Genomic DNA, 57671 nt, shown 5'->3' on the forward strand with positions numbered 1-57671 from the left:
GCCTCGCCTCCGGGCGGCGGGGAACTGCGCGAGCGCAACGCCGGGGTGGTGGGGCGTTCGGGCGGCCGCATCGGAACCGTCCCACCCCCACCCCCTGGCAGGCGCCCGCAGGGATTTCGGGAAGGGGCGGGGTGGGGGAATGTCATGGGCGCGCCAGCGCCCGATCCACCAGCGCGCCCGCCGCCCCGACGTACCGCGCCGGATCGGTCAGTTCGGACACGTCCACATCGGCGTCCTTGAGCGCGGGCTCGCCCGCCAGCACATCCGCCAAGGACCGGCCCTCCTCCCGCGCCCGCCGCGAGGCGGCCGCAAGGAGTTCCTTCGCCGGCCCCCGCCCGAGCACCCCGCCAAGCTCCGCGGACAGCCGCTCGGAGACGATCGCCCCACCGGTCGTCGCCAGGTGGTCGCGCATCACGTCCGCCCGTACGACCAACCCGTCGACCAGTTCCAACGCGTCCCGCGCCGCCCCACCAACCACCCGCAACAGCTCCCGCAACGTCGCCCATTCGGCATGCCACGCCCCCGCGGGCCGCTCGTCCTCCGCGACCACGGACCCGTACAGCGTCGCGGCAAGCGCAGGCGCCCGCCGCGCCGCGGCAGCGACAAGCGTGGACCGGACCGGATTCGCCTTGTGCGGCATCGCGGAGGAACCACCCCCCGCGCCTTCGGCCAGCTCACCGATCTCCGTACGGGAAAGAACCAGCACATCCGCCGCGATCTTGCCGAACGCACCCGCCGCGAAGGCCAGCGCCCCCGCCAGATCCGCCACCGGCGTACGCAGCACATGCCACGGCAACTCCGGCTCGGCCAGCCCGAGTTCGCGCGCGTACGCCGCCACCAGGACGAGCGGGTCGTCCGCCCCGTACGCCCCGAACGCCGCCAACGTGCCCGCCGCGCCGCCCAGTTGCACCGGCAGCGCCACCCGCACACCCTGAAGCCGGTCCCGCGCGTCCAGCACCAGCGACCGCCACCCCGCCGCCTTGAGCCCGAACGTCGTCGGTACGGCGTGCTGCGTGAGCGTACGACCCGGCATCACCGTGTACCGGTGCTCACGCGCGAGAGCCGCCAAAGCCCCTTCCGCGCCGCCGAGTTCGTCGAGAAGAACGTCCAGCGTCCGCGCCGCGACCAGCATCAGCGCCGAGTCCAGGATGTCCTGGCTCGTGGCACCCCGGTGGACGTACGGACCGTACTCGGCGGGCACCGCCGCCGTGAGGTCCGCGACCAGCGGGATCACCGGATTGCCGCCGCCACGCGCGCGCCGCGCGAGGTCCCGCACGTCGAACCGCTCGGCGACGGCCGCAGCCGTGACCGCCTCACCGGCGCCGACGGGCGCGAGGCCGAGCGAGGACTGCGCCCGTGTCAGGCCCGCCTCCGCGTCCAACAGGGCCTGAAGGAAGGCCTCTTCGGACGTGGTGCGCTCGGTGGGCGCGCCCTCGATGCCGGGGTCGAACAACGTCACGTGAACTCCAGGAAGACCGTCTCGCCCTCGCCCTGAAGGCGGATGTCGAAACGGTACGTGCCGTTGGCCTCCGGCTGTGCGATCAGCGTGTCGCGGCGGTCGGGGCCGACCTGGCTGAGTACCGGGTCCGTCGCCAGCGCCTCGTCACCCGCGAAGTAGATCCGCGTGTACAGGTGGTGCAGCAGGCCGCGCGAGAAGATCACCACGGCCAGGTACGGCGCCGATTCACCCCGCGCGCCGGGGCGCAGCGTGCGCACGGCCCAGTGGCCGTTGGCGTCCGTCTCGATGCGGCCCCAGCCGGTGAACTCCACGCCGTTGCGGCCCAGGTAGCCGCCGGTGAACGGCTGGCGGCGCATCGAGCCGTCGACGGTCGAGGCGTTGCCCTCGGGGTCCGCGCCCCAGACCTCGACGAACGCGTCGGGGACGGCGTCGCCGTTGCCGTCGTACACGTAGCCGTGCACGGCGACCGTGTCCGGGTGGCCGACGGGGGCGATGTCACCGCCGCCCTCGAAGGGCAGCGCGTAGCCGTACCAGGGGCCGACCGTGTGCGAGGGCGTCGGCCGCACGCTCTCGGGGTTGTTGATGTCGATCTTCGTCATGTCTGGTCAGCGCCCTTCTTCCATCCAGGTGGCGTTCGGGCCGTCGAGGACGATGTCCCACTGGTAGCCCATCGAGAACTCCGGCACCGACTTCTCGTGCACGTACGTGGCGACCAGGCGCTGCCGCGCCGCGTCGTCGGTCACGGATTGGAGGATCGGGTCGTACGGGAACAGCGGGTCGTTCGGGAAGTACATCTGCGTCACCAGGCGCTGGGTGAACGCGGAGCCGAAGACGGAGAAGTGGATGTGCGCGGGGCGCCAGGCGTTGGTGTGCTGCGCCCACGGGTACGGGCCCGGCTGGATCGTCGTGAACTTGTACCAGCCGTCGTCGTCGGACAGCGTGCGGCCGACGCCCGTGAAGTTCGGGTCGAGCGGCGCGTCGTGCACCTCGATCTTGTGCGCGTAGCGGCCCGCGGAGTTGGCCTGCCACAGCTCGATCAGCTGGCCGCGCAGCGGCCGCCCGTCGCGGTCGACGAGCCGGCCCTCGACGGTGATGCGCTCGCCGATGGGCTTGCCGGGGTGCTGGATCGTCAGATCGTTGTCGATCTTCGTGATGTCGCGCTCGCCGAACGCGGGGGCGGTCAGCTCGATCAGCTCCGGGTCCTTGGCGACGTCGATGTTGATCGGCGGCTGCTTGGGGTGCCGGAAGGTGGAGGAGCGGTACGGGGCGTAGTCGCGCCGCGGGTGGTCCTCGACGGGTGCGCCCTCGGTGAGACCCTTGTAGTAGGCCTCGCGCCTGGCGGCGATCTCCGCGTCGATGTCGTGCTGGGTGAGAGCCATGAGGGGCGGACCTTCCTAACGTTCCAGGACGAGGGCGAGGCCCTGGCCCACGCCGATGCAGAGCGTGGCGACGCCGACGCCGGAGCCCTTGCGGGCGAGCTGGTGGGCGACGGTCCCGGCGAGCCGGGCACCGGACGCGCCGAGCGGGTGGCCGAGCGCGATGGCGCCGCCCTGCGGGTTGAGGACCGCCGGGTCGAACTCGGGCCATTCGGCGACGCAGCCGAGGACCTGCGCGGCGAACGCCTCGTTCAGCTCCAGTGTCGACAGGTCGTCAAATCCCTTGCCCGCCTTGGCGAGCGCCCGGTTCGTCGCCTCGACGGGGGCCAGCCCGAAGTAGTGCGGGTCGATCGCGGAGACGCCGGTCGCGGAGATCCGGGCGAGCGGCTCGCGGCCGGTGGCCTTCAGGCCCTCCTCGTCGACGAGCAGCAGCGCGGCGGCGCCGTCGTTCAGCGGCGAGGCGTTGCCGGCCGTGACCGTGCCTCCGTCCTTGCGGAAGGAGGGCTTGAGCTTCGCCATCGCTTCGAGGGTCGTAGTGGCGCGCACCGACTCGTCGGCGGAGACGACGGACGGGTCGCCCTTGCGCTGCGGGACGGTGACCGGCGCGAGTTCGGCGTCGAAGTACCCGTTCTTCTGCGCGGCGGCGGCCTTCTGGTGGCTGGCGAGCGCGAACTCGTCCTGCTGCTCGCGCGTGATGCCGTGCTTGTCGGCGATGAGTTCGGCCGACTCACCGAGGGACACCGTCCACTGCGGCTCCATCTTCGGGTTGACCATGCGCCAGCCCAAAGTGGTGGAGTACATCGTGGTGTTGGTGGCCGGGAACGGCTTGTCGTTCTTCGGCAGCACGTAGGGCGCGCGGGTCATCGACTCGACGCCGCCCGCGACGGCGATGGACGCGTCGCCGACGGCGATGGCGCGGGCCGCCTGCACCACGGCCTCCAGGCCGGAGGCGCACAGCCGGTTCACGGTGACACCCGGCACGGAGGTCGGCAGCCCGGCGAGCAGGCCCGCCATGCGGGCGACGTTGCGGTTCTCCTCGCCCGCGCCGTTCGCGTTGCCGAAGTACACGTCCTCGATCCGGGACGGGTCCAACTCCGGTGTACGGGCGACCAGTTCACGGATCGCGTGCGCGGCGAGGTCGTCCGGGCGGACGGCCGCGAGGGCGCCGTTGTAGCGGCCGATGGGGCTGCGTACGGCGTCGACGATGTAGACGTCCTTGACGGTGCGGCTCACTTGGCTGCCTCCGGGATGCGTACCTTCGCGGCGGTCTTCTCGACGACTTCCTCGGCGCTGACGCCGGGCGCGAGCTCGACGAGTTCAAGGCCGTCCCCGGTCACGTCGAGCACGGCGAGGTCGGTGATGATGCGGTCGACGCAGCCCTTGCCGGTGAGCGGCAGCGAGCACTCCTCGACGATCTTCGGGGAGCCGTCCTTCGCGGTGTGCGTCATGGTGACCAGGACGGTACGGGCGCCGTGCACGAGGTCCATGGCGCCGCCGATGCCGGTGATCATCTTGCCGGGCACGGCCCAGTTGGCGAGGTCACCGTTCGCGGACACCTGCATGGCGCCGAGCACGGCGACGTCGATGTGGCCGCCGCGGATCATCCCGAAGGAGAGCGCGGAGTCGAAGAACGAGGCGCCGGGCAGGACGGTGACCGTCTCCTTGCCCGCGTTGATCAGGTCGGGGTCGACGGCGTCGTCGGTGGGGTACGGGCCGGTGCCCAGGATGCCGTTCTCGGACTCCAGGATCACCTCCACGTCGCCGCCGAGGTAGTTGGGGATGAGGGTCGGCAGGCCGATGCCGAGGTTCACGTACTGGCCGTCGCGCAGCTCGCGGGCGGCGCGGGCGGCCATTTCCTCACGGGTCCAGGACATGATTACTCACTCACCGTCCGCTTCTCGATGCCCTTGTCGACGGCCTGTTCGGGCGTCAGGGCGATGACGCGCTGCACGAAGATGCCCGGCAGGTGGACCTGGTCCGGCTCGATCTCGCCCGGCTCCACCAGCTCCTCCACCTCGGCGATCGTGATCCGTCCGGCCTGCGCGGCGAGGGGGTTGAAGTTCCGCGTGGACTTGTTGAAGACCAGGTTGCCGTGCCGGTCGCCCTTCGCGGCCCGGACGAGCGCGAAGTCGGTGCGGATGCCGCGCTCAAGCACGTACTCGACGCCGTCGAACTCCCGGACCTCCTTGGGCGGCGAGGCCTTCGCGACCCCGCCGCTGCCGTCGTAGCGCCAGGGGAGACCGCCGTCCGCGACCTGCGTGCCGACACCGGCCGGGGTGTAGAAGGCGGGGATGCCCGCGCCGCCCGAGCGGAGCCGCTCGGCGAGCGTGCCCTGCGGGATCATCTCGACCTCGATCTCGCCCCCCAGGTACTGCCGGGCGAACTCCTTGTTCCCACCGATGTACGAGCCCGTGACGCGGGTGATCCGCCCGGCGCTCAGCAGGACGGCGAGGCCGGAGTCCATGGCGCCGCAGTTGTTCGACACCACGGAGAGGCTTCCGGTGCCCTGCTCGTACAGCGCCTTGATCAACACGTTCGGTACGCCGCTCAAGCCGAACCCGCCGACCGCGAGCGACGCACCGTCGCCCACGTCGGCGACGGCCTGTGCGGCCGTGGCGACAACCTTGTCCATCCCTGCCAGCCCTCATCTCCGCGAAGTCTCATGTGGTGCTGATGAAGTGCTCAGCGCACTGAGTATTTTTTGGGTGTCGCTCACGTTGCCACTGGGTGTGTGAACCGTCAATAGTTCCCAGGGAAATGCGGGGATGGACTCGACAAGCGGACATGGGTTGCCGGATCCTTGCTCAGTGCACGGCCGTGTTCAGCGGCGCAACGACTGCAGACGGAGGACCGCCATGGCCGCGGTGGATCTGACCACCCATCCCGGGCACCTCGCCCGGCGGCTCCAGCAGGCGCACTATCTGCTGTGGAACACGATGGTCTCCGAGGAGATCACATCGCCGCAGTTCGCGGTCCTCAACGCGCTGGTGGCCGAGCCGGGGCTCGATCAGCGCACGGTGGGGGAGCGGGTCGGGCTCGACCGTTCCACGATCGCCGAGGTGATCACCCGCCTCACGCGGCGCGAGCTGGTCGACAAGGTCCGGGACCCGCAGGACGGGCGCCGCTGGCTGCTCCGTCTCACGCCCGGGGGGCTGCGTACGCACAAGAAGCTGGCGGTGCGGACGGCGCGCATGAACCAGATCTTCCTGGCGCCGCTCGATGCGGACGAGCGGGGGGTGTTCTTCGACCTGATCCAACGGGTGTGCGCCGAAGCGGAGAGCCTTCGGCATCCGGGTGAGGTGGTTGCGGCGGAGGTGTGACCGTCGTTGCGGCTGCGGGGCTCTGCCCCGGACCCCGCGCCTCAATCGCCGGCGGGGCTTGATTTGCGAGACTTTCGCTCCTGGCGGGCCGAGTTTGTATTTCAAGCCCCTGCGGCGATTGAGCAGCGGGGTCCGGGGCAGAGCCCCGCGACCGCAACCTCGGGTGGGCTCTAGCGTTCGGTCAGGAGGACCCACACGGGGCCCGGGGTGAACGGGACGCTGAAGGTCGTGCCGGACGTGGGGGACGGGCGGCGCCACGTCGCAGCGTGGGCCCGGCCACCCCGGAGGACCACCGCCTTGCCGTCCCCGACCGTCCGCGACAGCGGCGACACGTTGCCCGAGCGGTCGTGGAAGCGGGAGGGGGTCACGTCGACGTACTGGACGACGACCGTCGGAGCGGCGAGGCGTTTGCCGGAGGCCGTCGTCGCGGCGCGGCCGTCCATGGTCACGAGCCAATGGCCGTCCGTGGGCGACCAGTTGAAGGTGAAGCGCGCGGCGGGGAAGCGCACCGTGTGCTCCGTCGTGGGCCGGCCGCCCTCGGGGGCCCGCTCGGCGAAGTCGAATCCGGCCGCCTCGCCCGCCCGCAGCCCCGCCGCCGGGTCCCCCAGCTTCGCGGGCCGCAGATAGAGGTTGTGCGGCGCCGGCTTGTCCGAGCCGCGGAAGTACGCCGCGCCGCCCTTGCCCGGCGGCACCGCCCGCAGCGGCGCCGCGTCGATGGCGGGCCGCAGCGCGCTCTGCGCGCCCGAGTAGGCGAGCGTCGGACGGTCGAACTGGCGGAGCAGTTCGAGGTCGGTCTCGCGGGCGCTGCGCACGGGGCCGACCACAGCGGGCAGCCGCGAGCCGAACACCGCCATCAGCCGGCTCAGCCCGGCCTCGACCTGTTCCACGTACACGAGGTCGGCCTCGTCGAGCCCCGTCTGGGGCCGCGCCGCCCCCACGTTGTCGATCTTCACGGCGAGCAGCGGCGCGCGCGCCGACTCCGAACTGTCGCCCCCGGGCAGCCGACTCGCCGTACACGCCGAGGCGAACACCCCGAGAGCCCCGACCACGACCGTGCGCCTGCGCATCTCGTCCACGCCCCTTGGATACCCACGGGCGCACGCCGTTCACCCTGTGCTCAGCGCAGCACGTCCGCCAGGTCGAACTTCACCGGTTCCTCCAGCTGCGCGTACGTACAGCTGTCCGGTGTCCGGTCCGGGCGCCAGCGGCGGAAACGGGCCGTGTGCCGGAAGCGGGCGCCGTTCTCCATGTGCTCGTACGCCACCTCGGCGACCAGGTCCGGGCGCAGCGGGATCCAGGAGAGGTCCTTCTTTCCGGTCCAGCGGCTGGTCGCGCCCGGCATCCGCCGGCTCTCGTGGGCCGCCTCGTCGGTCCACGCCGCCCACGGGTGGCCCTTGGCGGGCAGCTCCATGCGCAGCGGCTCCAGCTCGGCCACCAGCTCGGTGCGGCGCTTCATCGTGAAGGCCGCGCAGACCCCGACGTGCTGGAGGACGCCCTCGTCGTCGTACAGGCCGAGGAGCAGGGAGCCGACGACCGGGCCGCTCTTGTGGAAGCGGTAGCCGGCGACCACGCAGTCCGCCGTCCGCTCGTGCTTGATCTTGAGCATGACGCGTTCGTCCTGCCGGTAGCGCAGGGTGAGCGGCTTGGCGACGACGCCGTCCAGGCCGGCGCCCTCGTACTGCTCGAACCAGACCTGGGCCAGTTCCGCGTTCGTGGTGGCCGGGGCCAGGTGCAGCGGGGCAGAGGCGTTCGCGAGGGCCTGTTCCAGGAGCGGTCTGCGGTCGGACAGCGGCAGCTCGACCGTGGACTCCGAGCCGAGCGCCAGGACGTCGAAGGCGACGAAGGAGGCGGGTGTGCGCTCGGCGAGGGTGTTCACGCGGGAGGCCGCCGGGTGGATCCGCTCGGTGAGCGCGTCGAAGTCGAGCCGCCCGTCGCGCGCGATCACGATCTCCCCGTCGAGCACGCAGCGCCCCGGGAGCCGCTCGGCGAGCGCCGCAACCAGCTCGGGAAAGTACCTGGTCAACGACTTGGTGGTGCGGCTCGTGAGCTCGATCTCCGGCCCGTCGCGGAACACGATCGCCCGGAAGCCGTCCCACTTCGCCTCGTAGTGCATCCCGGCGGGGATCTTGGCGGCGGACTTGGCGAGCATCGGCTTGACCGGCGGCAGCACGGGGAGATCCATGATCCGATTCTGACCGCTGTGCCGCCGTATCGCCCGGTATGCGCTTTACGTCCTTTCGGCCTAGCGTGAGCGCATGGGCGGCAAGGGTGCGGCAGTGGAACTGGAAGCGGGCGGTCGGACGGTGCGTCTGTCCAGCCCCGACAAGGTGTTCTTCCCCGACGGCGGGAAGGTGACGTACACCAAGCTCGACCTCGCGAACTACTTCCTCGCGGTCGGCGACGGCATCCTGCGCGCCCTGCGCGACCGGCCCACCACCCTGGAGCGCTACCCCGAGGGTGTGACCGGCGAGTCCTTCTACCAGAAGCGCGCGCCGAAGAACCTGCCCGACTGGATCCCCACCGCCACGATCACCTTCCCCTCGGGCCGGACCGCCGACGAGATGTGCCCGACCGAGGTCGCCGCAGTGATCTGGGCGGCCCAGTACGGCACCCTCACCTTCCACCCCTGGCCGGTGCGCCGCGACGACCCCGACCACCCCGACGAACTGCGCATCGACCTCGACCCGCAGCCCGGCACCGACTACGCCGACGCCGTGCACGCGGCCAACGAACTCCGCTACGTACTGCACGACTTCGGCGGCCTGGTCGGCTGGCCCAAGACCTCCGGCGGACGCGGGCTGCACGTCTTCGTGCCCATCGAACCGCGCTGGACGTTCACCGAGGTGCGCCGCGCCGCCATCGCCTGCGGCCGCGAACTGGAGCGCCGCATGCCGGAGTTCGTCACGACGGCGTGGTGGAAGGAGGAGCGGGGCGAGCGCATCTTCGTCGACTTCAACCAGACGGCCCGCGACCGCACCATCGCCTCCGCCTACTCGGTGCGCGCCCGCCCCGGCGCCCCCGTCTCGGCGCCGCTCAGCTGGGACGAGGTGGGCGACGCGCTGCCCCGCGACTTCGACATCGTCAGCATGCCGAAGCGGTACGCCGAACTCGGCGACGTGCACGCCGACATGGACAAGGAGCGGTTCTCCCTCGACGCCCTCCTGGAGCTGGCCGACCGCGACGCGAAGGACCGCGGCCTCGGCGACCTGCCGTACCCGCCCGAGTACCCGAAGATGCCGGGCGAGCCCAAGCGGGTGCAGCCGAGCCGGGCCCGTCACGAGGAGGGACCCGGCTCGGCTCACTGACACGCAGGGAGACTCAAAGCTCCTTCACGCGGATGTCCCGATACGAGATGACGTCCGTGGTGCTGTGCACCTGGAGCCCGACGTACCCCTCGGCGTAGCGCCGGCCGTCCGTGCCCGGGTCGTCGCCCCGCGGGGGTTCGAAGACCTGGCCACCGGTGTTGTCGAACTCGTTGATCAGCACACCGTTGCGGTAGACCGAGAAGTGCTGGTCCACCACCTTGATCTCGTAGTCGTTCCACGTGCCCTTCTGGGTGACGCCCGCGCCCGCGAGCCCGACCCGGTCGAAGCCGTAGACCGAACCGGTCTTGTACATGTCGCCATCGGGCTTGTCGAGCACCTGGATCTCGTGCCCGTACTTGATGGCGACCCACTCCGGACGCGACTCCTCGGGGTTGTCGTGCACCCACGGGAACCGCACGAACACACCGCCGTTGGCGTTGCCCGTGCCCGGCGCGTCGTCACGCCACTGCAGCTTCAGCGAGTAGTCGCCGTACTTGCGCTGCGGGAACCACAGCATGCCCATGCCGTCCACGGACGTGCTGCTGGTGATCGAACCGTCGGCGTTCAGCCCGAACTTGCCGCCGCCGACCTGCTCCCACTTCGCGAACTGCTCCTGCGAGCCGTCCATGATCTTCTTGTAGCCGTCCGTCTGGCCCGGCGTGCCGATCGGGGACTGCCGCGCCGCCTTGTTGATCTTGTTGTACTCGCGCTGGTCGACGACGCCTTCCTTGAGGAGCTTGTCGGTGACCGTCTTGACGTGCTTGACGAACAGCGCGTGCGACGTCCACTCCTTCTCGTCCTCGATCAACTCGCCGATCCGGCACCGGTTGTTGGTGACCCGGTTCGGGATACCGGTGTCCGTCGTACCGACGAAGACCGTCGAACGCTCGTCCAGCTCCGGGCAGTTGGGGGCCGGAACGCCGCCGCCCGAGGCCACCGCGAACACGAACGTCTGCGCCGCGGCGGCGTTGCCCGCCTTGTCGCTCGCCCGGTACGCCACGGAGTGGGCCCCCACCCGGTCCACCACCACGGGGGCGGTGTACGCGAGATAGGGCCCGCCGTCGAGCGAGTACTCGACCTTGTCGACGCCCGACATGTCATCGGTCGCCGTCACAGTCAGCTTCGCGTTGTTGATGTACGCGCCGTCGGAGTTCTTGTCCCCGCCGACCGCCAGTGACACCGTCGGAGGCGTCGTGTCCTGGACGGGCGGTGCCACGACCTTGAAGTCGACGGACTTCTCGGCGGCGGCGTTGCCCGCCTTGTCCGCGGCCCGGTAGCGCACCGTGTAGGTGCCCGGGTCGTGGACCATCACCGGGGCGGTGTACGGCTGCCAGGCGCCGTCGGCGCCGACCGCGTACTCGATGGTGTTGACCCCGGAGCCGGTGTCCGACGCGGAGACCGTCACTGTGGCCATGCCGACGTACGCACCGGCGTCGTCCTTGTCACCGGTCACCGTCGCCGAGGTGTCCGGCGGTGTCTTGTCGTCCGTCGGCGGTGCGACCACCGTGAAGGCAAGGGACTTCTCGGCGGCGGCGTTGCCCGCCTTGTCGGTCGCCTTGTACTTCATGGTGTGTGCGCCGACCTGGTCGACGACCACCGGCGCCGTGTACGGCGTGTACGCGCCGCCGTCGAGCGAGTACTCGATCTTGTCGACGCCCGAACCCGCGTCGGTCGCGGTGACCGAGACGGACGCGGACCCGACGAACGCGCCGTCGGCGTTGGTCTGTCCCTCGGCCTTCGCCGAGGTCTCCGGCGCGGTCGTGTCGTCACCGCCGCCACCGTCCGTCACCACCAGGATCCCCGTCATGCTGGTGTGTCCGGGGATCGTGCAGTGATAGCGGTACTTGCCGGGGGAGAGGGTGACCTCGGCCGTGTGCTTGCCGCCCTGGTCGTCGTTCGGGTTGGCCAGGATGTTCAGTGGTACGTCGTTGTTGTACTCGGGGTCCGACACGTCGAAGGTCAACGTGTGTGGCATCCCTGTGGTGTTGCCGGTGGCCGTGCTGTTCTCGAAGACGATCGTCGCCTTGCCCGCGACCGCCGTCTCGGGCGCCGACGTGTACTTTGTGATGTCGTCGCCGGCCGTCCAGGTCAGCGTCTGCTCGGCCGCCGGCTCGGGCGCGGGCGCCGCGGTCGCGGCGGGCAGCGTGCCGAGGCCGAGACACATCAGCATCGCGGCGAGCAGCGCGGTCAGGATTCTGTGTCTGCGCACGGAGCGCAGGGGGCGCATCAGTCGCGTGGATCGCATGGGATCAGCCCTTCCTGGCCAGCTGATCGGCCGCCGGGGTCGCCCCGCCGCCGGTGTACGTGACCTTCCACAGAGCCGACTTGGAGTCGGAGGTGAAGAAGCCGCGCCCGTAGTCGAGGACGTACAGCGCGCCGTCGGGACCGAACTTCCAGTCCATGAGGTTCTTGATGCCGTCGTTGCCGACCGGAATGATCTTCTTCAACGACTCCGAGTGGACCGGGATCGATCCGTCGCCGTGCGTCTTCGGGTCGGTGAGGACCGCGTTGCGCGGCTGGCCGTCGTCGTAGAAGTCACCGACGAACCACTTGCCGTCCCAGTAGCTCGGCCACTTGTCCGCGTTCGGGATCGACGCGTCGTAGCGGTAGACGGGCCCGTCCATCGCGGCCTGGCCGCCGCCCTTGAGCCACGGAAGCAGGTACTTGGCCTCCTCCTTCTTGTACGAGGGCACACCATTGGCGTCGCGCGGGTAGTCCGGAGCGCCGCCCTGCGGCGAGTACCAGATGTTGTTGCCGGTGACCGGCGGCAGGTTGACGAGGCCGTTGTTGTTCGGCGACTCGTTCTTCGGGTGGTCGCAGTCGTACCAGCCCAGCGGCTTCGTCGGGTCCGGCATATTGCGGTCGCGGTAGGGCTGCTTGTTGCCCATGCAGTACGGCCAACCGCGGTTGCTCGCCTTGGTGATGACGGCGAACTGGTCGTACTTGGCCGGCCCCCACGTCGTCGACGGCTCACCGGCATCCGGGCCGACCCACCCCGCGTACAGGGTGTCGGTCTTCTTGTCGACGGAGATGCGCGCCGGGTTCCTGACGCCCATCACATAGATCTCGCCGCGCGTCTTGCCGCCGCCCTCGGCCGTCTCCTTGCCGGTGAAGAGGTTGCCCTCCGGCAGGGTGTACGTCCCGTCGGCCTCCGGGTGGATGCGCAGGATCTTGCCGTTGAGGTTGTTGGTGTTGCCCGCGGTGCGGCGCGCGTCGGCGAACGAGACGCCCTTGTAGTTCGGCTGCGGGTTGTTGCCCGAGTAGCCGTCGCTGAAGCCGGACGAGTTGTTGTCACCGGTCGCGATGTACAGGTTGCCCTTGGAGTCCCAGGCCATCCCGCCACCCGCGTGGCAGCAACTGTGCACCTGCACGGGCCACTTGAGCAGCACCTTCTCGCTACTCAGGTCCAGCTTGTTCGTGGCCAGGTCGAGCGTGAAGCGGGAGACCTGCCGATCGGCCATCCGCTTGTCGCGGTCGAGCCCGGAGTGCGGCGTGTAGTGCAGATACACGTAGCCGTTCTGCTCGAACTTCGGGTCCAGCTCGATGCCGAGCAGTCCCTCCTCGACCTTGACCAGCTCGTCCCCGCCGCCCTTGTTGCCGAAGATGCTCAACTCCCCTGCGAGAGTGACCTTCTTGGTCTTCGGGTCGTAGACGTGGATCTGGCCCTTGCCCTTGCCGACGTTCGGGTCGTTCCAGTCGGTCACCACCGGCTGCGACGAGTCCGCGCCGCCGCGCCCGATGTAGAGCACGCGCCCGTCGGGAGCGGTGACCAGCCCGTGCGGCTCGCCGATCTGATCGTTCTGGCCCGGCTGATTGGCCTGGGTCAGGCGCTCAGCCTTGTAGTTGGCGTTGATCGCGGCCCTGCAGTCGGCGCGCACGATACGCGTCGTCCACAGCAGCGCCCCGCGCAGATGGTCGCGAAAGTCCACCTCGTCGTACGAGGAGACGGTGCCGCCCATCCCCGTGTAGAAGGACCGGCCGCCGTCGTAGTCACGGCACCAACTCACCGGGTGGTCCGCGCCGCCTGCGCCCTCGCCCGGCTTGTACGTGGTCTCGTTGACCCGCGCGACCGTGTGCACGTCGCCGGACGGGTTCGCCGCCCAGTTCAGCCACCGGTCGGCCCGCTTCCACTGCACCGGCAGGTTCTTCGTCGCCGGGTTCTGCCGATCGCCGACCTCAACGATGGCGCGCTGTGCGGCAGTTGGCGACTTCGCAGCGGGCCGGGCCCCGATCAGACCGGTGAACCAGTCCGAGTACGGCTCGGCGCGGGCCGCGTCATGGACGCCGAGGAAACCGCCGCCCGCCTCCATGTACGCCTCGAGGCCGGCCTCCTGGTCGGGGTCGAGGACGTCGCCCCCGCCGGTCAGGAAGACGACCGAATTGAACCTGCCCAACTTGGTGGCATTCGTGAACACCGAGGCGTCGTCGGTCGCCGTGATCGTGAACTGCTGAGCCTCGGGTCCGGACCGGCCGATCTTCTCGATCGCCTCGATGCCCGCGTCGACCGTGGGCGACTCGTCGCCGCCGGCCGCGGACCCGTAGAACACCAGGACCCGGACGTTCGCACCGCCGGGTGGCGACTTGACGGACATCGTTGTCGGGGACGGCTCCGGTGCCGGGCGCGCGCTGGCGACAGGACCGCTCAGCAGCCCGGCGGTCACGGTCACCGCGGCGACCCCGACCGCCCAGACGTGTGCACGTCTGCTTCGGCTCGCTCTGAACTCTCGTACGGGTAACGGCATTTGATGCGTCGAGCGACGCATGTGTTCACCCACCCCTCGTCGGACACAGCAACGGCGCGGTGGAAGCTAGACCTCTTTTCGTGGTCCGCCAAGGGCTATGACCGGTATGACGCAAACTTTGTCCTGAGTGTGGATAAACGAAGATCATGTGGTTACGGTGCCCTGCGCGACGTGAAAGTCCTTACGAGGGTGGGGAGTTGGCCGTGACCGAGCACGACAGACCTCGCGACGTGACGACGCAGGCGAGCGAACAGGACAGACGTGCACTGAGCCGGCGCATGATGATCGGCGGCGCCGTGGCCGCGACGGCGGGGGTGACATCGTTGTCCATCGGAGTGTCGGCGGGATCGGCGGCCGGGGCGGACACCCCGCCGCGCACCGCGCCCGCGGGCGGCGAGGTCAGACGCCTCACGATGTACGCGGAGAAGCTCGCGGACGGACAGCTCGGCTACGGCTTCGAGAAGGGCAAGGCGTCGATCCCCGGCCCGCTGATCGAACTCAACGAGGGCGACACGCTGCACATCGAGTTCCACAACCTCACGGACGTCGACGCGAGCCTGCACGTGCACGGCATTGACTACGAGATCTCCAGCGACGGCACGCGGATGAACCGCAGCCACGTCGAGCCCGGCGGCACCCGCACCTACACCTGGCGTACGCATGCCCCCGGCCGCCGCAAGGACGGTACCTGGCGGGCCGGGACCGCGGGCTACTGGCACTACCACGACCATGTCGTCGGTACGGACCACGGCACGGGCGGGATCAGGAAGGGCCTGTACGGCCCGGTGATCGTGCGCCGCAGGGGCGACATCCTGCCCGACCCCGGCAAGACGTTCACGATCGTCTTCAACGACATGACGATCAACAACAAGGCGGCCCACGAAGCGCCCAACTTCGAGGCCACGGTGGGTGATCGCGTCGAGATCGTGATGATCACGCACGGCGAGTACTACCACACGTTCCACATGCACGGACACCGCTGGGCGGACAACCGCACGGGCATGCTCACGGGTCCCGACGACCCCACCCAGGTCCTCGACAACAAGATCTGCGGCCCGGCCGACTCGTTCGGGTTCCAGATCGTCGCGGGGGAGGGGGTCGGGGCCGGGGCGTGGATGTACCACTGCCACGTCCAGAGCCACTCGGACATGGGGATGGCCGGCCTGTTCCTGGTGAAGAAGGCGGACGGGACGATCCCGCCGTACGAGGCGCCGCACCACGCCTAGGGCCTGCCGTACCCGCCCGAGTACCCGAAGATGCCGGGCGAGCCCAAGCGGGTGCAGCCGAGCCGTGCCAAGTGCGAGGAGGGTGACGGCAGTTGAACCGCTCTACAGGGTCGTCGACCGGTGCGTCACCCGGCCGCCGAGTACCGTCAACTGGACTGGTACGTCGGGGAGTTCGGTCGCCGGTGCGGCGACCGGATCCACTGCGAACGCCGTGAGGTCGGCCCGGAAACCGACCGCGATCCGCCCCGCACTTCGCTCCTCACCGGCGGCGTAGGCGGCGTTCACGGTCATCGCGCGCAGCGCCTCCATGCCGGTCAGGGCCTGCTCGGGCCCGTGCGGCGGCAGCGCGAGATCCCGGCTCGGCCGCCGGTGCCGCGCCCCGGCCATCACGTCCAGCGGCGGGTACGGCGCGATCGGCCAGTCCGAACCGAGCACGACCGTCGCCCCGGCGTCCCACAGGTCCCGGCAGCGCCAGGCCCGCCCCGCCCGCTCCTCGCCGAGCCGCCGCGACCAGTTGTCGGTGTGGTCGGCCCGCGTGAAGTCGCAGCAGTGCGTGGGCTGCATCGACGCGATCACCCCAAGGTCCGCGAACCGCCGCACCGTGTCGTCCGGCACCGTCTCGATGTGCTCGACGCGATGCCGTACGTCGCCGGGGGCCCCGGCGCGCGCCTTCGCCACGGAGTCGAGCGAGTGCCGCACCGCCGCGTCCCCGATGGCATGCGTCGCCGTGGGCACACCCGCGCCGTGCAGCGCGGCGATGACCTCGGTGTACGCGGCCGGGTCCGGCCAGAACGCGTGCGTCGACTCGCCGTGGCAGTCGGGCCGCTCCAGCCATGCGGTGCCGTTGTCGATGGTGCCGTCCATGAACAGCTTCACGCCGTCGACGGACCACAACTCGCCGCCACGCGCCTGGAGTTCAACGAGCTCGCGCACGGCGTCGGCGTCCGCGCCCGGCTGGCACCAGGGCGCGACCCGCAGCCGCACGGCCAGCTCCCCGGCCGCGTCCAGCTCCTCGTACAGCTCAAGACTGTCGCCGTTCGCGTCCATGGCGTGCCCGCCGGTGAGGCCGCTCGCGGCCATCTCCCGCAGCGTCCGCGCGAGCCGCTCGCGGCGCTCGGCGCGGGTGGGCTGCGGTGCGGCCCGCTCGACGAGTTCGCAGGCGGCGTCCTCCAGGAGCAGCCCGGTGGGCCGCCCCGCCGCGTCGCAGACGATCTCGGCGGCCTGATCGAAGGTGCGGGGTCCGTCGACACCGGCGAGTTCGAGGGCGCGGGGGCTCGCCAACATCGAGTGTGCGTCGAAGAGTTGGAGGAGCGCGGGAACCCCGTCGAGTACGGGCTCCAGCGCGGCCGCCTCGATGGCCCGCTCCCCGAACACGTTCGGGTCGAGGCCCCAGGCGTGCAGCCAGGCACCGTCGGCGAGCACCTCCCGCGCCCGCCGGAGCTCGGCACGCACCTCGTCGAGGCTCTCGCACCGCGACAGATCGACCCCGGCGGTGAGCTCGGCCCCGTGCGCGGGATGCATGTGCCCGTCGACGAGCCCGGGCGTCACGACGGCCCCCTTGAGGTCGACGACGACGGTCCCGGGCCCGGCGAGCGCCCGCACCTCCCGGTCGTCACCGAGCGCGGTGATGACACCACCGGCGGCGGCGAGCGCGGTGTGCGTCGGGCCTCCGCCGTCGACCGGATCGAGGAACCGGGCGCCGAGGAGGATCAGGTCGGGGTGGTGCATGGTGCGGGTCTCCTAAGGGTGGTTCAGGTTCAGTCATGTTCATCGGCCCCGGCTGGCGCCGGTGCCCGGTTGGTTCGGGAACTCCACGTCCCGCGCGGCCCGATCAAGCCGCCTCAGGCGACGTCACGGTGCGGCAATTCAGCCCCGCTCTTGGACGAGAGCCCGCGGGGCCCGGGGCGGATCCCCGCGACCGCAACCCCGTCACGGCCTACAAATCCAACGCCCCCTCGGAAAGCCCCAACTCCCGCTCGGCGACCCGGAACGCCATCCGCGCCACCCCGGTCGGCAGGCCCTCCGCATCGCCGACCGGATCGGCCGCGAGCCCGTCCAGCACCACGAGAATCTGCATCGCCACGGCCTCCGGCTCCCCGGTCCGGAACTCCCCGCGCTTCACGCCTTCCGCGATGAGCGCCGTGAGGCGCCCGCGCCACTGGTCGCCCTGCTGCGCGACCCGCTCCCGCAACGAATCCCGGTACCGGCTCAGATGCCGCGCGTTGATCCACAACCGGCTGATGTCGTCCCACGCGGGCCCGGACGTCCGCGCCAGAAACCCGGCGAGCCGCTCCGTGGCGGACGTGTCCGCACCGCCCTCGGGGAGCAGCGCCTCCAGCTCCCCCGTGGCCGCGCTCCCGAACGCCTCCGCCACCAGCTCCTCCGCCGAGGGGAAGTAGTGGCTCACGAGCCCCGGACGCACCTCCAGGTCCTCGCCGATGCGCCGCAGCGTAATGCACTCCAGACCTTCGGAAAGCGCAATATCGGCGGCCTTCGCAACGATTTCCGCACGTCTGGCGGCCGGAGATTTTCGGATTCGCTTGCGCTCAACGCTTGACGACATGTCCGTCACGTTATTGAGTGTGCGACCAATAAGCAAGCAGGTGGGACGAGACCAGCACCCCGGAGGGCCCCATGGCGTCCACGCTTCCCGACCCGTGTCCAGACACGGGCGGCACGGCAGCAGGCACCGCACACACGCCGCCCGTCGACGGGCAGGCGGCGGCCTCCCGGATCGAGGCCCACGGCATCGACCACATCCCCGACTCCGAACGCCGCGGCAGGGCCCGCGAGTTGTTCTCGGTCTGGGCCGCGGGCGGCATCAACTATCTGGCCCTGGTGGTCGGCGGCGCCCTGGTCCTGATGGGCCTGAGCCTGTGGCAGTCCCTCGCGGTGCTGTTCGTGGGCAACCTGTTCTGGATCCTCACCGGCTGGCTCTCCGTCTCCGGGCCCGCGGCCGGCGCCCCCAGCGAGGTCATCACCCGCGCCCTCTACGGCGTCATCGGCAACCGCGTGAACAACGCGGTCGTCGGCTGGGTGATCTCCGTCTGCTACTTCGCGCTGAACCTCTCGGCCGCTGCCGTCGCCGCGTTCTCGCTGGTCGCGAAGGTGGGCATCCCGGTGAACACGGGAGTGAAGGTCGCCGTCATCGTGGTGATCGCGGCGCTCACGCTCGTCATCAGCGTCTACGGCCACGCCATGATCATGAAGCTGTACCTGCCGATCACCCTCGTGCTCGCCGCCGCCTTCGTCGTCGTGGCCGTCGTGGTCGTCCGGCACGCCGACTTCGGCTACGTACCCGAGCACCACCTCACCGGGATCGACCTGTGGGCGACGGTCCTCGCCGGTGTCACCCTCATCGCCTCGGGCCCGCTCTCGTACACCACCAGCGCGGACTTCTCCCGCTATCTGCCCCGCACGACGCCGAAGCGGGCCATCGTCGGCTGGACCGCGCTCGGCGGCTTCCTGCCGGGCGTGGCGGTCTCGGCCCTGGGCGTGCTCGCCGCCACGACCGTCGACATGACCGACCCGCAGGCGGCCCTGGAGAAGATCCTGCCCGGCTGGTTCACGCCCGTCTTCCTGCTCGCCCTCGTTCTCGGCACCATCGCCATCAACGCCCTGACCGCGTACAGCGCGGGCCTCGCACTGCAGGCCGTCGGGCTGCGCATCCGCCGCTCCGTCAGCGTTCTGTTCGACGGCACGGCCGCCGTCGCGCTGACTCTGTACGGGCTGCTCGTCTCGAACTTCCTCGACACCGTCAGCAACGTCATGCAGCTGACCGTCGTTCTGCTCGGCCCGAGCATGGCGATCTACGCCACCGACATCGTGCTGCGCCGCAACCGCTACGACGGGCCCGCGCTCACCGACGAGTCGCCCGACAGCCCGTTCTGGTACCGCGGAGGCGTCAACTGGGCAGGCGCGCTCTCCCTGTTGGCGGGCGCCACGACGTCCGCGCTCTGTGTGAACACCCTCTACTTCACCGGCCCGATCGCCGCCGCCCTCGGTGACGTGGACCTCGCGCTGCCGGTCGGCATGACGGTGGCCTGCCTCTGCTACGTGCTCACGACGCGCCGCTCGGCCGCACTGCGGAACGTGACCACGGCGTGACGCGATCCTCGCTCATCCCGCACAACCCGCTCTGGACAGCGTCTACCGGGGAGTAGAGCATCGGTGCCACCTACACATGGCACTGATCGTCGAGGGAGCCGCGTTGAGCAAGGACCGTACGTACGACTACGTCATCGTCGGGGCCGGCTCCGCCGGCTGCGTGCTCGCCGGGCGGCTCTCCGAGGACCCCTCCGTCAAGGTCGCCCTCGTCGAGTCGGGGCCGCGCGACCGCAAGACGGAGATCCGGATCCCGGCCGCGTTCCCGAAGCTGTTCAAGACGCTGTACGACTGGGACTACTCGACGACCACTCAGGCGGCTTTGAGCGACCGGGAGTTGTACTGGCCGCGCGGTCACACGCTGGGCGGCTCCTCCGCCATCAACGCCATGATGTGGGTGCGCGGCCACCGCGCCGACTACGACGCCTGGGGCGAGGCCGCCGGATCCCCGTGGTCGTACGACGAGTTCGAGCGCTACTTCCGGCGCGCCGAGCAGTGGCAGGGCGCCCCGCGCGCGGACTCCGTGTACGGGGCGGACGGGCCCCTGCACATCTCGCCGCCGCGCCACCCGAACCCGACCACGGCCGCGTTCCTCGACGCCTGCCGCGCCCAAGGCCTGCGCGAACTCGACGAGTTGAACCAGGCCGACCACTCCGGCTTCGCCCTCACACCCCTCAACCAGTACAAGGGCCGCCGCTGGAGCGCCGCCGACGGCTACCTCAAGCCCGCCGCGCGCCGCCCCAACCTCGACATCTACACCGGCGCCCGCGTCACCCGCATCGACTTCGACGGCACCCGCGCCGCCGGCGTCGTCGCCTCCGGGATACCCGCGGGCACCCTGCGCGCCACCCGTGAGGTCATCCTCTCCGCGGGCGCGATCAACTCGCCGCACCTCCTTCAGCAGGCGGGCATCGGCGACCCGGAGACCCTCGCGGAGGCGGGCATCGACACCTTCGTCGAATCGCCCGACGTCGGCCGCCACCTCCAGGACCACCTGATGTACGCGCTGAACGTCCGCGCCGCGAAGCCGGTCTCGCTCACCGGCGCCGACTCGCCCGCCAACATCGCCCGGTTCCTGCTCGGCGGGCGCGGACCGCTCACCTCGAACGTCGGCGAGGCCGTCGCCTTCCTGTCCACCAAGCCCGAACTCGCGGCCCCCGACATCGAGTTGATCTACGCTCCTGTGCCCTTCGTGAACCACGGCCTCGAAGCGCCGGCCGAGCACGGACTGACCCTCGGCGTGATCCTGCTCCAACCCGAGAGCGAGGGCCGGATCACCCCGGGAGGGCCCGACGGGAAGCCGCGCATCGACCCGGACTACCTGGCCCACGAGGAGGACGTGCGCACGCTCGTCGCCGGTGTCCGCCGCGCCGAGGAGCTGCTCGCCCAGAGCGCCCTCGCCGCGCACCACACCGAGCCGATGGCCGGCTACCCCGGCGTCGTCGACGACGAGACGCTCACCCGCTCGGTGCGCGCGACCGCCGAGACCCTCTACCACCCGGTCGGCACCTGCCGGATGGGATCCGACGAGGGCTCGGTCACCGACCCGCGCCTTCGCGTGCGCGGCACCGAGGGCCTGCGCGTCGTCGACGCCTCCGTCATGCCGCGCATCACCCGCGGCCACACGCACGCCCCGACGGTCGCCCTCGCGGAACGGGCCGCCGACCTGATCCGCGAGGACGCCACCAAGTAGCGCGTCCGCAAAGGGGAGTTACGATCCCACGCTCACCGTGAACCGGCGCGGATTGCCGTCGTGCGCCGCGCCGGACACGTCCGGCTGCCCCTCGGCCTGTACGTCGTCGTAGGGGAAGGCGTAGCCGATGGGAGAGTTGGCGTGCACGATGCGCGACCAGTGGTTGGTCGTGGCGTCCTGGTAGTAGTCCGCGGACGTCAGGCCGTTGGGCTGCTCCGGGTGCGTGAGCATGATGCTGCGGTTGAACCCGGCGGCGAGGCGGGACAGGATGCCCTTCTTGTCGTCGGAGTCGCCCGGGTTGTTGGCGAACGGCCCGTGGTTGCAGGTGAAGACGTCCTTCGAGGTGGGCTTGGCGAAGGTGTGCCCGCCGTTGAAGGTGAGCGTGTCGCCGCTGACCCGGCCCGTGAAGGTGCCCCGCCCGCCCTGGAGGTCGATCTTCAGATCGGTCGAGGCGTACTTGGCCCACACCTTGTCGATGTAGTCGCTCCACACGTCGCGGAACGGCATCTCGTCCGGCTTGTCGAAGTACGGGGCCATCAGGTTCTGCGGGGAGATCACGCGCAGCACCTTGCCGCCGTCGTCCTTGATGACGAGCTTGTCCCAGGGCTGTCCGTCCTTGGCGGCCTGCGCCGCGAGATCCGAGGCGATCTTGTCGATGGCGCCTTCGGGGAACGGGGCGACGGTGTGCGTGGCGTCGCCCTCCAGCTTGATCCCGATCGGCAGGGCCGTGACCAGGTCGACGTAGCTGATGTTGGAGTACAACTGCTCGGAGTTGAAGGTGAATTCGGCGAACGCCCAGGTCTTGCCGTAGTTCGCGTCCTCCTTCGTGGCGAAGGCGGGCTCGACCAGCGACGGGCCGGGGTTGAGGAAGAACTCGAGCTTGTCGTCGCGGACGAAGTAGACGCGCGCGCCGTACATCTGAGGCAGCGTCACGACCTTCGGTGCCGAGCCCGCGGCGCCGAGCGGGATGGCGCAGTCGACGGGCAGCGGGGTCTGCGGGGCGCTCGGTGACTCGGGGCGGTAGACGCTGCCGTCGGAGCGCAGCAGCACCCAGTTGCCGGTCCCGTTCTCGTGGCCGGTGACGTAGGCGTGGACCGTGCCGCTCAACGACTTGTTCTCCAGGGCCAGTTCACAGGTGGCGGGTGCGGCGCCCGCGGTCCAGGAGGGAACGGTGAGTGCTGCGGCCGTCGTGGCGAGGCCCGCTCCGGCACTGGCGAGAAATATTCTGCGCGAGATCACGATGCGCACTCCCTGAATGTGGGGGGTGTGTGGGGGAGCCCCACTGTGGCGAGGGGGAACAGAGTCGTCAAGACTTCGGGCAGGGAGCGCTCCCATCATTTGTTTGTGTTCAACCTTTGAAGGCGGATCATTCGGTTCCTCTGGTCTGAACCAGCCCAGGTCAGCGTGGTGCGAGGGCGGTTGTCAGTGCCCGGTGCAAGACTCGGCAGTCCGGAAAAAGAAACCCTCGACGAGGAGGGCAGGACCCATGATCACTACGGAGTTCGTGGACGGCGCGCCGAACTGGCTGGACCTCAGCACCCCCGACATGGACGGTGCGATCTCCTTCTACGGCGGCCTCTTCGGCTGGACCTTCCAGTCGGCAGGACCCGAGGCCGGCGGGTACGGAATGTTCCAGCTCGAAGGCAGGACCGTGAGCGGCGCCATGACCGTCACCGCCGAGCAGGGCGAGCCCGGCTGGACGGTGTACTTCCAGAGCGCGGACGCGGACGCGACGGCGAAGGCGGTCGAGCAGGCCGGCGGCAGCGCCCTGCTCCAGCCGATGGACGTGTTCGACCTGGGCCGCATGGCCGTCTTCACCGACCCGGCCGGCGCCCCCTTCGGCATCTGGCAGCCGGGGAAGAACAAGGGCCTTGAGTACACCAGGGACGACGGCGGGCTGAACTGGGTGGAGCTGTACGCCCCCGATGTGGCCGCCGCGAAGCAGTTCTACGGCTCGGTCTTCAACTGGGGAGCGTTCGACGTCGAGTTCCCCGGCGGCAGCTACACGACGATCAACCCTGCGGGCACGGACGAGAACGCGATGTTCGGCGGCCTCGCCAGGCTGGACGGCGACCCCTCCGAGTCCGCGGCGGGCCCGCACTGGACGCCGTACATCCACGTCCCGGACGTGGACGCGACGGCGGACCGTACACAGGAACTGGGTGGCACGGTGCGCTCCGAGCCGGTCGGCATCGCCGGCGTCGGCCGGATCGCGAAGCTGTCCGACCCCTATGGCGCGGGGTTCGCGGTACTGAGGGGAGACCCGGAGCAGCAGTGACCGATCGGGCGTCCGAAGCGCCCTCGGTGCCCGATTGCCGCCCGTTGATTGAGCGTTGATCAAACGTTTTTCGGCGGGCGGCACACTGGCCGACATGTACGCGAACACGACCCTCACGCCTGCCGGCCCCACCTGGCAGGACCAGGCCCTGTGCGCCCAGACCGGTGCCGAGTTCTTCTTCCCTGAGCCGGGCAGCTCCGTGCGCGAGGCCAAGACGATCTGCGGTCTGTGCCCGATCCGGCAGAGCTGCCTGGAGTACGCCCTCACCCACGACGAGCGGTTCGGGGTGTGGGGCGGGCTCTCCGAGAAGGAGCGGCGCCGGCTCCAGCGCACCTGACGGCTGCCGCCGGGGCCCGCGAACCTGCCGCCGCCTGGCGCCGCGAACCTGCGGGCGCCGCGAACCGGTGGGCGACGGAGGGATATTCGGTGGGCCCGTCCGGTGGCGGCAGGCACACTCTTCGCATGTCCGCAGCACGCAAGACCACCACGGCCCGCCTCCTCGACGCCCTCGAACCGCTGCCCTTCCCGGGGCGGGTGCGCGAAACCGCGCGCCGGGCCGGAGAGCTGGCGGCGAGCGGTGAACTCGCCGAGGTCCTCGCGGAGCTGGACGCCGGGGGCAGTTCCGAGCGGAGCGTCGGCGCGCTGCTCGCCTGCGTCGGGCGTGACGCCGCCTGGGTCGCGGGGCATCTCGCCGACCCCGACCCGTTCGTGCGCGGGCACGCGCTGCGCGCCGCCGACGGGCTCGATGTGCCCGACGCCGCGTTCGAGACCGCGCTGCGCGACGCGCCCGAAGCCATCCGTAGCGGGCTGCTGCGCTCCCTCGCGAGCGGCCGGCGTCCCGCGCTCGCCGACCAGTGCGTGGACCAGGTGCGCGCGACCTGGGGCGACGCCGAGGCCGCGAGGCTGCTGCCCGGCTGCTCGCCGGACGTCGTCGCGCGACTCCTCCCGGACGTGTTCCACGCCGTACGGGGCTGGCGGACTCTCGTCCGGCGGTACCCCGGCATCGTCCTGGACGTCGCCGAACATCAACTGGCCGGACTCCCGCGGGCCGCCCGCGACGCCTGGTTCCAGCGGCATGCGCGGCTGCTGGTCGCCGTCGCCCCGACGGCCCCGCTGCGCGTCCTCGGCCTCCTCGAGGCGTACCCGCCCGCCCGCTTCCCGTCGCTGCTCGGCCCCTGCCTGGACGTGTGGGCGAAGGCCGCGCCCGGGCGGGTGCTGCGGATGTACGCGGGGCCGTGGCGCAGGGAGCTGCCGGGCCCGCGCCGGCTGAGCCCCGCCGCTCTGCACGCCCTGGCCCGCTCCGGGGCGCCGGAGCTCGCCGAGTACGCCCGGGCGCTCGCGCGGCGCCCCGGTGATCTCGCCGCACTGCTGGGGGCCCAGGCGCCGTCCGCCCGCTGGGCGACGTACGAGACGGCCATGGCCGGGCGGGGTGCCGCACACGACGGCGTGCCCACCGAACTGCTCGACGTCCTGCCGCGCGGGCACGTGGCCGCCGTGGCCCGGCAGGCAGCGGAGACGGCCCGCACGCAGGGCGCCGACTGGGCCACCGTGCTCGGCGCCGTGTCCTATCTGCCGCCCGGCGAGGCCCGCGAGCCGCTGGACGCCGCGACGCGCAGGCCGCGCGCCGAGGACCGCGCGGTGGCCTGGCCGCTCCTCGTCCGCAACGTCGCCCGCGCCGCCGAACCGTCCCAACTGACCGAACTGGCACAGGAGTTGGCTGGGCGACTGCGCAACGAACAGGACCCGGTGCGCGGCGCCGCCCTGCGGGCCGTGGCCGACGACGTGCACCCCGCGCTCTGGTCGCCGGAGGCGCTGCCGCACCTGAGTCAGCTCGTCGCCGACGCCCTGCAGGCGCGCGACCGCTCCTACCCGACGACCGGCGCGCTGTCCCGGCTCGTCCTCGGCGTCCTGCGCGAACACGCGGCCGACGAGGACCCCGCGCACACCGACTGGGCGCTGGGCGTCCTCATCGGCCTGCACGGCTATAGCGGCGGCGTCGACCTCGGCCGCCTCGACCGCACGCTGCGCCGAGGCCAGGAGCACCAGGTGTACGCGGCGCTGCGCAGGCGCATCGCCGTCGAGGTGAAGAAGGGCGAGTACCGCCTCGTCCTCGCCCTGGCCCGCGCCACGGGCCGCCGCGCCGCTGGCATGGCGGGGCTTCAGGAACTGCTGGGGCACGCCGTCGAGCACGGCAACAACGCGACCGTTCGCTCGGCGATCGAGCTGTGGCTGGAGCCGCCCGCGACCCGCGACGAACGCGCCGCGCACGTCCTCGACCTCGAACCGTCCGCCGCCGAACTCGACTGCGTGGCCCGGGTGGTGGCGTACCGGCGCACGGATCTGCTCGACCGCTTCCTCACCGACCGGCCGCCGTACGGACGCTTCCTGGCGGACAAGAGCGCGTGGGCGTACCCGGTGGGCGGGGCGGCGGTACGCCGCTGGCTGCCGCGCCAACAGCGGGCGTATCTACGGCAGTTGAAGCGGCTCGCGGGCGACGCGGGACTGCGGCACTGGCGCCGCAGCACCGCGATCCAGGGCGCCGCCGACGTGCCCGAAGGGGGCCGCGACCTGCTCCGGAAGTGGGTCGCCGCCTCGGACGTCACCCTCGCGGAGGCGGCCATCGCCGCGCTCGGCCGCACCGGAGAGGACCTGGAACTGCTGCTCGGCCACGCGGGCGGCGACCGGGCCAGGGTCGCCGTCTACGCCGCGGCGCAGGCCTCCCGGCACGTCCGCCCGTCCGAACTGGCGCCCCTGCTCGACGAGTTGCTGACCGGGTCCGGCAAGAAGGTCACCAGCCGCAAGGAGGGCGCACGCCTCGTCGCGACCAGGCTGCCCGCGCCCGAGGCCGCCCGGCTGCTCGCCCGCGCCTGCGCCGCACCGGACACCCACCGCGACGTGCGCGCCGCCTGCGTCGCCTTCGCCGCCCGTGGCCTGCTCGGCGAGGAACCGGCCTGGGAGATCCTCGCGGACGCCGTGCGCGAGGGCCGGGAGCCCGCGGTGCGCGACGCCGCGCTGCGGCAGGCCCCGCTCGACGTCGCCGGGGAACACCGCGAACGGTACGCCGCGCTGGTCGCGGCCGTCGCCGGCACGGACGACGACGAGCTCGCGGCCACGGCCCTCGCCGCGCTCGCGCGCTGGTCCGCCTGGTCGCCGCGGGCACCGGAGCTGTTCGCCCGCGCCCTCGGCGACGTGGCGCGCCGGGCCCCGGCACTGTGGCGCACGGCCGCCGCGGGCCTGGTCGGGGAGGCCGCCCGCACACCGCAGGGAACGGAGGCGCTGCTCACCGCGCTCACCGCCCTCATGGACCACGGGCCCGAGCCGGACGCGGGGGAGGAGCGGGACCGCCCCGCGCACCGCAGGGTCGAGCACGTCGCCGGACTCCTGGCCGACCGGACACCGCACGAGGCGGCGCTGCGCCCGGTGGCCCGCTCGGTGGCGCGGCGGCTCGCTGAGCGGGACCCGTTCGTGGCGTCGGCCGCGCGCGTGCTGCTCGGCGCGGTGGACCTCTCGGCCCCGGAGCCCGACCTGCGCGAACTGGCCGCCCTGCACACCGGCCGCCCCGCCCTCGCCGCGCGCACGGCGGACGCCCTGCGGGGACGCCTCCGCCGGGAGGACGCGTCGGAGGCGGAACTGGACCGGGTGGCGGGCACCCTTGCCGCGTCCGGCACCCACGCGGAGGGACTGTTCGCCTGGGCGATCACGGCGACGGCCGGGGAACGCGCCGCGTGGCCCGCGGCGTGGCGGTCCCACGTGGTCGCGCTGCGGGCTCACCCGTGCGCGGACGTCCGCGACGCCGCGTCGCGGACGAGTACGGCGCCGTAGTGGTGCGGGTCGGGAGGTCGCGCCTGCCCGGCCCCACGCCACGGGGCTCCGCCCCGGACCCCGCGCCTCAATCGCCGGCGGGGCTTGAATCTGGACTCGCAGCGGCGCAAGTGCTGCGGGGCTTGAATCTGGATCCGCAGCGCCGCCAGCGCCGGCGGGGCTTGGATGTGGTCCCGCCGCGCCGCCAGGCGCCGGGCCGACTTGATTTGGTCAGGCCGACGCCGCCCGCGCCGCCATCCGTGCCTTGCGGGCCGCCAGCTTCTCGTCGAACTTGGAGGCCTCGGTGTCCAGGCCGTTCATGAACAGGCCCAGCTCCTCCTGCGCCTTGATGCCCTCGGGGCCCAGGCCGTCGATCTCCATGACCTTCAGGAAGCGCAGGACGGGCTGGATCACGTCGTCGTGGTGGATGCGCAGGTTGTAGACCTCGCCGATCGCCATCTGCGCGGCGGCGCGCTCGAAGCCGGGGATGCCGTGTCCTGGCATCCGGAAGTTCACGACGACGTCGCGGACGGCCTGCATGGTGAGGTCGGGGGCGATCTCGAACGCGGCCTTCAGGAGGTTGCGGTAGAAGACCATGTGCAGGTTCTCGTCCGTGGCGATGCGGGCGAGCATGCGGTCGCAGACCGGGTCGCCGGACTGGTGGCCCGTGTTGCGGTGCGAGATGCGGGTGGCCAGCTCCTGGAAGGAGACGTAGGCGACCGAGTGCAGCATCGAGTGCCGGTTGTCCGACTCGAAGCCCTCGCTCATGTGCGACATACGGAAGGATTCCAGCTGGTCGGGGTCGACGGCGCGGGAGGCGAGCAGGTAGTCGCGCATCACGATGCCGTGCCGGCCCTCCTCCGCCGTCCAGCGGTGCACCCAGGTGCCCCAGGCGCCGTCGCGGCCGAACAGGGAGGCGATCTCGTGGTGGTAGCTGGGGAGGTTGTCCTCGGTGAGCAGGTTCACGATGAGGGCGACGCGGCCGACCTCGGTGACCTTGGACTGCTCCTTGGACCAGGCCTCGCCGTCCTCGAAGAACTCGGGGAAGTTGCGGGCGTCGGACCACGGCACGTAGTCGTGCGGCATCCAGTCCTTGGCGACCTTGAGGTGCCGGTTGAGCTCCTGCTCGACCACTTCTTCCAGCGCGTGGAGCAGGCGGGCGTCGGTCCACGTGGTCGACGAGCCGAGGCGGGGGGAGATGACGGTCACGGGGGCTCCTGGGGGACGGAGGTAATGCGAGCGGAGATACCTACGGTGTCGTAGGTTACGTTGCCGTAGGTTAAGTGCCCCATAAAGACGGTGGCTACGTGTGGAGCTCTCGCAGGCGAACTGAGAGGCAGGTCACACAGCCCTCCAGCTTTTCGAACTCGGAAATGTCCACCAGAACCGGCTCGTACCCGAGGTCCGCGAGCCGCTCCGCCGACTTCGGCGCGCTCTCCGCCATGAGCAGCCGGTTCCCGCCGAGCAGCACCACGTGCGCCCCTGCCTCCTCGGGCACCGGCAGGAAGCGCGGGAACAGCGAGGCGTGCTCGACCAGCGGCGGATGCCCGATGACGGTGCCGTCGGGCAGCGCGGTCACCGCCGTCTTCAGATGCAGCACCTTGGACAGCGGGACGGCGACCACGCGCGCGCCGAGCGGCTCGAAGACGGCGCGCAACTGCTGCACGCCCGCCGCGTTGGTGCGCCCACCGCGCCCTACGTAGATCGTGTCGCCGATCTTCAGTACGTCGCCGCCGTCGAGCGTGCCCGGCTCCCACACCCAGTTGACGGAGCAGCCGAGCCGCGCCACGGCCTCCTCGACGCCCGCCGTCTCCGGGCGCCGCGACTCGGCGCCGGAGCGGGTGATCAGCGCGACGTTGCGGAACACCACGACCGCGTCCTCCACGAACACGGCGTCCGGGCACAGATCGACCGGCTCCACCAGGAACGTCTCCCAGCCGTGCGCCTCAAGCGCGGCCACGTACCCCGTCCACTGCTCCTGCGCCTTCGCGGCGTCGACCGGGGTCCGCTCGATGTGGGTGACGAGCCCGTCCGCGAGGCGCGGGCCGGGGCGGCGGACGAGGGCCTTCTTGCTGGGCACGGCGGACTCCATGACGAAACGCGGGGGCGAGAGGGAGGGTGAGGGCGAGAGCGAAGTGGACGGTCAAGGTGACGGTGCCCACATCATGCACAGGGCTACACGTGTCGCGGAATCCCCTGTCACGCGGCCGTCACGTCCTCCTCACCGCGCCTGTCCGCGCCCGCGACCGCCCGCCGCAGGTGTTCCGCCGTGAACGAACCCTCCGCGTCGAGCAGTTGGGCCGGTGTGCCCTCGAAAAGCACCTCGCCGCCGTGCCGGCCGCCCTCGGGGCCCAGATCGATGACCCAGTCCGCCCGCCGGACCACGCCGAGGTTGTGCTCGACGACGACCACGGTGTTGCCCGCGTCGACGAGCCGGTCGAGCAGCGCCACCAGCCCGTCGACGTCCGCCATGTGCAGCCCGGTGGTCGGCTCGTCCAGGACGTAGGTGGCGGCCGAGCGGTGCAGCTGCGTGGCGAGCTTGATGCGCTGGCGCTCGCCGCCGGACAGCGTGCTCAGCGGCTGGCCGAGCGTGAGATAGGTGAGGCCGACGTCGCGCAGGGCGCGCAGGCGGCGGCGTACGCCCTTGTCGTCGAGTTCGGCGAAGTACTCCAGGGCTTCGGCGGCCGTCATGTCGAGCACGTCCGCGACCGACCGGCCGCGCACCGTCAGGCCCAGCACCTTCTCCTTGAATCGGCGCCCGCCGCACGCCTCGCACACCGTGGTCACCGGGTCCATGAACGCCAGGTCGCTGTAGATCACGCCGCGCCCCTCGCAGTGCTCGCACGCCCCGCCCGAGTTGAAGCTGAACAGCCCCGGCTCGGTGCCCGTCTCGCGGGCGAACACCTTCCGTACGGTGTCCATGATCCCGAGATACGTCGCCGGGGTGGAGCGCCCGGAGATCCCGATGGACGACTGGTCGACGACCACGGCCTCCGGATGCGCGGCGCAGAACGCGCCCGACACCAGGGAACTCTTCCCGGAGCCCGCGACCCCGGTGACGGCCGTGAGCACCCCGGTCGGCACTCGTACGGTGACGTCCTTGAGGTTGTGGACCCGGGCGCCCTCGACCGGGACGTGGCCGGTCGCGGCGCGCGGGTGCTCCTTCACGCCGCCCGTGCGGCGCAGGCACCGCCCCGTGAGCGTGTCCGCGCGCCGCAGCGCGCCCGGCGTGCCCTCGAAGACCACGCGCCCGCCGTCGGCGCCGCCCGCCGGACCCATGTCGACGACGTGGTCGGCGACGTCGATGACATCGGGGTCGTGCTCGACGACGAGCACGGTGTTCCCCTTGTCGCGCAGCCGAAGCAGCAGCTCGTTGAGCCGCCCCACGTCGCGCGGGTGCAGGCCCACGCTCGGCTCGTCGAAGATGTACGTCATCCCGGTCAGGCTGGAGCCCAGGTGCCGCACGGTCTTCAGGCGCTGCCCCTCCCCGCCGGACAGCGTCGACGTCTCCCGGTCGAGGCTCAGATAACCGAGGCCGATCGCCTCGATGCGCTCAAGCGCGGTGACGGCGGCCTCGGCGATCGGCCCGGCCACCGGGTCGTCGATGCGGCGCAGCACCGGGATCAGTTCGCTCACCTCCATGCGCGTGCACTCGGCGATGCCCAGGCCCTCGACGCGGGTGGCGAGCGCGGCGGCGTTCAGGCGCGCCCCGTCGCACACCGGGCAGGTGCCCTCGGTCAGATACCGGCCGACCAGGTCGCGGGTGCGCTGGCTGAGCGTCGACAGGTCCCGGTTGAGGTAGAGCCGCTCGAAGCGGTCGGCGAGCCCCTCGAAGTCGATGTCGCGGCGGCCGCCGGTGTTCGCGACGTTGACCTTCGCGTTCCGCCCGCGCAGAAGGAACTCCCGCTCGGCGGCGGTGAATTCACGTACCGGTTTGCTGGTGTCGAGGTCGGTGGTCTCCGTGTACGTCTGCCCCTGCCAGGTCCCGACGGCGAACGGCGGGAACAGGATCGCGCCGCCCGCGAGGGACTTCGACGTGTCGAGGATGCGGCCGTAGTCGGGGCGCACGGTGCGGCCGAGGCCGTCGCACTCCGGGCACATCCCGCTCGGGTCGTTGAACGAGTACGCGGTCGCGGGCCCCGCGCTCGGTGTCCCGTGCCGCGAGAACAGCACGCGGATCACCGAGTACACGTCGGTCATCGTGCCGACCGTGGACCGCGAGTGCCCGCCGATGGGTTTCTGGTCGACGACGATCGCGGGCGTCAGCTCCTCCAGCGCGTCCGCGTGCGGCTTCTCGAACTTCGGCAGCCGGTTGCGGACGAACCAGGTGTACGTCTCGTTGAGCTGGCGCTGCGACTCCACGGCGATGGTGTCGAAGACGACGGAGGACTTGCCGGAACCGGACACCCCCGTGAAGACGGTGAGCCGGTTCTTCGGGATACGCAGGGTGACGTCCCGCAGGTTGTTCTCGCGGGCGCCGACGATGTGCAAGTACGTCATGCCGACGACGCTAGGCGGAATACCCGACAGGTTATGTCGGGTATTCCGGGGCATTTCTCTGCGTCGATATTTCTACGCGTCGATATTCCTACGCGTCGAGGTCGACCCATCGCGTGATGCCGATGGACTCCAGAAACGGCAGGTCGTGGCTTGCCACGATCAGCGCGCCCTCGTACGACTCCAGGGCCGACGTCAGCTGGGCCACGCTCGCGAGGTCCAGGTTGTTCGTCGGCTCGTCCAGCATGAGCAGCTGCGGGGCCGGCTCGGCCAGCATCAGCGCGGCGAGCGTGGCACGGAACCGTTCGCCGCCCGACAGTGTTCCGGCGGCCTGGTCCGCCCGCGCGCCCTTGAACAGGAAGCGGGCGAGCCGCGCCCGCACCCGGTTGTTCGTGGCCTCGGGCGCGAACCGGGCCACGTTCTCGGCGACGCTCAGTCCGTCGTCCAGGACGTCGAGCCGCTGCGGCAGGAAACGCAGCGGCACGTGCGCCTCCACCTCGCCGTCCACCGGCGCGAGCTCGCCCGCGATGGTGCGCAGCAGCGTCGTCTTGCCCGAGCCGTTGCGGCCGAGCAGCGCGATCCGTTCGGGCCCGCGCAGCTCGAACTCGCCCAGCACCCGTGCCCCGTACACCGTCGTGATGTTGTGCAGGGACAGCACGGAGCGGCCCGGCGGGACGGCCGTGTACGGCAGGTCGACGCGGATCTCGTCGTCGTCCCGCACCGCGTCCACGGCCTCGTCGAGGCGCTCCTTCGCCTCGGCGAGCTTCTCCTCGTGCAGGATGCGGTGCTTGCCCGCGGAGACCTGGGCGGAGCGTTTGCGCAGCTTCATCACCGCCCTCGGCTCGCGTTTGGTGTCGTACATCTTCTGGCCGTACCGCTTGCGCCGGGCCAGCGCGACGTGGGCCTCGGTCAGTTCGCGCTTCTGCTTCTTCCAGTCGGACTCGGCGACCCGCACCATCCGCTCGGCGGCCTCCTGTTCGGCTTCGAGGACCTCCTCGTAGGCGGAGAAGTTCCCGCCGTACCAGGTGACCTCGCCGTCGCGCAGATCGGCGATCTGGTCGACGCGGTCGAGGAGTTCACGGTCGTGGCTGACCACGATCATGACCCCGGACCAGCCCTCCACCGCGGCGTACAGGCGCCCTCTGGCGCGCAGGTCGAGGTTGTTGGTGGGCTCGTCGAGCAGCAGTACGTCGGGGCGGCGCAGGAGGAGCGCGGCGAGGCGCAGCAGCACGGACTCGCCGCCGGAGACCTCGCCGATGGTGCGGTCGAGGTCGACGTGGCCGAGACCGAGCTCGCCGAGCATGGCCCGTGCCCGCTCCTCGACGTCCCAGTCGTCGCCGACCGCGGTGAAGTGCTCCTCGCTTACGTCGCCGGTCTCGATGGCGTGCAGCGCGGCGCGGGTCCCGGCGATGCCGAGCGCCTCGTCGACGCGGAGCGCGGTGTCGAGGGTGACGTTCTGCGGCAGGTAACCGACCTCGCCGGACACCCGGACGGCGCCGTCGGACGGGGTCAGCTCACCGGCGATGAGCTTCAACAGGGTTGATTTACCGGACCCGTTGAGGCCGATGAGGCCGGTGCGGCCGGGGCCGAAGGCGACCTGGAGGCCGTCGAAGACGCCGGTGCCGTCGGGCCAGGCGAAGTCGAGGGCGGTGCAGGCGACGGAGGCGGGAGCGGCGTGGGAGTAGTTCTGGGGATGTGACATGAGGCGGCCTCGCGGTTGCTCGGTGCGAACGGTGGATGCAACGCGTTCGAGACACCGCGGGGGCACGGAGGCCTGCAGCGGAGGACGGCTCGGGAAACCGAGGTCGTACACACGACGGCACGGACACGCGAGGGCGTGTCGGGCGGCGGTGTCTCAGGACCTCAGTCGAGCAACGTCCTTCTCCTATCGACGGCAACAGAACCGTCAACCAAGGTAGAAGCACCGGCCGGAGCCGTCAAAGGATTTAAATGCGCGCCGGGAGCGGGCAGGCGGGCGCCGGTTTCTCGTTGCTCAGAAGGCGTCCCGCAGCAGCTCCTCCAGGTCGGCGTCCACGTCCACGTGCGCCGCCTCCTCGCCGACCGGCACCAGGTCCGTCGTCTCCGCCAGGAAGCGGCGCAGCTCGCCGGTGCGGATGTGCACGATCGCCGTGCCCTCCGTCGCGTGGAACTCCAGGACCGTGCGGTCGTACCCGTACGGCTTCACCCGCACGTCGCCGTCGCCCGCCGGGTCGGACACCCCGACGGCGAGCAGATCACGGGCGAAGGTCCAGCTCACGGCGACGCCTTCGAGGGTGGCCGGGGCCGGGAAGGACATGCGCACGGCGAACGGGTCGCGCACGTCGTAGCGCAGGGTCGCCGGAATGTGCGCCATGCGCGGCGCGGCGGCGACAAGACGGGCCTCGACGGCTTGCTCGATGACGGACAACGCCTGCTCCCTTGTGACGGCTGGACGGTGGGACCACTGCACGGCCTCATATGAATAGACGGCGGAATGAGGGAATCCGTGCGCCTGAACCCGGTCGAAATTCGAGTGACCTCTGTCACCGGTTTCAACCGTGGTGCGGATGTGGCCGGCGGCACGGTCGGGACGGCAGGTGCGCCAATTCCGGTACAAACGTGATCGACGGACCTCCCAGAGCTTGTTAGGTCACCCTAACTTGACGTCGTATAAGGTTTCGGGAAATCGACCACCCCGGACCCAGGAGTCGGCTTGTCGCACGCCACGGACACGTATGAGTACCAGGAGCTGCGCTCCGCGGAGCAGCTGCGAGAGATCCTCGGCGAGCCGTGGCCCATCGTGATCGAGAAGGTGCACGCGGAACTCACCGAGAAGGACCGGGGGTTGCTGGCCCGCTCGCCGTTCTGTCTGGTCTCCACGTCCGACGCGGACGGCAACTGCGACACGTCGCCGCGCGGTGACGGTCCCGGTTTCGCGCACGTCGTAAACGACCGCGCGATCGCCCTGCCGGACCGGCCCGGCAACCGCCGCGGCGACAGCTTCCACAACATCCTGCAGAACCCGCACGCGGGCCTGCTCTTCCTGATACCCGGCTCCAAGGACGTCCTGCGCATCAACGGCCGGGCCCGCATCCTCACGGCCGCCCCCTTCTTCGCCGACATGGCCGTCAAGGGCCAGCCGCCGGCCCTGGCCCTGCTCCTCGACATCGACGAGATCTACCTCCACTGCCCGCAGTCGCTGAACCGGGCGGGTCTGTGGCGGCCGGAGACGTGGGAGGACGGGACGGCCTCCGCCCGCCGGGAACAGTAGGCTGGGCCGCGTGACGCGGGAATCGCCGAACACGCGCGAGGGAGGTACGCCATGACCGCCGAGATGGTCGCACCCGACTGGATGCACACACCGATCAGCGCGGAGCAGTACGACTCCTGGACCGAGGAGCAGTGTGCCGGCATCGAGGTCGTGGACGGGATGGTCGTCGTGAGCCCCAGTGCGTCCAAGCGTCACAACCGGCCGGCCCGCATCCTGGCCAACGCCCTGGACGTCGCCGCCGGTGCCGACTGGAACGCCGACACCGACTTCGACGTGCGCCTCCACGACGTCCCCCTCACCAACCGGCGCCCCGACGTCACGGTGTACCGGGCCGACACCATCGACGTCACCCCGACCCGCCCCGAGCACGTACTCCTCGTCGTCGAAGTCGTGTCGCCCGGCTCGGAGACCACCGACCGGATCGTCAAGGTCGACCAGTACGCGAAGGCAGGGATCCCGTTCTACTGGCGCATCGAACAGGCCGTCACCGGTCTTCCGATCGTCTACACGTACGTCCTGGATCCCGCGAACAAGACCTACCGCGACGGCGACGTGTTCACCGGCACGGTCAAGGCCACCGCACCCTTCGAGCTGACGGTCGACCTCGGAGCCATCTGAAGCCCGCCTAGACTTGCCCGCGTACGAACAGCGGGAGTGCGGCGCGGGACGGGAGAAGGTCAGTGGTGGCAGAGGCTGGGCGGTTCGAGGATCCGTCGGCTGATGTGCTCGCCGAGGCGGCCGAGGCGTTCGCCCTGCTCGCCTCGCCGGTGCGGCTGCACATGGTGTGGGCCCTCGCGCAGGGCGAGAGCGACGTGAGCGGGCTCGCCGAGCGGGTCGGCGGCGCGCTGCCCGCCGTCAGCCAGCACCTGACAAAGCTGAAGCTCGCCGGGCTCGTCCGGTCCCGGCGTGAGGGGCGGCGGCAGGTGTACTACGTCGACGACCCGGAGGTCGTCAGCGTCGTCCACCTCATGATCGGCCAGCTCGCCGAGCGCGCCGGGCAGGCGAAGGCGCCGGTGCGCCGCCTGCGTGGCGCGGGGGCCTGAAGGCCGGCCCGTGGCCGTTTCCGAACCGGCCGAGCGGACAGGATCGCTGCCGCGGCCGCGTACCGCCCCCGAATCCCCGACCGCCCTGCAGACACTGCGCGCCCTGGACACCGGGCCGCGCGGACTGACCACGCACGAGGCCGAGGAACGCCTGGCCCGGTACGGCGGCAACACCCTGCCCACCGCCCGGCAGCCCTCCTGGCCGCTGCGGATGTGGCGCAGCCTGCGCGACCCGTTCACCACCGTGCTGTTCTGCCTCGGACTGGTCTCCGCGTTCGTCGCCTCCTGGGGCACGGCCTGCGTGATCCTCGCCCTGGTGATCGTCAGCAGCGTGCTGCGCGCGCACGGCGAGTACCGCGCCGACCGGGCGGGCGCCGGACTGCGCGAACTGGTCGCGGGCACCGCGAGCGTCCAGCGCAGAGAGGGTCCGGACGACGAACCACGGGTGCGCGAGACACCCGTCGACGACCTCGTGCCCGGCGACGTGGTGCGCCTCGCGCCCGGAGCCCTGGTCCCCGCCGACGTACGCCTGTTGAAGGCCCGCGGCCTCACCGTGCACCAGGCCGCCCTGACCGGCGAGTCCGCGCCCGTGCCGAAGGAACCCGCCGACCTCCCCGACGGGGACGACGAGGGGCATCTGCTGTTCCAGGGCAGCAGCGTCGCCTCCGGCAGCGGCACCGCCGTCGTCCTCGCGACCGGCGCCGACACCCGCTTCGCCGCCGTTCACGGAGCGCGCCGCGAGCGACCCGCGAGCGCCTTCGACCGCAGCGTGCACGGCATCTCCTGGGTGCTGATCCGCTTCATGCTGCTGACCCCGCCGCTGGTCCTGATGGCGAACGCGGCGGTACGCGGCCGGGGCCTGGAGACCCTGCCGTTCGCGGTGGCCGTCGCCGTCGGCCTCACCCCCGAGATGCTGCCGGTCATCGTCACCATCTGCCTGGCCCGCGGCGCCTCCCTCCTCGCCCGCTCGCACGGCGTCATCGTGCGCCGCCTGCCCGCGCTGCACGACCTCGGCGCCGTCGACGTGCTGTGCGTCGACAAGACCGGCACCCTCACCCGCGACCGGCCCGCCGTCGACGTCGACCGCACCGACCCCGAGGCCCTGCACTGGGCGGGCGCCTCCGCCTGGTGGACGTTGCAGACCGCCGAACTCACCGACCCCGACCCGCTCGACGAGGCGCTGCTCGCGGCCACGGGCCCCGACGACTGGGACGCCTACGACGGGGTCGACGCCCTGCCCTTCGACCCGGTACGCCGCCTCGCCACCGCCGTCGTCAAGGAACCCGGCACCCTGGGCGTGCACGTCCTCGCCGTGAAGGGCGCCGTCGCCGAGGTCCTGGAGCGCTGCGCCGTCGACGAGGACGAGCGGGACGCGCTGCGGACCCGGGCCGCCGAACTCGCGGCCGACGGCGTCCGGCTGCTCGCCGTGGCCACCGCCGAGCGCCCCGCCCGCACCCGCGGCTACACCCCGGCCGACGAACGCGGACTGACCTTCCGCGGCTTCGTCGCCTTCCACGACGCCCCGGCCGACACCGCGCACGACGCCGTACGCGCACTCGGCGAGCTCGGCGTCACCGTCAAGGTCCTCACCGGCGACCACCCGGCCACCGCCACCCGCGTGTGCCGGGATGTCGGGATCGAGCCCGGCGCCGTCGTCGTCGGCGCCGACATCGAGCACCTCGACGACGAGCGGCTCGGGGAACTCGCCGACCGCACCACCGTCTTCGCCCGCTGCACCCCCGAGCACAAGGCCCGCGTCATCGCCGCCCTGCGCGGCCGCGGCCACACCGCCGGGTTCCTCGGCGACGGCGTCAACGACCTGCCCGCCCTGCGCGCCGCCGACGTCGGCGTCTGCCCCGCGGGTGGCGTCGACGTGGCCCGCGAGAGCGCCCACGTGGTGCTCGCCGACAAGGACCTCACCGCGCTCGAACACGCCGTCGTGGCGGGCCGGCACTCCAGCGCCAACATCGCCTCGTACCTGCGCATCACGCTCTCCTCGAACCTCGGAAACGTGATCGCGATGCTCGCGGCGGGCCTGCTCCTGCCGTTCCTGCCGATGCTGCCGCCGCAGGTCCTCGTGCAGAACCTGTGCTTCGACGCGGCCCAGCTCGCGCTCGCCTTCGACCGGCCGCGGACGGCCGCGCTGCGCCGCCCCACCGTGCTGCGGCCCCGGCCCTTCCTGCGCTTCATCACCGGGTTCGGGGCCCTCGGCGCGCTCGCCGACATCGCGACCTTCGGGGCGCTCGCCCTGTGCCTGCCCGGCTCCCTGAACATCGGGGACCAACAGGGCTTCCACGCGGGCTGGTTCACGGAGAACCTGTTGACCCAGGCCCTCGTGATGCTGTTGCTGCGCACGGGTCGCAGGACCGCGGAGGGCCGCACGCCGGGCCCGGTGCGCTGGGCGGCGACCGGCCTCGCCGCCGTGGCGATCCTGCTGCCGCTGACCCCGCTCGGCCCCTGGCTCGGCGTCTCGGGCCTGCCGCTCCTCTACTACCCGCTGCTCGCGGCGATCCTCGTGGCGTACGCGCTGGCGCTGGTCCTGCTGCGGCGGGGCCGCTGGGCCGCTCACCCGTAGGACAGGTGCGAGCAGATGTCCTGGTCCGCCGAGCGCGCGGTCCCGGCCACGCCGGAGGGCACCGCCGTCGGTGTCGGCGCCGGTGAGGCCGCGCTGCCCGGCCGGTAGTCCGCGCCGAGCACCACACCGATGCCGGGGGCGGTGCCCGCGGTCAGTTCGGCGTCGGGGAAGAGCCGGGCGACGGCGGAGGCGTGGGCCTTCTCGCCGGGGCCGTAGGTGATGGTCGTGGTGGCGTGGGCCCGGTCGGCGGCGTTGCCCGTCGCCGGGACGGTGAAGCCGCGGCCGGTGAGCGCGGCGGCGGCGTCGGCGGCGAGTCCGGGCGTGGCGGTGCCGTTGTAGACGCTGACGGAGACACCCTCGCCGGAGACCTCTTCCGTGGCGCTCGGGCTGGGGGATGCGCCGGCCTTGGCGCCGCCCTTCTTCCCGCTCGCGTCCTTGCCGTCGAGCGTGCGGTCCTCCTTCAGCGCGGCCCACAGCGCGTCGGCGTCCGGGTGCACGACGGCGACGCGATCACCCTCGTACTTCCAGGGGATGGTGACGAACTGGGTGTTGTGCAGGTCGACGTTCTTCAGGGACATCGCGAACGCGAGCAGCTTGTCGGCGGAGCCGAGGCCCGGGTCGACGGTCATGGACTTCGTGGCGGCGTCGGCGAGCGGCAGCAGCTTGGTCGGGGTGAAGCCGTCGGACTTGATCTTCTTGATGAGGCTGGAGACGAACGACTGCTGGCGCTGGATGCGGCCGATGTCGGAGCCGTCGCCGATGCCGTGCCGGATGCGGACGTAGTCGAGCGCCTGCTGCCCGGCGACGGTCTGCTCGCCCTTCTTGAACAGGCGCTTGCCCTGCGTGGCCCGGTTCGGGTTGAGGTCCTTCTGGTAGACGTCGTTGGGCAGGCAGACCCGGACGCCGCCGACGACGTCGGTCAGCTGGGAGAAGCCCTTGAAGTCGACGACGACGGTGTGGTCCACGCGCAGCCCGGTGAGCCGTTCGACCGTGTTCTGGGTGCAGGCCGGATTGCCCTCGGCGGTCTGGCCCGTCGTGTAGGCCGCGTTGAACATCACGTTGGTACGTGTGTCGCTCCACGTGCCGTCCGGCAGCCGGCACGGCGGGATGGTGACCAGGGTGTCGCGGGGGATGGAGACGCCGACGGCGTGCCGGTGGTCGGCGTAGACGTGCAGCAGGAACGCGGTGTCCGAGCGGCCGACGTCGTCGCTGTCGCCGCCGCCGAGGTCGCTGTTCCCGCCGGTGCGCGCGTCGGTGCCGATGACCAGCACGTTCTCGCCCTTGGACGCGTCCGCGTCGGGCCGATTGCTTGACAGGCCGTCCGAGCCGAACGTGTCGATGTTGCCGTTCAGCTTCAGATACAGCCACCCGGCGCCGCCGGTGATCAGGACGAGCATCGCGAGCCCCGTCACGAGTGTGATCCGCAGTCGGCTGCGCTTGCGCCGTCGCCCCATGCCCCTGCCCTTGCTGTCGGTCCACCCGAAGGTTGTACAGTTGCGCAATGTAGCAAGCGCGGCAGTGAGGGTGGCACGTCCACCCCGGTCGCGGTCCGACCACGACAAGAGGTGAACGCCATGTTCCGCAACGCACTGGAGCCCTGGCACCTGTTGGTCCTGGGCGTCGTGATCATCGTGCTCTTCGGGTCCAAGAAGCTGCCGGACACCGCACGCTCCCTGGGCAAGTCTTTGCGCATCCTCAAGAGCGAGACGAAGGCCATGAAGGAGAGCGACGAGACCGCGACACCACTTTAAGCTTTGCGCAAGTGTTAGAAATGATGGAGGTAGCAGCAGTGGGAGTTTCGCTGGCCAAGGGCGGCAATGTCTCGCTCAGCAAGGAGGCGCCGGGCCTGACCGCGGTAACGGTCGGCCTGGGCTGGGACGTGCGCACGACGACGGGCGCCGATTACGACCTCGACGCGAGCGCCCTGCTGTGCGACGCGTCCGGGAAGGTGCTCTCCGACGGGCATTTCGTCTTCTACAACAACCTGACCAGCCCGGACGGCTCCGTCGAGCACACCGGGGACAACCTCACCGGTGAGGGCGAGGGCGACGACGAGAGCATCAAGGTGAATCTCGCCGGGGTGCCCGCCGAGGTCGACAAGGTCGTCTTCCCGGTGTCCATCCACGACGCCGAGCCGCGCGGCCAGAGCTTCGGCCAGGTGCGGGGCGCGTTCATCCGCGTCGTGAACCAGGCGGGCGGCGCCGAGGTCGCCCGTTACGACCTCTCCGAGGACGCCTCCACCGAGACGGCGATGGTCTTCGGCGAGCTGTACCGGCACGGCGCGGAGTGGAAGTTCCGCGCCGTGGGCCAGGGGTACGCCTCGGGCCTCGCCGGCATCGCGCAGGACTTCGGCGTCAACGTCTGAGGCACGCGCCCCGCGCGGCGCCGCCCGTCCCGGGACCCCGGTCGGGCGGCGCCGCGTACGACACCATCCGACCGCCCGACCAGAAGGCACACCATGTCCGTGAACCTGGCCAAGGGCCAGCAGATCAGCCTCAGCAAGGACACCGGCGACGCCCTGACCCTCGTACGGATGGGACTCGGCTGGCAGGCCGCGCCCCGCAAGGGCTTCCTCGCCAAGCTGACCGGCACCCGTGAGATCGACCTCGACGCCTCCGCCGTCCTCTTCGCCGGGCAGCGCCACGTCGACGTCGTCTTCTTCCGCCACCTCGTCAGCCAGGACGCCTCGGTGCGGCACAGCGGCGACAACCTCGTGGGCGGCACCGGGCAGGCCGACGACGAGTCCATCACCGTCGACCTCCCGCGCGTGCCCGACGAGGTGGACCAGATCGTCTTCACCGTGAACTCGTTCACCGGTCAGACCTTCGCCGAGGTGGGCAGCGCGTACTGCCGCCTCGTCGACGAGACCACCGGGCAGGAGCTCGCCCGCTACACCCTCGACGGCGGCGGCCGGCACACCGCGCAGATCATGGCCAAGGTCCAGCGCGAGGGCGCCGGCTGGAAGCTCAGAGCGATCGGGGAACCGGCCGCGGGCCGGACCTTCCAGGACCTGATGCCCGCGATCACCCGCCACCTGTGAGCCTGGCGACCGTCCCGGCCCCCGCGCGCACCGGCGCGGCCAAAGGGGGCCGGGACGCCTTCTACGACAACGCCAAGTACCTGGCGATCGTGCTCGTCGCGATGGGGCACGCGTGGGAGCCGCTGCGCGACGACAGCCGGGCCGCGGCGGCCTTCTACACCACGGTCTACGCGTTCCACATGCCCGCGTTCATCGTCATCTCCGGCTACTTCTCGCGCTCCTTCGACGCGAGCCCCGGCCGGCTGAAGCGGCTGATCACGGGCGTCGCCGTGCCGTACGTGGTCTTCGAGGTCGCCTACACCCTCTTCAAGCGGACGGCGGGGGACGACCCGGGCTATCCGATCAGCCTGCTCGACCCCTGGTACCTCACCTGGTTCCTGATCGCGCTGTTCGTGTGGCGGCTGACCACGCCGCTGTGGAAGGTGATCCGGTGGCCGCTGCCGTTGGCGCTCGCCATCGCGGCGCTCGCCTCGGTCTCGCCCAGCATCGGCGACGACCTGGACCTGCAACGGGTCCTGCAGTTCCTGCCGTTCTTCGTGCTCGGCCTGGTCCTGAAGCCGGAGCACTTCCAGCTGGTGCGCCGCAAGGAGGCGCGGATGCTTGCGGTGCCGGTGTTCGCGGCGGCCCTGCTGTTCGCGTACTGGGCGGTGCCGAGGATGAACGCGGCCTGGTTCTACCGCCGCGACAGCGCCCAGGAGTTGGGGGCGCCCGGCTGGACCGGCGTGGCCATGACGCTGGCCATGTTCGGCTGCTCGGCGATCCTCGTCGCCTGCTTCTTCGCGTGGGTGCCGGGGCGCGGGCTCTGGTTCACGGCGCTCGGCGCGGGGACGCTCTACGGCTATCTGCTGCACGGCTTCCTCGCCAAGGGCTCCCGCTTCTGGGACTGGTACGAGGTGGACTGGGTGCACACCACGTGGGGCGAGATCGTGGTGACGCTGTTCGCGGCGGCCGTGATCACGGTGCTGTGCACACCACCGGTGCAGCGGGCGTTCCGGTTCGTCATGGAGCCGAGAATGGAGTGGGCGTTCAAGCGCGACACCGCTGGTCGGTAGGCGTGTTCTAGGCTCGGGCCATGGTGACGATCACGGGGGTACCGGACGGCTGGCCGGCCGACGAGGACGCGGCGCGCGGCATGCAGGACGCGCTGCGCGACCGCGTCGTACGCGGCGAGTCCGGGCCGCCGCCGGGCACCGGCACGGTCACCGGGATCGACGTCGCCTACGACGACGAGCGGGGCGTCGTCGCCGCGGCGGCCGTCGTCCTGGACGCGGCGACGCTCGCCGTGGTCGAGGAGGCGACGGCCGTCGGCGAGGTCGCCTTCCCCTACGTACCCGGCCTGTTGGCGTTCCGCGAGATCCCGGCGGTCATGGGCGCCCTTGAGGCGCTGACCCGTGACCCCGGGCTCGTGGTCTGCGACGGCTACGGGCTCGCCCACCCGCGCCGCTTCGGCCTCGCGAGCCACCTGGGCGTGCTCACCGGGCTGCCCACCATGGGCGTCGCCAAGAACCCGTTCGTCTTCTCCCACGGCGAGTTGGGCACGCGGCGGGGGAGCGCGGCGGCGCTGCTCGACGGCGACGAGGAGGTCGGCCGCGCGCTGCGCACCCAGGACGGCGTGAAACCGGTGTACGTGTCCGTGGGCCACCGGATCTCGCTCGACAACGCGTGCGCGCACACGTTGTCGGTCACGCCGAAGTACCGCGTCCCGGAGACGACCCGCAGGGCAGACCGCCTGTGCCGGGACGCGCTCGCCGCCCGTACGGGTCTGTAGCCGTCAGCGCTCGGCCGCGACCCGGAACGTGATCCCGGCCTTCGTCAGCCGCTCGATGAGCGCGTCGCCCATCGCCTCGGCCGTCGTCACCTGCCCTGCCGTCTCCGGGAGTTCGTCGCGCACCAGGCACATCGCGGACTCGGCGAGCATCTTCGCGGTCTCCGCGTAACCCGGGTCACCGCCGGACACCTCCGTGTAGACACGGCGCCCGCCGCCCTCGCCCACGAACCGCACCGAGAACCAGCTCTTGGCCCGGCGCGCCTCGTCGGGACCCTCGCCCGGCTTGAGCCGCCCGCCCAACCACCGCCGCACCGGCGGCACTTGGGACGCCGCGAACAGCGTGCCCATGCCCAGGACGCCGCCCACCGCGAACGGCAGCGTCTTCACCGCCGCGTAGTGCCGGTAGCGGAAGTCGGGGCCGTAGCGCTCGAGGGCCCGCGCCGAGCGCTGCACGATCTGCGGGTCGATCGTCGGCAGCGGCAGGGCCCACGCGCCGACCTCCTTGGCGAAGCGCGGGGTGCCGGTCGGCGCGTACGCCGTGCGGTCGATGGGGCGCGGCTCGTTGCGGCGCCGCTCCTGCTGGGCGGCGAGCATCTGGCGGGCCCGCGCGAACTGGTTCAGGGCGGAGTTGAACGTGCCGCCGGAGAACGTCGCGTTCGACCGCACGAAGCCGTCGACGCGCAGCGGCACGCCCTCCGGCAGCTGCTTGACGGTGTAGTACGCGCCCAGGTCGTGCGGGATCGAATCGAAGCCGCAGGCGTGCACGAGGCGGGCCCCGGTGTCGCGCGCGCGGGCGTCGTGCCGCACATACATGAGGTCCACGAACTCCGGCTCGCCCGTGAGGTCCACGTAGTCGGTGCCCGCACCCGCGCACGCGGCGACGAGCCCCTCGCCGTACTCCAGGTACGGGCCGACCGTCGTCGCCACCACCCGTGTGTTGACGGCGAGTTCGCGCAGCGACGAGCGCTCGGCGATGTCCACGCGCACCACCGGGAGCACCGCGCACTCGGGGTTGATCTCGGTCAGCCGCTCGCGCAGCCGCTCCAGCTTCGTGGTGTCGCGCCCGGCGATCGCCCAGCGCAGCCCCTGGGGCGCGTTGGCCGCGAGGTACTCGGCGGTGAGCACCCCCACGAACCCCGTCGCCCCGAACAGCACCAGGTCGTACGTCCTGCTCGACTCGTTCATGCCACCCCTCACCCGCGTCGCGTGCCGTTATCGGTGGCCGAGGCTAGCGTGAAGGGTGGGACGGGAGCAGCGGGGGCCCTCCGTGCCGGGGCGGAGCGGGTGCGGTCAGGCACGCCCCGCCGACCGCGCGAGTTCCTTGAGGTCGACGGTCTCGTCGGGCGAGGGCTCCTGCGGGCGCACGGCCTTGCCGTAGTCGCCGAAGGTGGCGCTGTTCGGGTTCTTGCCGCCGGTCGACGTGGTGCGCAGGATGTACGGCTTGCCCTCGGCGGCGACGTACAGCGACAGCGTCTCGCCGCCGGAGGCCTTTTTCGTGAGCCGGAGGGCCTTGGTGCCGTCGACGTCCGTGGTGCCGCTCTTCTTCATCCCCCGGCGCTCGGACTTGTCCTCGTCCATCGACGCGACGAGGCCCTGCTTGTCGCACAGGCCCTGGGTCATCGCGTCGTTCGCCGGGGTCTTCACCCACTTGTCCTTGAGCTTCGGCACCACCTTGGCGGCCCCGGGCTGTTCCTTCAGCGTCGTCTGCCAGTACTTCTCGTCGCCCCGTAAGTAGAGCGTGCCGTCGAGGTGGCGCACGTCGGCCGTCGTCCCGGCCATCTTGACGGTGCCCTCGCAGTTCTTGTTCCGGTCCACGGTGAGGTCGACGGTGACGCTGCCGCCCGCCTTCTGCTGTGTGGTGCCCTTCACGTGCATCGAGTCGGCCTGCCGTGTGGCCTTCACCGCGTCGGCCGCGATCCGGTCCGCGCTCTTGCCGGCGAAGGGTTCGTCCGATGCCTCCTTGTCGCCTCCGCAGCCCAGGAGTCCCAGAGCCGTGATCCCGGTGACCATCGTCAGTGCCGTCATTCGCCTGCTGCGCACCACTTCGTCTCCCTCCGTGGTTCGTGCGGATTCCATGAGAAGTCACCGAATACCCCTCTCGTCCGGGTGGTCACCGGAAGGGAGGCCGCCACTTGGGGCGCGCGGGGCGGAACGGCCGGTACCGGGCGGGGCGGGCGGCGGAAATTGGCTAAGCGCTTGCTTGCTGGGGGCTTGTGCTGAGCGGGGCGGGTTCATAGCATCACTGGTGTTACATCATTAGTGTCACAAGCTGGGGGCGTCGCGGAATGGCAGTGGCAGGCACGGAAAACGGTGGTCGGACCGGTGGGCCGCTCGTCGGGGTGCGCGTGGTGGAGCTGGCCGGGATCGGTCCCGGCCCGTTCGCCGCGATGCTCCTCGCCGACCTCGGGGCCGATGTTGTACGCGTCGACCGGCCCGGCGGCCAGGCGCTCGGCGTCCCGCCCGAGTACGACATCACGAACCGCAACAAGCGGTCCGTTGTCGTCGACCTGAAGGCAGAGGGCGGGCCCGAGCGGGTGCTTGAGCTCGCCGCGCGCGCCGACGTGCTCATCGAGGGCTACCGGCCGGGCGTCGCCGAGCGGCTCGGCGTCGGGCCCGAGGAGTGCCGCGCCCGCAATCCGAGACTGGTCTACGGCCGGATGACCGGCTGGGGGCAGGAGGGCCCGCTCGCCCAGCGCGCTGGACACGACATCGGCTACATCGCGCTGACCGGCGCCCTCGGCCTGACCGGCGACCCGGACCGCCCGCCCGTCGCCCCGGCGAACCTGCTCGGCGACTACGCGGGCGGCTCGCTCTACCTCGTCGTCGGCATCCTCGCCGCCCTGCACCACGCCCGCGACACCGGCGAGGGGCAGGTCGTCGACGCCGCGATCGTCGACGGCACCGCGCACCTCAGCACGATGATCCACGGCATGCTCGCGGCCGGCGGCTGGCAGGACCGGCGCGCCGCCAACCTCCTCGACGGCGGCGCCCCGTTCTACGGCACGTACGAGACGGCCGACGGCAAGCACATGGCCGTCGGCGCGCTCGAGCAGCAGTTCTACGCGGAGTTCGCCGAGCTGCTCGGGCTCGGCGAGGTGGCCGGCGCCCGGAGCGACCTCTCCCGCTGGGACGAGCTGCGCACCGCCGTCGCCGCCCGCTTCAAGGAGCGCACGCGGGACGAATGGGCCGCCGTCTTCGAGGGCTCGGACGCCTGTGTCGCGCCGGTGCTCTCCCTCGGCGAGGCCCCGCAGCACCCGCACCTCGCCGCCCGCGGCACCTTCGTCGACCACGGCGGCCTCACCCAGCCGGCGCCCGCGCCGCGCTTCTCCACCACCCCCACCAGCGTCCACTCGGGCCCCGCCCAGCCCGGCGCCGACACCGCAGACGTCGCCCGCGACTGGGACGTACCGGACCTGAACGAGCCCACCACGAAAGGCAGTTGATCGCGAGCATGGAACGACGCCTGTTCAGCGCCGAGCACGAGGCGTTCCGCGAGACCGTGCGCACCTTCCTCGCCAAGGAGGTGACGCCGCACTACGAGCAGTGGGAGAAGGACGGCGTCGTCTCCCGCGAGGCCTGGCTCGCCGCAGGACGCCAGGGGCTGCTCGGGCTCGCCGTGCCCGAGGAGTTCGGGGGCGGCGGCAACGCCGACTTCCGCTACCCCGCCGTCCTCGCCGAGGAGTTCACGCGCGCGGGCGCCTCGGGCCTCGCTGTCGGTCTGCACAACGACATCATCGGCCCCTACCTCACCTCGCTGGCCACCGACGAGCAGAAGCGGCGCTGGCTGCCCGGCTTCTGCGACGGCTCGATCATCAGCGCCATCGCGATGACCGAACCGGGCGCCGGCTCCGACCTCCAGGGCATCCGCACCGCCGCCGAGGACAAGGGCGACCACTGGCTGCTGAACGGCTCGAAAACGTTCATCTCGAACGGCATCCTCGCCGACCTCGTCATCGTCGTCGCCAAGACGACCCCCGAGGGCGGCGCGCACGGTCTGTCGCTGCTCGTCGTCGAGCGCGGCATGGAGGGCTTCGAGCGCGGCCGCAACCTCGACAAGATCGGCCAGAAGGCCCAGGACACCGCCGAGCTGTTCTTCAACGACGTCCGCGTCCCGAAGGAGAACCTCCTCGGTGAGCTCAACGGCGCGTTCATCCACCTGATGACGAACCTCGCGCAGGAACGCATGGGCATCGCGGTGGCCGCCATCGCCGCCTCCGAGCACCTCCTGGAGATCACCACCGAGTACGTGAAGGAGCGCGAGGCCTTCGGGCGCCCGCTCGCCGCGAAGCAGCACATCCGCTTCGAGATCGCGGAGATGGCCACCGAGTGCGCCGTCACCCGCACGTTCCTGGACCGCTGTATCGAGGACCACTCCGACGGCACCCTCGACGCCGTGCACGCCTCCATGGCGAAGTGGTGGGCCACCGAACTCCAGAAGCGGGTCGCCGACCGCTGCCTCCAACTGCACGGCGGATACGGGTACATGACCGAGTACCGCGTCGCGAAGGCGTTCACCGACGGGCGCATCCAGACCATCTACGGCGGCACGACCGAGATCATGAAGGAGATCATCGGCCGTTCCCTGCTCTCCTGACCCCTCTCCCGCCGAACCACCCTCCGTTCCACCGCTTCGAAAGGCACCTCCCGTGACCACAGACGCGTACGTCTACGACGCGATCCGCACCCCGCGCGGCCGCGGCAAGGCCAACGGCTCCCTGCACGGCACCAAGCCGATCGACCTGGTCGTCGGCCTGATCCACGAGATCAGGGCCCGCTTCCCCGACCTCGACCCGGCCGCCATCGACGACATCGTGCTCGGCGTCGTAGGACCCATCGGCGACCAGGGCTCCGACATCGCGCGCATCGCCGCCATCGCGGCCGGGCTGCCCGACACGGTCGCGGGCGTGCAGGAGAACCGCTTCTGTGCCTCGGGCCTGGAGGCCGTCAACCTCGCCGCGATGAAGGTCCGTTCGGGTTGGGAGGACCTCGTCCTCGCCGGTGGCGTCGAGTCGATGTCCCGCGTCCCGATGGGCTCCGACGGTGGCGCCTGGGCAATGGACCCGATGACCGCCTACGAGACCGGGTTCGTGCCGCAGGGCATCGGCGCCGACCTCATCGCCACCATCGAGGGCTTCTCGCGGCGCGACGTCGACGAGTACGCCGCGATGTCGCAGGAGCGCGCGGCCGCCGCCGTGAAGGACGGCCGCTTCACCCGCTCCATCGTCCCGGTCAAGGACCGCAGCGGCCTGACCGTCCTCGACCACGACGAGCACCTGCGCCCCGGCACGACGGCCGACTCGCTCGGCAAGCTGAAGCCCTCGTTCAAGGACATCGGCGACCTCGGCGGCTTCGACGCGGTGGCGCTGCAGAAGTACCACTGGGTCGAGCGGATCGACCACGTGCACCACGCGGGCAACTCCTCCGGCATCGTCGACGGCGCCTCGCTCGTGGCCATCGGCTCCCGCGAGGTGGGGGAGCGCTACGACCTGACGCCGCGCGCCCGCATCGTCTCCGTCGCGGTCTCCGGCTCCGAGCCGACCATCATGCTCACCGGCCCCGCGCCGGCCTCCCGCAAGGCGCTCGCCAAGGCCGGACTGACCATCGACGACATCGACCTCGTCGAGATCAACGAGGCGTTCGCGGCGGTCGTGCTGCGCTTCGTCAAGGACATGGGCCTGTCCCTGGACAAGGTCAACGTCAACGGCGGCGCCATCGCGCTCGGCCACCCGCTCGGCGCCACCGGCGCGATGATCCTCGGCACCCTCGTCGACGAGCTGGAGCGGCAGGACAAGCGGTACGGCCTGGCCACGCTGTGCGTGGGCGGCGGCATGGGCATCGCCACCATCGTCGAGCGCGTCTGACCTTCCGGCCTCAACCCCCTTACGGAGCACCCGAGATGACCGAGAGCACCACCATCCGCTGGGAGCAGGACGACACCGGCATCGTCACGCTCGTCCTCGACGACCCCAACCAGTCCGCGAACACCATGAACCAGGCGTTCAAGGACTCCATCGCCGCGATCGCCGACCGCGCGGAAGCCGAGATCGCCGCGAACCCCGACGCCATCCGCGGCATCATCTACACCTCCGCCAAGAAGACCTTCTTCGCGGGCGGTGACCTCAAGGACATGATGAAGGCGGGCCCCGAGGACGCCCAGGCCGTCTTCGAGACCGGCATCGGCATCAAGAACTCGCTGCGCCGCATCGAGACCCTCGGCAAGCCCGTCGTCGCCGCCATCAACGGCGCGGCCCTGGGCGGCGGTTACGAGATCGCGCTCGCCAGCCACCACCGCGTCGCGCTCGACGCGCCCGGCTCGAAGATCGGCCTGCCCGAGGTCACGCTCGGCCTGCTGCCCGCGGGCGGCGGCGTCACCCGCACCGTCCGCCTCATGGGCATCGCCGACGCGCTCCTCAAGGTGCTGCTCCAGGGCACCCAGTACAACCCGGAGCGCGCCCTGGAGAACGGCCTGATCCACGAGGTCGCCGCGACCCGCGAGGAGATGATCGAGAAGGCGAGGGCCTTCATCGACGCCAACCCGGAGTCGCAGCAGCCCTGGGACAAGCCCGGCTACCGCATCCCCGGCGGCACCCCGGCCAGCCCCAAGCTCGCCGCGAACCTGCCCGCCTTCCCCGCCAACCTGAAGAAGCAGGTCAACGGCGCCCCGTACCCCGCCCCGCGCAACATCCTCGCGGCGGCCGTCGAGGGCTCCCAGGTCGACTTCGAGAACGCCCTCGCGATCGAGGCCCGCTACTTCACCGAGCTGGTCACCGGCCAGACCGCGAAGAACATGATCCAGGCGTTCTTCTTCGACCTCCAGGCCGTGAACTCGGGCGCCAACCGGCCCAAGGGCATCGAGCCCCGCAAGGTGCGGAAGGTCGCCGTCCTCGGCGCAGGCATGATGGGCGCCGGCATCGCCTACTCGTGCGCCCGCGCCGGCATCGAGGTCGTCCTCAAGGACGTCACCGACGAGGCCGCCGCCAAGGGCAAGGCGTACTCCGAGAAGCTGTGCGCGAAGGCCGTCAAGCGCGGCCGCACCACGCAGGAGAAGGCGGACGCGCTGCTCGCCCGCATCACCCCGGCCTCCGACCCGCAGGCCGTGGCCGGCTGCGACGCCGTCATCGAGGCCGTCTTCGAGGACCCGTCGCTCAAGCACAAGGTGTTCCAGGAGATCCAGGACATCGTCGCCCCCGACGCGCTGCTCTGCTCCAACACCTCGACGCTGCCGATCACCACCCTCGCCGAGGGCGTCGAGCGCCAGGACGACTTCATCGGCCTGCACTTCTTCTCGCCCGTCGACAAGATGCCGCTCGTCGAGATCATCAAGGGCGGGCGCACCGGCGACGAGGCCCTGGCCCGCGCCTTCGACCTCGTACGGCAGATCAACAAGACGCCGATCGTCGTCAACGACTCGCGCGGCTTCTTCACCTCGCGCGTCATCGGGCACTTCATCAACGAGGGCGTCGCCATGGTCGGTGAGGGCGTCGAGCCCGCGTCGGTCGAGCAGGCGGCGGGCCAGGCCGGCTACCCGGCCAAGGTGCTCTCCCTCATGGACGAGCTGACCCTCACCCTGCCCCGCAAGATCCGCGAGGAGACGAAGGCCGCGATCGTCGAGGCCGGCGGCACCTGGGAGACGCACCCGGCCGAGGCCGTCATCGACCGCATGGTCGACGAGTTCGGGCGGCCTGGCCGCAGCGGGGGAGCGGGCTTCTACGAGTACGGCGAGGACGGCAAGCGGGCCCGTCTGTGGCCGGGGCTGCGCGAGCACTTCACGAAGCCGGGCACCGAGATCCCGTTCGAGGACATGAAGGAGCGGATGCTCTTCTCCGAGGCCCTCGACACGGTGCGCCTCATCGAGGAGGGCGTGCTGACCTCCGTCGCCGACGCCAACATCGGCTCCATCTTCGGCATCGGCTTCCCGGGCTGGACCGGCGGCGTGCTCCAGTACATCAACGGCTACGAGGGCGGCCTGCCCGGCTTCGTAGCCCGCTCCCGCGAGCTGGCCGGGCGCTACGGCGACCGGTTCCTGCCGCCCGCGCTGCTGGTGGAGAAGGCCGAGAAGGGCGAGACGTTCAAGGACTGACGTCCCGCGCGGGAGGTGTTCAGCGCTCGGCGCGGAACGCCTCCCGCAGCTCCTCCTTGAGCGAGCGCTGGAAGGCGGTCAGCAGCGCCTGCACCACCAGCGGCTGCATATGGGCCGACAGCGACTTCACGTCCTGCTCGGCTCTCCCCCAAGCTCTCGAACCTGCTCGAGCAGGGGGTACCCCCTTCGACACCTCGGAGTGGAACAGCCGGGCCAGCTCCTGGGCCGCGCCCCGCGAGTGCTCCACCAGCACCTCGCGCGAGGCCAGGATCGCGTCGAGCGACAGCGGTACGTCGAGCAGCTGCACGCCGAGCCGCAGCTGGCCCGTGTCGCAGCGGAACGTCTCCTCGCCGTCCTCGCTCTCGGCGCCCTCCACGGCCTCCCGCGTCAGGACGTCCATCGTGGCGAGCCGCGCCAGATGCTCCTCGGTCAGCTCCCGGCCCGCACGCTGCTCCAGCTCGCTCCTGGTCAGCGTCTCGACCGAGTCGGGGGCCCAACTCGCCACCACCGCGCGGTGGATGGCCAGGTCCTGCGCGCTCAGGTCGGCCGGCAGCTGCTCCAGATAGCGCTCGATCGCGGCGAGTGTCATGCCCTGGTGCTGAAGCTCCTCGATCAGCTCGAGCCGCGCGACGTGGTCGGGCCCGTAGTGCCCCACCCGGCGTGGCCCGATCACCGGCGGCGGCAGCAGTCCCCGCGTGCTGTAGAAGCGGATGGTGCGCACGGTGACACCGGCGCGGGCCGCCAGTTCGTCGACGGTCAGCGTGGGGGCCTGAGTGTCCGTCGTCATCTTCGCCTCTCACTGCGATCCGGGTGCAACAGTATTGCTGAGACACCGAAGTTGTGAAACCCAAAGGGCACGGTCGACGCCATATACGCCGCCTCCGGTTCCACGTCCAGAGGCGTCCCGGCATGTGAGAAGCGCCGCTATGTGATCTCCGCCACCGCATCCGGGGAGATCTTCGGGGAAGGTGCACCTCGGTCCGCACGCCGTCAGGGGCGATGCGGACCGAAGCACGTTCCGGACCCCGGCGGCCCCCACGCCGCCGGGCACCACAGAGTGGACACCCCCTCGTGAGCAAGGACGCCCTCAACACGGCCACGGACGCATCCCGCACAGATGCCTCCCAGGCGCCCGCCGACGCGGGCGACGCCGGCTACAGCAAGGCCCTCAAGAGCCGCCACATCAACATGATCGCCATCGGCGGCGCGATCGGCACCGGACTCTTCCTCGGCGCCGGCGGTCGGCTGCACGACGCGGGCCCCGCCCTCGTCTTCGCCTATCTGATCTGCGGCATCTTCGCGTACTTCGTGGTGCGCGCCCTCGGTGAGATGGTCGTCTACCGGCCCTCGTCCGGTTCCTTCGTGTCGTACGCACGCGAGTTCCTCGGCGAGAAGGGCGCCTACGTCGCCGGCTGGATGTACTTCCTGAACTGGTCGATGACGGGCATCGCCGACATCACCGCCGTCGCGCTCTACACCCAGTACTGGAGCGCCTTCACGAGCATTCCGCAGTGGGTGCTCGCGCTGATCGCGCTCGCGGTCGTGCTGTCGGTCAATCTCGTCTCGGTGAAGTACTTCGGCGAGATGGAGTTCTGGTTCTCGATCATCAAGGTGGCCACCCTCGTGGCCTTCCTGTTCGTCGGCATCTTCCTGGTCGCCACGCAGCACCCGGTCGACGGCCACACGCCAGGACTGCACATGATCACGGACAACGGCGGCTGGATGCCCAGCGGCACCATGGCCGTGGTCCTCGTGATGCAAGGCGTCGTGTTCGCGTACGCCGCCCTCGAACTGGTCGGCGTCGCGGCGGGCGAGACCGCCGAGCCGCAGAAGGTCGTCCCGCGCGCGGTGAACTCGATCATGTGGCGCGTCGGCCTGTTCTACTGCGGCTCGGTGCTGCTGCTCGCGCTGCTGCTGCCCTCCACCTCGTACACCTCGGGCGAGAGCCCGTTCGTGACGCTGTTCTCGAAGCTGGGCGTCGGCGGCGTCGGCGACATCATGAACCTGGTCGTGCTGACCGCGGCCATGTCCTCGCTGAACTCCGGTCTCTACTCCACGGGCCGCATCCTGCGCTCCATGGCCATGTCGGGCTCCGCCCCGAAGTTCACGGCCCGGATGAACAAGAACCAGGTGCCCTTCGGCGGCATCCTGCTCACCGCGGGCGTCGGCGTGCTCGGCGTCGGCCTGAACTACCTGCTGCCCGCCGAGGCGTTCGAGATCGTCATCGAGGTCTCCTCGATCGGCATCATCGGCACCTGGGTCATGATCATGGTCGCCCACCTGGCCTTCGTCCGCCGGGCCAAGCAGGGCCTGGTCGAGCGCCCGAAGTTCCGGCTGCCGTTCTCCCCGGTCACGGAGATCGTCACGATCGTCTTCCTGCTCTCCGTGCTCGGCCTCATGTGGAACGACCAGGAGACCGGCCGCAAGACGCTGATGCTCATCCCGATCGTCGCGGTCCTGCTGTTCATCGGCTGGTTCCGCGTGCGGCGCAACGTCGACCGCATCGCGACGGAGGAGCTCACGAAGGTCACCGACGGCAACTGAGCCGACCTGCTCTCTTTCCCGGGGCCCCGACGCACACGGTGCGTTGGGGCCCCGTGCCGTGCGGGTAGGACCCAGGCATGTCGCTGGTTCCCTGGGACGTACAGGTCAAGATCGGGCAGTTGGTCGCGTTCGCCGCGGCCCTGGCGACGGCGCTGATCACCTCCGCCCGCCGACGCCGCCCGCACACCGCGCCGAACCTGCCGGAACCGCCCCCGCCGCCGAGCCCGACCACGCTGCCGGCCCACGTCGTCCCCTGCCGCCAGGCCCCGGCCACCGACACGGACCTGTGCACCTGCGTCTCCGAACTGGCCTCGGACCTCGCCAAGCGCTACGCGGACGACGGCCCCCGGCCACCCGCCCCGGACGCGCATACTTGACCACAGGCCCCGCAGGCTCCGGACGCACCACGAGGAGCGGCACCCCCATGAAGCAGCACGACCCGGACCCGCCCCCGCCCCCGGTGGGCGGCATCCTCTGGGAGACGGCGGGCGACATCCGCGCCCTGCTGGCCCTGCCCGCCGCGTTCGTGCTCCAGGTCGCGCACCCCGCCGTCGGCGCGGGCGTCGACGACCACTCGGTGTTCCGCACCGACCCCTGGGGCCGCGGCGCCCGCTCGCTGACCTCGGTGATGCTCTGGGTCTACGGGGGCGCGGAGGCCGCCGAGGAGGGCCGCCGCCTGCGCCGCCTGCACCGCACGATCCAGGGCACCGACCCGCACGGCCGCCGCTACCACGCCCTCACCCCGGCCTACTACGCCTGGGTGCACGCCACTGGCTTCCCCGTCTCCCGCTACGCGCGCCGCTACTTCGCCACGCCGTTCACCGCGGAGGAGGAGCGGCGGTTCTACGCGGAGTGGCTGATGGTCGGCCGCATCCTCGGCATCCACGACCGGGACATGCCGCAGACGGTCGAGGAGTTCTGGCCGTACTACCGCAAGATGCTGGCCCAGGAGGTCGAGCGCAACGCGGTGGTGACCGAGCTGACGTCGCGCTCCCGAGCCCTGCCGCCGCCCCCGGGCCACCACCCGGTCCTGGGGCTCCTGTGGCCGCTGCTGCGCCCGGCCCTGACCCGCACGATGAGCTTCCTGTCGACGGGCCTGCTCCCGCCGGAGGCCCGCGAGGCGATCGGCCTCCCGTGGACGGCCCGCCAGGAACGCCGCCTGCGCCGGTTCGCGGTGCTGGTGCGGTGGGTGGCACCGAGGCTCCCGGAACGCTTCAGGTACCTGCCGATGGCGCGAAGGGCGCGAGCATCGGAACGCTCCGGCATTTCCAGCCCGCTCTGAGGACGAGAGCCCGCGGGGTCTGGGCAGAGCCCCGCGACCGCAACCCCGTCGCAGCGCGTCAAAGCGCCGAGGTCAGCCTCCGGCTTGAAGCCGCAACCCCGCCAACGTCAGATCCAGCGCGGCGAGGAACTGCTCCCGGTCCTCGTGCACCGCGAACTCGTCGGCGATCTCCCGCACGAACGGGAACTCCTCCGCATCCAGCTGCCGCCACGTCTCGGCGTACTGCGCGAGGTGCTCCTCCCGCTCCACCCCTCCGTCCAGCAGCCTCTCGGGAAGCTCCATCCCCAGATCGGCCGCCGTGCCGACCACCACACCCGTGATCGCCGAAACGGCGTGGAACCGCTGCCGCGTCGTGAGGTCGAGCCGCAGCGTCTGCCGGCCGAGCCTGTCGTACAGCTTCAGTGAGTTGCCCTGCACGTCGGTGTTGCGCATGAAGTACGCGGACAGCCACGGCCGGTCCACGATCGCGTCGAACAGGGCGACGGCCATCGCGCGGAGGTCGGCGATGGGGTCGTCGCTGTCCGGCCGCTCCTCCACGGCGGCCAGCACCCCGCCGATCGCGTGGTCGGTGGCGCGGTCGAGGAGCTCGTCCTTGTTCTGGACGTACCAGTAGATCGTGCCGACGCCCGTGCCGAGCCGGGCGGCGAGGGCGCGGAACGTCAGCGCGGAACCGCCGGCCTCGTCGAGCAGGGCCACGGCCGCGTTGAGCACGGCCTCCATCGAGTGCGAAGCGCGCCGGCGCCCCCTGGGGGTCGCTGCGGCGGAGGGGCGGGTCGGCGGCGGTGTCATGCCGTCCATCCAAGCACAGCTTGCCCCTCATCGAACATGGTTCTATGGTGGAACACAGTTCGAACATCGAACTATGTTCCATAAGCGAACGCCGTTCGATGCTCGGCGGTGTTCTCCCCTCGGAAAGGAGGCCAGGTCATGACTGCCACCACCGAAACCGGGCCCGTTCCCACCCGTACCTACACGTCGCTGCGGGCGGCGTGGATCCCGCTGGCCGCGCTCTGCCTGGCCTTCTTCGTCGAGATGGTCGACAACACGCTGCTCTCGATCGCGCTGCCCACCATCGGCCGCGACCTCGGCAGCGGCACGACCGCCCTGCAGTGGGTCACCGGCGCCTATTCACTGACGTTCGGCGGCCTGCTGCTCACGGCGGGGTCCATGGCCGACCGCCTGGGGCGCCGCCGCGTCCTGCTGGTCGGCCTCGCCGTCTTCGGCGTGTTGAGCCTCGCCGTCGTCGCCGTCGACTCCACCGGGCAGCTCATCGCCCTGCGGGCCGGGCTCGGCGTCGCCGCCGCGGCCATGGCCCCCATCACCAACTCGCTCGTCTTCCGGCTCTTCGACGACCAGGCGCTGCGGATGCGCGCGATGACGTTGATGATCGTCGTCGGCATGTCCGGGTTCATCCTCGGCCCGCTGCTCGGCGGCACCGCGCTCGCCCACGTGAGCTGGCAGTGGCTGCTGCTGATCAACGCGCCGATCGCGCTGATCGCGGCCATCGGCGTCCGGCTCGGCGTCGCGCCCGACCGGCGCGAGGACCTCACCGACGACAAGCTCGACCTGCCGGGCGCCGTCCTGAGCGTGCTCACCATCGGCCTGGCCTGCTACTCGCTGACCAGTGGCGTCGAGCACGGCTGGGCATCCGCGGCCACGCTCGGCTCGGTCCTGGGCGCCGCACTCGCCGGCCTCGCGTTCGTATGGCACGAGCGCCGCAGCAGGGCCCCCATGCTGGACCTCAAGATCTTCTCGAACGGCACCGTGCGCGGCGCCGCCCTCGCCCAGATCGGCACGTCCGTCGCGATGGCCGGCGTGATGTTCGGGCTGATCCTGCACTTCCAGTACGCCTACGGCTGGAGCCCGGTGAAGGCGGGCCTGGCCAACCTGCCGCTCATCCTGACCATGATCGCGGCGACCCCGCTCTCCGAGTGGCTCGCCAAGCGGTTCGGCCACCGCGTCGCCTGCCTCGTCGGCGCGGCCTGCCTGGCCGTGGCACTGGCCGGGCTCTCCTGGGGCGTCGACCACGGGTACGCGGTCATCGCGGCCTGCATGGTCGTCATGACCATCGGTCTGCGCACGGTCATGACCATCTGCGCCATCGCCCTGGTCGAGGCGATGCCGGAGAACCGCACCTCGATCGGCACCGCGCTCAACGACACCGCCCAGGAGGTCGGGACCAGCGTCGGCACCGCCGTCGTCGGCACCCTGATCGCCGCACTGGTCACCACCCAGCTGCCCGCGGGCGTCTGGAGCAGCGACCTCGTGCAGTCGTTCTTCCACGGCGA

47 protein-coding genes and 1 pseudogene (1 of these 48 running past the window's edge) are annotated in these 57671 nt (G+C 71.2%); 25 read left to right on the top strand and 23 right to left on the bottom strand.

Annotated elements, in window-relative coordinates:
• Nucleotides 1-142 precede the first annotated feature (142 nt).
• The 6 genes from pcaB to ACFV9W_RS32365 are packed head-to-tail and all read right to left on the bottom strand — an operon-like array spanning nucleotide 143 to nucleotide 5467.
• On the bottom strand, nucleotides 143-1459 hold the full coding sequence (pcaB, locus tag ACFV9W_RS32340; protein ID WP_385768233.1) for a 3-carboxy-cis,cis-muconate cycloisomerase: 1317 nt from the start codon (nucleotides 1457-1459) through the stop codon (nucleotides 143-145).
• Nucleotides 1456-2058 carry a protocatechuate 3,4-dioxygenase subunit alpha gene (pcaG, locus tag ACFV9W_RS32345; RefSeq protein WP_385768236.1) on the bottom strand — a complete coding sequence of 201 codons (603 nt, stop codon included), beginning with the start codon at nucleotides 2056-2058 and terminating at the stop codon, nucleotides 1456-1458. The genes pcaB and pcaG overlap by 4 nt, the downstream gene beginning before the upstream one ends.
• Before the next feature lie 6 nt (nucleotides 2059-2064).
• The gene (pcaH, locus tag ACFV9W_RS32350) at nucleotides 2065-2838 is read right to left on the bottom strand and encodes a protocatechuate 3,4-dioxygenase subunit beta (protein ID WP_385768239.1); all 774 of its coding nucleotides are present in this window, start codon (nucleotides 2836-2838) and stop codon (nucleotides 2065-2067) included.
• Between the two features lie 15 nt (nucleotides 2839-2853).
• Nucleotides 2854-4068, bottom strand: a complete 1215-nt coding sequence (locus tag ACFV9W_RS32355) for a thiolase family protein (protein ID WP_385768242.1) — start codon at nucleotides 4066-4068, stop codon at nucleotides 2854-2856.
• A complete protein-coding gene (locus ACFV9W_RS32360) occupies nucleotides 4065-4709 on the bottom strand; it encodes a CoA transferase subunit B (protein WP_385768245.1) in 645 nt (214 codons plus the stop codon). Before ACFV9W_RS32360 ends, ACFV9W_RS32355 begins: the two co-directional genes overlap by 4 nt.
• Before the next feature lie 2 nt (nucleotides 4710-4711).
• The gene (locus tag ACFV9W_RS32365; protein WP_385768248.1) at nucleotides 4712-5467 is read right to left on the bottom strand and encodes a CoA transferase subunit A; all 756 of its coding nucleotides are present in this window, start codon (nucleotides 5465-5467) and stop codon (nucleotides 4712-4714) included.
• 223 nt (nucleotides 5468-5690) lie between these two features.
• Here ACFV9W_RS32365 and ACFV9W_RS32370 point away from each other — a divergent pair, with 223 nt between their 5' ends.
• Nucleotides 5691-6155, top strand: a complete 465-nt coding sequence (locus tag ACFV9W_RS32370; protein WP_385768251.1) for a MarR family winged helix-turn-helix transcriptional regulator — start codon at nucleotides 5691-5693, stop codon at nucleotides 6153-6155.
• 170 nt (nucleotides 6156-6325) lie between these two features.
• Here ACFV9W_RS32370 and ACFV9W_RS32375 read toward each other — a convergent pair whose 3' ends face one another.
• Nucleotides 6326-7222, bottom strand: a complete 897-nt coding sequence (locus ACFV9W_RS32375) for a DUF3048 domain-containing protein (protein WP_385768379.1) — start codon at nucleotides 7220-7222, stop codon at nucleotides 6326-6328.
• A gap of 50 nt (nucleotides 7223-7272) precedes the next feature.
• On the bottom strand, nucleotides 7273-8337 hold the full coding sequence (locus ACFV9W_RS32380) for an ATP-dependent DNA ligase (protein WP_385768254.1): 1065 nt from the start codon (nucleotides 8335-8337) through the stop codon (nucleotides 7273-7275).
• Between the two features lie 73 nt (nucleotides 8338-8410).
• Between ACFV9W_RS32380 and ligD the strand changes: the two genes are divergently transcribed.
• Nucleotides 8411-9460 carry a non-homologous end-joining DNA ligase gene (gene ligD / locus ACFV9W_RS32385; RefSeq protein ID WP_385768257.1) on the top strand — a complete coding sequence of 350 codons (1050 nt, stop codon included), beginning with the start codon at nucleotides 8411-8413 and terminating at the stop codon, nucleotides 9458-9460.
• Between the two features lie 13 nt (nucleotides 9461-9473).
• Here ligD and ACFV9W_RS32390 read toward each other — a convergent pair whose 3' ends face one another.
• Nucleotides 9474-11705, bottom strand: a complete 2232-nt coding sequence (locus tag ACFV9W_RS32390; protein WP_385768260.1) for an OmpL47-type beta-barrel domain-containing protein — start codon at nucleotides 11703-11705, stop codon at nucleotides 9474-9476.
• A gap of 4 nt (nucleotides 11706-11709) precedes the next feature.
• Nucleotides 11710-14223 carry a ThuA domain-containing protein gene (locus tag ACFV9W_RS32395; protein WP_385768263.1) on the bottom strand — a complete coding sequence of 838 codons (2514 nt, stop codon included), beginning with the start codon at nucleotides 14221-14223 and terminating at the stop codon, nucleotides 11710-11712.
• A gap of 257 nt (nucleotides 14224-14480) precedes the next feature.
• Between ACFV9W_RS32395 and ACFV9W_RS32400 the strand changes: the two genes are divergently transcribed.
• Entirely contained in the window at nucleotides 14481-15428 is a 948-nt protein-coding gene (locus tag ACFV9W_RS32400; RefSeq protein WP_385768382.1) for a multicopper oxidase domain-containing protein, read from the top strand.
• A 102-nt stretch (nucleotides 15429-15530) separates the two neighbouring features.
• On the opposite strand, the gene ACFV9W_RS32405 is transcribed toward ACFV9W_RS32400, so the two are convergent.
• Together ACFV9W_RS32405 and ACFV9W_RS32410 are read right to left on the bottom strand one after the other, a co-directional pair.
• A complete protein-coding gene (locus tag ACFV9W_RS32405) occupies nucleotides 15531-17156 on the bottom strand; it encodes an amidohydrolase (protein WP_385768266.1) in 1626 nt (541 codons plus the stop codon).
• Between the two features lie 208 nt (nucleotides 17157-17364).
• Entirely contained in the window at nucleotides 17365-17835 is a 471-nt protein-coding gene (locus tag ACFV9W_RS32410) for a TetR family transcriptional regulator C-terminal domain-containing protein (protein WP_385768269.1), read from the bottom strand.
• A 227-nt stretch (nucleotides 17836-18062) separates the two neighbouring features.
• Between ACFV9W_RS32410 and ACFV9W_RS32415 the strand changes: the two genes are divergently transcribed.
• Nucleotides 18063-19535, top strand: a complete 1473-nt coding sequence (locus ACFV9W_RS32415; RefSeq protein ID WP_385768272.1) for a purine-cytosine permease family protein — start codon at nucleotides 18063-18065, stop codon at nucleotides 19533-19535.
• Between the two features lie 76 nt (nucleotides 19536-19611).
• Nucleotides 19612-21225 (top strand): GMC family oxidoreductase, encoded by a 1614-nt coding sequence (locus ACFV9W_RS32420; protein ID WP_385768275.1) that lies wholly within the window; start codon nucleotides 19612-19614, stop codon nucleotides 21223-21225.
• 18 nt (nucleotides 21226-21243) lie between these two features.
• Here ACFV9W_RS32420 and ACFV9W_RS32425 read toward each other — a convergent pair whose 3' ends face one another.
• Nucleotides 21244-22464, bottom strand: a complete 1221-nt coding sequence (locus ACFV9W_RS32425) for a glycoside hydrolase family 64 protein (RefSeq protein WP_385768278.1) — start codon at nucleotides 22462-22464, stop codon at nucleotides 21244-21246.
• A 247-nt stretch (nucleotides 22465-22711) separates the two neighbouring features.
• Between ACFV9W_RS32425 and ACFV9W_RS32430 the strand changes: the two genes are divergently transcribed.
• From ACFV9W_RS32430 to ACFV9W_RS32440, 3 genes are all read left to right on the top strand, one after another.
• Entirely contained in the window at nucleotides 22712-23503 is a 792-nt protein-coding gene (locus ACFV9W_RS32430) for a VOC family protein (RefSeq protein WP_385768281.1), read from the top strand.
• Nucleotides 23504-23597: 94 nt separating this feature from the next.
• A complete protein-coding gene (locus tag ACFV9W_RS32435; RefSeq protein WP_385768284.1) occupies nucleotides 23598-23840 on the top strand; it encodes a WhiB family transcriptional regulator in 243 nt (80 codons plus the stop codon).
• Between the two features lie 125 nt (nucleotides 23841-23965).
• Nucleotides 23966-27325 carry a hypothetical protein gene (locus tag ACFV9W_RS32440; protein ID WP_385768287.1) on the top strand — a complete coding sequence of 1120 codons (3360 nt, stop codon included), beginning with the start codon at nucleotides 23966-23968 and terminating at the stop codon, nucleotides 27323-27325.
• Between the two features lie 210 nt (nucleotides 27326-27535).
• Here ACFV9W_RS32440 and ACFV9W_RS32445 read toward each other — a convergent pair whose 3' ends face one another.
• From ACFV9W_RS32445 to ACFV9W_RS32465, 5 genes are all read right to left on the bottom strand, one after another.
• Entirely contained in the window at nucleotides 27536-28513 is a 978-nt protein-coding gene (locus ACFV9W_RS32445; protein ID WP_385768290.1) for an acyl-ACP desaturase, read from the bottom strand.
• Between the two features lie 94 nt (nucleotides 28514-28607).
• A complete protein-coding gene (gene ddaH / locus ACFV9W_RS32450) occupies nucleotides 28608-29384 on the bottom strand; it encodes a dimethylargininase (RefSeq protein WP_385768293.1) in 777 nt (258 codons plus the stop codon).
• Nucleotides 29385-29503: 119 nt separating this feature from the next.
• Nucleotides 29504-31804: an ATP-binding cassette domain-containing protein gene (locus ACFV9W_RS32455; protein ID WP_385768296.1), complete on the bottom strand. Its 2301-nt coding sequence runs from the start codon at nucleotides 31802-31804 to the stop codon at nucleotides 29504-29506.
• An 88-nt stretch (nucleotides 31805-31892) separates the two neighbouring features.
• On the bottom strand, nucleotides 31893-33503 hold the full coding sequence (locus ACFV9W_RS32460; protein WP_385768299.1) for an ABC-F family ATP-binding cassette domain-containing protein: 1611 nt from the start codon (nucleotides 33501-33503) through the stop codon (nucleotides 31893-31895).
• 291 nt (nucleotides 33504-33794) lie between these two features.
• On the bottom strand, nucleotides 33795-34154 hold the full coding sequence (locus tag ACFV9W_RS32465; protein WP_385768385.1) for an SsgA family sporulation/cell division regulator: 360 nt from the start codon (nucleotides 34152-34154) through the stop codon (nucleotides 33795-33797).
• Between the two features lie 339 nt (nucleotides 34155-34493).
• Here ACFV9W_RS32465 and ACFV9W_RS32470 point away from each other — a divergent pair, with 339 nt between their 5' ends.
• The 4 genes from ACFV9W_RS32470 (at nucleotide 34494) to mgtA (ending at nucleotide 38669) form a co-directional block, all read left to right on the top strand.
• Complete coding sequence (locus ACFV9W_RS32470) at nucleotides 34494-35051, top strand: MSMEG_1061 family FMN-dependent PPOX-type flavoprotein (protein WP_385768302.1); 558 nt, start codon at nucleotides 34494-34496, stop codon at nucleotides 35049-35051.
• 51 nt (nucleotides 35052-35102) lie between these two features.
• A complete protein-coding gene (locus ACFV9W_RS32475) occupies nucleotides 35103-35669 on the top strand; it encodes a Uma2 family endonuclease (RefSeq protein ID WP_385768305.1) in 567 nt (188 codons plus the stop codon).
• Nucleotides 35670-35734: 65 nt separating this feature from the next.
• Nucleotides 35735-36094 (top strand): ArsR/SmtB family transcription factor, encoded by a 360-nt coding sequence (locus ACFV9W_RS32480; RefSeq protein ID WP_385768308.1) that lies wholly within the window; start codon nucleotides 35735-35737, stop codon nucleotides 36092-36094.
• The gene (gene mgtA, locus ACFV9W_RS32485; protein WP_385768310.1) at nucleotides 36078-38669 is read left to right on the top strand and encodes a magnesium-translocating P-type ATPase; all 2592 of its coding nucleotides are present in this window, start codon (nucleotides 36078-36080) and stop codon (nucleotides 38667-38669) included. Before ACFV9W_RS32480 ends, mgtA begins: the two co-directional genes overlap by 17 nt.
• Here the strand turns inward: mgtA and ACFV9W_RS32490 are convergent.
• Nucleotides 38660-40123, bottom strand: coding sequence for an LCP family protein (locus ACFV9W_RS32490; protein ID WP_385768313.1), 1464 nt, complete (start codon nucleotides 40121-40123; stop codon nucleotides 38660-38662). The two genes, mgtA and ACFV9W_RS32490, sit on opposite strands and share 10 nt — an antisense overlap.
• A 120-nt stretch (nucleotides 40124-40243) precedes the next feature.
• Between ACFV9W_RS32490 and tatA the strand changes: the two are divergent.
• The 5 genes and pseudogenes from tatA to ACFV9W_RS32515 form a co-directional block, all read left to right on the top strand.
• Nucleotides 40244-40405: pseudogene (tatA, locus tag ACFV9W_RS32495) on the top strand (Sec-independent protein translocase subunit TatA); the annotation flags it as partial.
• Between the two features lie 53 nt (nucleotides 40406-40458).
• Nucleotides 40459-41034 carry a TerD family protein gene (locus tag ACFV9W_RS32500; protein ID WP_385768316.1) on the top strand — a complete coding sequence of 192 codons (576 nt, stop codon included), beginning with the start codon at nucleotides 40459-40461 and terminating at the stop codon, nucleotides 41032-41034.
• A 93-nt stretch (nucleotides 41035-41127) separates the two neighbouring features.
• Complete coding sequence (locus ACFV9W_RS32505; protein ID WP_385768319.1) at nucleotides 41128-41709, top strand: TerD family protein; 582 nt, start codon at nucleotides 41128-41130, stop codon at nucleotides 41707-41709.
• On the top strand, nucleotides 41706-42761 hold the full coding sequence (locus tag ACFV9W_RS32510) for an acyltransferase family protein (protein ID WP_385768321.1): 1056 nt from the start codon (nucleotides 41706-41708) through the stop codon (nucleotides 42759-42761). The genes ACFV9W_RS32505 and ACFV9W_RS32510 overlap by 4 nt, the downstream gene beginning before the upstream one ends.
• A gap of 20 nt (nucleotides 42762-42781) precedes the next feature.
• Nucleotides 42782-43477, top strand: a complete 696-nt coding sequence (locus ACFV9W_RS32515; protein ID WP_385768324.1) for an endonuclease V — start codon at nucleotides 42782-42784, stop codon at nucleotides 43475-43477.
• Nucleotides 43478-43480: 3 nt separating this feature from the next.
• On the opposite strand, the gene ACFV9W_RS32520 is transcribed toward ACFV9W_RS32515, so the two are convergent.
• Together ACFV9W_RS32520 and ACFV9W_RS32525 are read right to left on the bottom strand one after the other, a co-directional pair.
• Nucleotides 43481-44662: a saccharopine dehydrogenase family protein gene (locus tag ACFV9W_RS32520; RefSeq protein ID WP_385768327.1), complete on the bottom strand. Its 1182-nt coding sequence runs from the start codon at nucleotides 44660-44662 to the stop codon at nucleotides 43481-43483.
• A 105-nt stretch (nucleotides 44663-44767) separates the two neighbouring features.
• The gene (locus tag ACFV9W_RS32525) at nucleotides 44768-45517 is read right to left on the bottom strand and encodes a hypothetical protein (protein ID WP_385768329.1); all 750 of its coding nucleotides are present in this window, start codon (nucleotides 45515-45517) and stop codon (nucleotides 44768-44770) included.
• A 245-nt stretch (nucleotides 45518-45762) separates the two neighbouring features.
• On the opposite strand from ACFV9W_RS32525, the gene ACFV9W_RS32530 reads away from it, so the two are divergent.
• The 4 genes from ACFV9W_RS32530 to ACFV9W_RS32545 are packed head-to-tail and all read left to right on the top strand — an operon-like array spanning nucleotide 45763 to nucleotide 51557.
• Entirely contained in the window at nucleotides 45763-46920 is a 1158-nt protein-coding gene (locus tag ACFV9W_RS32530; RefSeq protein WP_385768332.1) for a CaiB/BaiF CoA transferase family protein, read from the top strand.
• A gap of 8 nt (nucleotides 46921-46928) precedes the next feature.
• Entirely contained in the window at nucleotides 46929-48071 is a 1143-nt protein-coding gene (locus tag ACFV9W_RS32535) for an acyl-CoA dehydrogenase family protein (protein WP_385768335.1), read from the top strand.
• Between the two features lie 52 nt (nucleotides 48072-48123).
• Nucleotides 48124-49338, top strand: coding sequence for an acetyl-CoA C-acetyltransferase (locus ACFV9W_RS32540; protein ID WP_385768338.1), 1215 nt, complete (start codon nucleotides 48124-48126; stop codon nucleotides 49336-49338).
• A gap of 35 nt (nucleotides 49339-49373) precedes the next feature.
• On the top strand, nucleotides 49374-51557 hold the full coding sequence (locus ACFV9W_RS32545) for a 3-hydroxyacyl-CoA dehydrogenase NAD-binding domain-containing protein (RefSeq protein WP_385768341.1): 2184 nt from the start codon (nucleotides 49374-49376) through the stop codon (nucleotides 51555-51557).
• A gap of 19 nt (nucleotides 51558-51576) precedes the next feature.
• Here ACFV9W_RS32545 and ACFV9W_RS32550 read toward each other — a convergent pair whose 3' ends face one another.
• The gene (locus tag ACFV9W_RS32550) at nucleotides 51577-52344 is read right to left on the bottom strand and encodes a MerR family transcriptional regulator (protein WP_385768344.1); all 768 of its coding nucleotides are present in this window, start codon (nucleotides 52342-52344) and stop codon (nucleotides 51577-51579) included.
• A gap of 284 nt (nucleotides 52345-52628) precedes the next feature.
• Here ACFV9W_RS32550 and ACFV9W_RS32555 point away from each other — a divergent pair, with 284 nt between their 5' ends.
• From ACFV9W_RS32555 to ACFV9W_RS32565, 3 genes are all read left to right on the top strand, one after another.
• The gene (locus ACFV9W_RS32555) at nucleotides 52629-54101 is read left to right on the top strand and encodes an amino acid permease (protein WP_385768347.1); all 1473 of its coding nucleotides are present in this window, start codon (nucleotides 52629-52631) and stop codon (nucleotides 54099-54101) included.
• 77 nt (nucleotides 54102-54178) lie between these two features.
• Entirely contained in the window at nucleotides 54179-54478 is a 300-nt protein-coding gene (locus ACFV9W_RS32560) for a hypothetical protein (RefSeq protein ID WP_385768350.1), read from the top strand.
• A 47-nt stretch (nucleotides 54479-54525) separates the two neighbouring features.
• Nucleotides 54526-55383: an oxygenase MpaB family protein gene (locus tag ACFV9W_RS32565; RefSeq protein WP_385768353.1), complete on the top strand. Its 858-nt coding sequence runs from the start codon at nucleotides 54526-54528 to the stop codon at nucleotides 55381-55383.
• A gap of 72 nt (nucleotides 55384-55455) precedes the next feature.
• Here ACFV9W_RS32565 and ACFV9W_RS32570 read toward each other — a convergent pair whose 3' ends face one another.
• Nucleotides 55456-56103: a TetR/AcrR family transcriptional regulator gene (locus ACFV9W_RS32570; protein WP_385768388.1), complete on the bottom strand. Its 648-nt coding sequence runs from the start codon at nucleotides 56101-56103 to the stop codon at nucleotides 55456-55458.
• Between the two features lie 207 nt (nucleotides 56104-56310).
• Here ACFV9W_RS32570 and ACFV9W_RS32575 point away from each other — a divergent pair, with 207 nt between their 5' ends.
• Nucleotides 56311-57671: the 5' portion of an MFS transporter gene (locus ACFV9W_RS32575; protein ID WP_385768356.1), read on the top strand. Its footprint extends 100 nt past the window's final position; 1361 of the gene's 1461 nt are visible here — the first part of the coding sequence; its start codon is at nucleotides 56311-56313; its stop codon lies off the right edge, out of view.

Origin of the sequence: Streptomyces sp. NPDC059897 (assembly GCF_042730865.1) — a bacterium.
Classification (GTDB): Bacteria; Actinomycetota; Actinomycetes; order Streptomycetales; family Streptomycetaceae; genus Streptomyces.

Excerpts from the sequence above, each read along its gene's own strand:
- ACFV9W_RS32560 (WP_385768350.1), top strand. The coding sequence starts at position 54,179 with ATGTCGCTGGTTCCCTGGGACGTACAGGTCAAGATCGGGCAGTTGGTC.
- ACFV9W_RS32365 (WP_385768248.1), bottom strand. The coding sequence starts at position 5,467 with ATGGACAAGGTTGTCGCCACGGCCGCACAGGCCGTCGCCGACGTGGGC.
- ACFV9W_RS32380 (WP_385768254.1), bottom strand. The coding sequence starts at position 8,337 with ATGGATCTCCCCGTGCTGCCGCCGGTCAAGCCGATGCTCGCCAAGTCC.
- ACFV9W_RS32370 (WP_385768251.1), top strand. The coding sequence starts at position 5,691 with ATGGCCGCGGTGGATCTGACCACCCATCCCGGGCACCTCGCCCGGCGG.
- ACFV9W_RS32505 (WP_385768319.1), top strand. The coding sequence starts at position 41,128 with ATGTCCGTGAACCTGGCCAAGGGCCAGCAGATCAGCCTCAGCAAGGAC.
- ACFV9W_RS32420 (WP_385768275.1), top strand. The coding sequence starts at position 19,612 with ATGGCACTGATCGTCGAGGGAGCCGCGTTGAGCAAGGACCGTACGTAC.
- ACFV9W_RS32520 (WP_385768327.1), bottom strand. The coding sequence starts at position 44,662 with ATGAACGAGTCGAGCAGGACGTACGACCTGGTGCTGTTCGGGGCGACG.
- ACFV9W_RS32565 (WP_385768353.1), top strand. The coding sequence starts at position 54,526 with ATGAAGCAGCACGACCCGGACCCGCCCCCGCCCCCGGTGGGCGGCATC.
- ligD (WP_385768257.1), top strand. The coding sequence starts at position 8,411 with ATGGGCGGCAAGGGTGCGGCAGTGGAACTGGAAGCGGGCGGTCGGACG.
- ACFV9W_RS32490 (WP_385768313.1), bottom strand. The coding sequence starts at position 40,123 with ATGGGGCGACGGCGCAAGCGCAGCCGACTGCGGATCACACTCGTGACG.
- ACFV9W_RS32530 (WP_385768332.1), top strand. The coding sequence starts at position 45,763 with ATGGCAGTGGCAGGCACGGAAAACGGTGGTCGGACCGGTGGGCCGCTC.
- ACFV9W_RS32390 (WP_385768260.1), bottom strand. The coding sequence starts at position 11,705 with ATGCGATCCACGCGACTGATGCGCCCCCTGCGCTCCGTGCGCAGACAC.
- ACFV9W_RS32360 (WP_385768245.1), bottom strand. The coding sequence starts at position 4,709 with ATGTCCTGGACCCGTGAGGAAATGGCCGCCCGCGCCGCCCGCGAGCTG.
- ACFV9W_RS32415 (WP_385768272.1), top strand. The coding sequence starts at position 18,063 with ATGGCGTCCACGCTTCCCGACCCGTGTCCAGACACGGGCGGCACGGCA.
- pcaH (WP_385768239.1), bottom strand. The coding sequence starts at position 2,838 with ATGGCTCTCACCCAGCACGACATCGACGCGGAGATCGCCGCCAGGCGC.
- ACFV9W_RS32460 (WP_385768299.1), bottom strand. The coding sequence starts at position 33,503 with ATGTCACATCCCCAGAACTACTCCCACGCCGCTCCCGCCTCCGTCGCC.
- ACFV9W_RS32475 (WP_385768305.1), top strand. The coding sequence starts at position 35,103 with ATGACCGCCGAGATGGTCGCACCCGACTGGATGCACACACCGATCAGC.
- ACFV9W_RS32515 (WP_385768324.1), top strand. The coding sequence starts at position 42,782 with ATGGTGACGATCACGGGGGTACCGGACGGCTGGCCGGCCGACGAGGAC.
- ACFV9W_RS32455 (WP_385768296.1), bottom strand. The coding sequence starts at position 31,804 with ATGACGTACTTGCACATCGTCGGCGCCCGCGAGAACAACCTGCGGGAC.
- ACFV9W_RS32395 (WP_385768263.1), bottom strand. The coding sequence starts at position 14,223 with ATGCGTCGCTCGACGCATCAAATGCCGTTACCCGTACGAGAGTTCAGA.
- pcaG (WP_385768236.1), bottom strand. The coding sequence starts at position 2,058 with ATGACGAAGATCGACATCAACAACCCCGAGAGCGTGCGGCCGACGCCC.
- ACFV9W_RS32550 (WP_385768344.1), bottom strand. The coding sequence starts at position 52,344 with ATGACGACGGACACTCAGGCCCCCACGCTGACCGTCGACGAACTGGCG.
- ACFV9W_RS32430 (WP_385768281.1), top strand. The coding sequence starts at position 22,712 with ATGATCACTACGGAGTTCGTGGACGGCGCGCCGAACTGGCTGGACCTC.
- ACFV9W_RS32435 (WP_385768284.1), top strand. The coding sequence starts at position 23,598 with ATGTACGCGAACACGACCCTCACGCCTGCCGGCCCCACCTGGCAGGAC.
- ACFV9W_RS32570 (WP_385768388.1), bottom strand. The coding sequence starts at position 56,103 with ATGGAGGCCGTGCTCAACGCGGCCGTGGCCCTGCTCGACGAGGCCGGC.
- ACFV9W_RS32375 (WP_385768379.1), bottom strand. The coding sequence starts at position 7,222 with ATGCGCAGGCGCACGGTCGTGGTCGGGGCTCTCGGGGTGTTCGCCTCG.
- ACFV9W_RS32465 (WP_385768385.1), bottom strand. The coding sequence starts at position 34,154 with ATGGCGCACATTCCGGCGACCCTGCGCTACGACGTGCGCGACCCGTTC.
- ACFV9W_RS32535 (WP_385768335.1), top strand. The coding sequence starts at position 46,929 with ATGGAACGACGCCTGTTCAGCGCCGAGCACGAGGCGTTCCGCGAGACC.
- ACFV9W_RS32545 (WP_385768341.1), top strand. The coding sequence starts at position 49,374 with ATGACCGAGAGCACCACCATCCGCTGGGAGCAGGACGACACCGGCATC.
- ACFV9W_RS32440 (WP_385768287.1), top strand. The coding sequence starts at position 23,966 with ATGTCCGCAGCACGCAAGACCACCACGGCCCGCCTCCTCGACGCCCTC.
- ACFV9W_RS32400 (WP_385768382.1), top strand. The coding sequence starts at position 14,481 with ATGATGATCGGCGGCGCCGTGGCCGCGACGGCGGGGGTGACATCGTTG.
- ACFV9W_RS32405 (WP_385768266.1), bottom strand. The coding sequence starts at position 17,156 with ATGCACCACCCCGACCTGATCCTCCTCGGCGCCCGGTTCCTCGATCCG.